Annotated in this window: 54 protein-coding genes (2 of these 54 cut by a window edge); 4 read left to right on the top strand and 50 right to left on the bottom strand. The window is 36.7% G+C overall.

Translation table 11 applies throughout. The features are described from left to right. The 14 genes from M2448_RS14255 to M2448_RS14320 all read right to left on the bottom strand — a co-directional run. A protein-coding gene (locus M2448_RS14255; RefSeq protein WP_163305305.1) for a DNA N-6-adenine-methyltransferase crosses the window boundary here: on the bottom strand, nucleotides 1-182 show its 5' end (the start). 280 nt of this gene lie to the left of the window's left edge; 182 of the gene's 462 nt are visible here — the first part of the coding sequence; the start codon lies at nucleotides 180-182; the stop codon falls past the left edge of the window. A 3-nt stretch (nucleotides 183-185) separates the two neighbouring features. Continuing rightward, nucleotides 186-761 carry a conjugal transfer protein TraO gene (locus M2448_RS14260; protein ID WP_163305303.1) on the bottom strand — a complete coding sequence of 192 codons (576 nt, stop codon included), beginning with the start codon at nucleotides 759-761 and terminating at the stop codon, nucleotides 186-188. A gap of 1 nt (nucleotide 762) precedes the next feature. Further along, nucleotides 763-1,749, bottom strand: a complete 987-nt coding sequence (gene traN / locus M2448_RS14265; RefSeq protein WP_163305301.1) for a conjugative transposon protein TraN — start codon at nucleotides 1,747-1,749, stop codon at nucleotides 763-765. Nucleotides 1,750-1,837: 88 nt separating this feature from the next. Further along, nucleotides 1,838-3,121: a conjugative transposon protein TraM gene (traM, locus tag M2448_RS14270; RefSeq protein ID WP_163305299.1), complete on the bottom strand. Its 1,284-nt coding sequence runs from the start codon at nucleotides 3,119-3,121 to the stop codon at nucleotides 1,838-1,840. Beyond that, a complete protein-coding gene (locus M2448_RS14275) occupies nucleotides 3,075-3,476 on the bottom strand; it encodes a TraL conjugative transposon family protein (RefSeq protein WP_163305297.1) in 402 nt (133 codons plus the stop codon). The genes traM and M2448_RS14275 overlap by 47 nt, the downstream gene beginning before the upstream one ends. A gap of 56 nt (nucleotides 3,477-3,532) precedes the next feature. Then, nucleotides 3,533-4,156: a conjugative transposon protein TraK gene (gene traK / locus M2448_RS14280; RefSeq protein WP_163305295.1), complete on the bottom strand. Its 624-nt coding sequence runs from the start codon at nucleotides 4,154-4,156 to the stop codon at nucleotides 3,533-3,535. Between the two features lie 110 nt (nucleotides 4,157-4,266). Then, nucleotides 4,267-5,259, bottom strand: a complete 993-nt coding sequence (gene traJ, locus M2448_RS14285; protein ID WP_163305293.1) for a conjugative transposon protein TraJ — start codon at nucleotides 5,257-5,259, stop codon at nucleotides 4,267-4,269. Nucleotides 5,260-5,341: 82 nt separating this feature from the next. Beyond that, complete coding sequence (locus tag M2448_RS14290; protein WP_163305291.1) at nucleotides 5,342-5,971, bottom strand: DUF4141 domain-containing protein; 630 nt, start codon at nucleotides 5,969-5,971, stop codon at nucleotides 5,342-5,344. A gap of 56 nt (nucleotides 5,972-6,027) precedes the next feature. Further along, nucleotides 6,028-8,520 carry a TraG family conjugative transposon ATPase gene (locus M2448_RS14295; RefSeq protein ID WP_163305288.1) on the bottom strand — a complete coding sequence of 831 codons (2,493 nt, stop codon included), beginning with the start codon at nucleotides 8,518-8,520 and terminating at the stop codon, nucleotides 6,028-6,030. Continuing rightward, the gene (locus M2448_RS14300; RefSeq protein ID WP_163305286.1) at nucleotides 8,517-8,846 is read right to left on the bottom strand and encodes a DUF4133 domain-containing protein; all 330 of its coding nucleotides are present in this window, start codon (nucleotides 8,844-8,846) and stop codon (nucleotides 8,517-8,519) included. Before M2448_RS14300 ends, M2448_RS14295 begins: the two co-directional genes overlap by 4 nt. 76 nt (nucleotides 8,847-8,922) lie before the next feature. Continuing rightward, entirely contained in the window at nucleotides 8,923-9,222 is a 300-nt protein-coding gene (locus M2448_RS14305) for a DUF4134 domain-containing protein (RefSeq protein ID WP_163305284.1), read from the bottom strand. Nucleotides 9,223-9,340: 118 nt separating this feature from the next. Further along, nucleotides 9,341-10,009: a hypothetical protein gene (locus M2448_RS14310; protein WP_163305282.1), complete on the bottom strand. Its 669-nt coding sequence runs from the start codon at nucleotides 10,007-10,009 to the stop codon at nucleotides 9,341-9,343. Next, nucleotides 10,006-10,407 carry a DUF3408 domain-containing protein gene (locus tag M2448_RS14315; RefSeq protein WP_163305280.1) on the bottom strand — a complete coding sequence of 134 codons (402 nt, stop codon included), beginning with the start codon at nucleotides 10,405-10,407 and terminating at the stop codon, nucleotides 10,006-10,008. Before M2448_RS14315 ends, M2448_RS14310 begins: the two co-directional genes overlap by 4 nt. 7 nt (nucleotides 10,408-10,414) lie before the next feature. Further along, the gene (locus tag M2448_RS14320; protein ID WP_163305278.1) at nucleotides 10,415-11,176 is read right to left on the bottom strand and encodes a ParA family protein; all 762 of its coding nucleotides are present in this window, start codon (nucleotides 11,174-11,176) and stop codon (nucleotides 10,415-10,417) included. A gap of 664 nt (nucleotides 11,177-11,840) precedes the next feature. Between M2448_RS14320 and mobA the strand changes: the two genes are divergently transcribed. The 3 genes from mobA (at nucleotide 11,841) to mobC (ending at nucleotide 15,566) form a co-directional block, all read left to right on the top strand. Further along, complete coding sequence (gene mobA, locus M2448_RS14325; RefSeq protein ID WP_163305276.1) at nucleotides 11,841-12,284, top strand: conjugal transfer protein MobA; 444 nt, start codon at nucleotides 11,841-11,843, stop codon at nucleotides 12,282-12,284. Beyond that, on the top strand, nucleotides 12,268-13,497 hold the full coding sequence (gene mobB / locus M2448_RS14330) for a conjugal transfer protein MobB (RefSeq protein ID WP_163305274.1): 1,230 nt from the start codon (nucleotides 12,268-12,270) through the stop codon (nucleotides 13,495-13,497). Before mobA ends, mobB begins: the two co-directional genes overlap by 17 nt. 65 nt (nucleotides 13,498-13,562) lie before the next feature. Beyond that, nucleotides 13,563-15,566, top strand: a complete 2,004-nt coding sequence (gene mobC / locus M2448_RS14335) for a conjugal transfer protein MobC (RefSeq protein ID WP_163305272.1) — start codon at nucleotides 13,563-13,565, stop codon at nucleotides 15,564-15,566. Between the two features lie 151 nt (nucleotides 15,567-15,717). Here mobC and M2448_RS14340 read toward each other — a convergent pair whose 3' ends face one another. The 31 genes from M2448_RS14340 to tssD (M2448_RS14490) form a co-directional block, all read right to left on the bottom strand. After that, nucleotides 15,718-16,806 (bottom strand): hypothetical protein, encoded by a 1,089-nt coding sequence (locus M2448_RS14340; RefSeq protein ID WP_163305270.1) that lies wholly within the window; start codon nucleotides 16,804-16,806, stop codon nucleotides 15,718-15,720. A 6-nt stretch (nucleotides 16,807-16,812) separates the two neighbouring features. After that, a complete protein-coding gene (locus M2448_RS14345; RefSeq protein ID WP_163305268.1) occupies nucleotides 16,813-16,995 on the bottom strand; it encodes a hypothetical protein in 183 nt (60 codons plus the stop codon). Then, nucleotides 16,985-17,827 carry a hypothetical protein gene (locus M2448_RS14350; RefSeq protein ID WP_163305266.1) on the bottom strand — a complete coding sequence of 281 codons (843 nt, stop codon included), beginning with the start codon at nucleotides 17,825-17,827 and terminating at the stop codon, nucleotides 16,985-16,987. Before M2448_RS14350 ends, M2448_RS14345 begins: the two co-directional genes overlap by 11 nt. Before the next feature lie 14 nt (nucleotides 17,828-17,841). Then, entirely contained in the window at nucleotides 17,842-20,328 is a 2,487-nt protein-coding gene (locus tag M2448_RS14355; RefSeq protein ID WP_163305264.1) for an ATP-dependent Clp protease ATP-binding subunit, read from the bottom strand. Between the two features lie 198 nt (nucleotides 20,329-20,526). Continuing rightward, nucleotides 20,527-22,299: a type VI secretion system baseplate subunit TssF gene (locus tag M2448_RS14360; protein WP_163305262.1), complete on the bottom strand. Its 1,773-nt coding sequence runs from the start codon at nucleotides 22,297-22,299 to the stop codon at nucleotides 20,527-20,529. A gap of 8 nt (nucleotides 22,300-22,307) precedes the next feature. Further along, nucleotides 22,308-24,836, bottom strand: coding sequence for a type VI secretion system protein TssR domain-containing protein (tssR, locus tag M2448_RS14365; RefSeq protein ID WP_280646987.1), 2,529 nt, complete (start codon nucleotides 24,834-24,836; stop codon nucleotides 22,308-22,310). A 2-nt stretch (nucleotides 24,837-24,838) separates the two neighbouring features. After that, entirely contained in the window at nucleotides 24,839-25,723 is an 885-nt protein-coding gene (locus M2448_RS14370; protein WP_163305258.1) for a PKD domain-containing protein, read from the bottom strand. 3 nt (nucleotides 25,724-25,726) lie between these two features. Further along, entirely contained in the window at nucleotides 25,727-26,233 is a 507-nt protein-coding gene (locus tag M2448_RS14375; protein WP_163305256.1) for a type VI secretion system transmembrane protein TssO, read from the bottom strand. Between the two features lie 3 nt (nucleotides 26,234-26,236). Further along, nucleotides 26,237-26,734: a type VI secretion system TssO gene (tssO, locus tag M2448_RS14380; RefSeq protein WP_163305254.1), complete on the bottom strand. Its 498-nt coding sequence runs from the start codon at nucleotides 26,732-26,734 to the stop codon at nucleotides 26,237-26,239. A gap of 137 nt (nucleotides 26,735-26,871) precedes the next feature. After that, nucleotides 26,872-27,081, bottom strand: coding sequence for a hypothetical protein (locus M2448_RS14385; protein WP_163305252.1), 210 nt, complete (start codon nucleotides 27,079-27,081; stop codon nucleotides 26,872-26,874). A 130-nt stretch (nucleotides 27,082-27,211) separates the two neighbouring features. Next, the gene (locus tag M2448_RS14390) at nucleotides 27,212-28,288 is read right to left on the bottom strand and encodes a hypothetical protein (protein WP_163305250.1); all 1,077 of its coding nucleotides are present in this window, start codon (nucleotides 28,286-28,288) and stop codon (nucleotides 27,212-27,214) included. A gap of 12 nt (nucleotides 28,289-28,300) precedes the next feature. Then, on the bottom strand, nucleotides 28,301-30,211 hold the full coding sequence (locus tag M2448_RS14395) for a hypothetical protein (RefSeq protein WP_163305248.1): 1,911 nt from the start codon (nucleotides 30,209-30,211) through the stop codon (nucleotides 28,301-28,303). A gap of 117 nt (nucleotides 30,212-30,328) precedes the next feature. Next, nucleotides 30,329-30,871 (bottom strand): hypothetical protein, encoded by a 543-nt coding sequence (locus M2448_RS14400; RefSeq protein WP_163305246.1) that lies wholly within the window; start codon nucleotides 30,869-30,871, stop codon nucleotides 30,329-30,331. Nucleotides 30,872-30,907: 36 nt separating this feature from the next. Further along, on the bottom strand, nucleotides 30,908-31,492 hold the full coding sequence (locus M2448_RS14405) for a hypothetical protein (RefSeq protein WP_163305244.1): 585 nt from the start codon (nucleotides 31,490-31,492) through the stop codon (nucleotides 30,908-30,910). A 2-nt stretch (nucleotides 31,493-31,494) separates the two neighbouring features. Continuing rightward, nucleotides 31,495-32,532, bottom strand: coding sequence for a hypothetical protein (locus M2448_RS14410; protein ID WP_163305242.1), 1,038 nt, complete (start codon nucleotides 32,530-32,532; stop codon nucleotides 31,495-31,497). A 181-nt stretch (nucleotides 32,533-32,713) separates the two neighbouring features. Then, nucleotides 32,714-33,748 carry a DUF4280 domain-containing protein gene (locus M2448_RS14415; protein WP_163305240.1) on the bottom strand — a complete coding sequence of 345 codons (1,035 nt, stop codon included), beginning with the start codon at nucleotides 33,746-33,748 and terminating at the stop codon, nucleotides 32,714-32,716. A gap of 5 nt (nucleotides 33,749-33,753) precedes the next feature. Beyond that, on the bottom strand, nucleotides 33,754-34,416 hold the full coding sequence (locus M2448_RS14420) for a hypothetical protein (protein WP_163305238.1): 663 nt from the start codon (nucleotides 34,414-34,416) through the stop codon (nucleotides 33,754-33,756). A gap of 437 nt (nucleotides 34,417-34,853) precedes the next feature. Then, nucleotides 34,854-35,408, bottom strand: coding sequence for a hypothetical protein (locus tag M2448_RS14425; RefSeq protein WP_163305236.1), 555 nt, complete (start codon nucleotides 35,406-35,408; stop codon nucleotides 34,854-34,856). A 100-nt stretch (nucleotides 35,409-35,508) separates the two neighbouring features. Beyond that, complete coding sequence (locus M2448_RS14430; protein WP_163305234.1) at nucleotides 35,509-36,897, bottom strand: hypothetical protein; 1,389 nt, start codon at nucleotides 36,895-36,897, stop codon at nucleotides 35,509-35,511. Nucleotides 36,898-36,902: 5 nt separating this feature from the next. After that, nucleotides 36,903-38,744: a phage baseplate assembly protein V gene (locus M2448_RS14435; protein ID WP_163305232.1), complete on the bottom strand. Its 1,842-nt coding sequence runs from the start codon at nucleotides 38,742-38,744 to the stop codon at nucleotides 36,903-36,905. 24 nt (nucleotides 38,745-38,768) lie between these two features. Continuing rightward, entirely contained in the window at nucleotides 38,769-39,698 is a 930-nt protein-coding gene (locus M2448_RS14440; RefSeq protein ID WP_163305231.1) for a type VI secretion system baseplate subunit TssG, read from the bottom strand. 7 nt (nucleotides 39,699-39,705) lie between these two features. Beyond that, nucleotides 39,706-40,863: a hypothetical protein gene (locus tag M2448_RS14445; protein ID WP_163305230.1), complete on the bottom strand. Its 1,158-nt coding sequence runs from the start codon at nucleotides 40,861-40,863 to the stop codon at nucleotides 39,706-39,708. A gap of 86 nt (nucleotides 40,864-40,949) precedes the next feature. After that, entirely contained in the window at nucleotides 40,950-41,813 is an 864-nt protein-coding gene (locus M2448_RS14450; RefSeq protein WP_163305229.1) for a TssN family type VI secretion system protein, read from the bottom strand. 26 nt (nucleotides 41,814-41,839) lie between these two features. After that, nucleotides 41,840-43,663, bottom strand: coding sequence for a type VI secretion system baseplate subunit TssF (locus tag M2448_RS14455; RefSeq protein ID WP_163305216.1), 1,824 nt, complete (start codon nucleotides 43,661-43,663; stop codon nucleotides 41,840-41,842). A 4-nt stretch (nucleotides 43,664-43,667) separates the two neighbouring features. Further along, nucleotides 43,668-44,108, bottom strand: a complete 441-nt coding sequence (locus tag M2448_RS14460; protein ID WP_163305214.1) for a GPW/gp25 family protein — start codon at nucleotides 44,106-44,108, stop codon at nucleotides 43,668-43,670. A 16-nt stretch (nucleotides 44,109-44,124) separates the two neighbouring features. Then, nucleotides 44,125-44,568, bottom strand: coding sequence for a hypothetical protein (locus M2448_RS14465; RefSeq protein ID WP_163305212.1), 444 nt, complete (start codon nucleotides 44,566-44,568; stop codon nucleotides 44,125-44,127). Between the two features lie 2 nt (nucleotides 44,569-44,570). After that, complete coding sequence (gene tssD / locus M2448_RS14470) at nucleotides 44,571-45,017, bottom strand: type VI secretion system tube protein TssD (protein ID WP_163305210.1); 447 nt, start codon at nucleotides 45,015-45,017, stop codon at nucleotides 44,571-44,573. Between the two features lie 3 nt (nucleotides 45,018-45,020). Further along, nucleotides 45,021-45,434 (bottom strand): type VI secretion system tube protein TssD, encoded by a 414-nt coding sequence (gene tssD, locus M2448_RS14475; protein ID WP_163305208.1) that lies wholly within the window; start codon nucleotides 45,432-45,434, stop codon nucleotides 45,021-45,023. A 78-nt stretch (nucleotides 45,435-45,512) separates the two neighbouring features. Next, a complete protein-coding gene (locus M2448_RS14480) occupies nucleotides 45,513-46,880 on the bottom strand; it encodes a type VI secretion system contractile sheath protein TssC (RefSeq protein ID WP_163305206.1) in 1,368 nt (455 codons plus the stop codon). Between the two features lie 19 nt (nucleotides 46,881-46,899). Then, complete coding sequence (locus M2448_RS14485; RefSeq protein WP_163305353.1) at nucleotides 46,900-47,361, bottom strand: type VI secretion system contractile sheath small subunit; 462 nt, start codon at nucleotides 47,359-47,361, stop codon at nucleotides 46,900-46,902. Nucleotides 47,362-47,550: 189 nt separating this feature from the next. Then, on the bottom strand, nucleotides 47,551-47,946 hold the full coding sequence (gene tssD / locus M2448_RS14490) for a type VI secretion system tube protein TssD (RefSeq protein WP_163305204.1): 396 nt from the start codon (nucleotides 47,944-47,946) through the stop codon (nucleotides 47,551-47,553). A 278-nt stretch (nucleotides 47,947-48,224) separates the two neighbouring features. Between tssD (M2448_RS14490) and M2448_RS14495 the strand changes: the two genes are divergently transcribed. Continuing rightward, nucleotides 48,225-48,890, top strand: coding sequence for a porin family protein (locus M2448_RS14495; protein ID WP_163305202.1), 666 nt, complete (start codon nucleotides 48,225-48,227; stop codon nucleotides 48,888-48,890). 74 nt (nucleotides 48,891-48,964) lie between these two features. Here the strand turns inward: M2448_RS14495 and M2448_RS14500 are convergent, their stop codons facing one another. From M2448_RS14500 to M2448_RS14520, 5 genes are all read right to left on the bottom strand, one after another. Beyond that, nucleotides 48,965-49,636, bottom strand: a complete 672-nt coding sequence (locus M2448_RS14500) for a flavodoxin family protein (protein ID WP_163305201.1) — start codon at nucleotides 49,634-49,636, stop codon at nucleotides 48,965-48,967. Between the two features lie 25 nt (nucleotides 49,637-49,661). Continuing rightward, entirely contained in the window at nucleotides 49,662-50,345 is a 684-nt protein-coding gene (locus M2448_RS14505; RefSeq protein WP_163305198.1) for a hypothetical protein, read from the bottom strand. A gap of 8 nt (nucleotides 50,346-50,353) precedes the next feature. Beyond that, a complete protein-coding gene (locus M2448_RS14510) occupies nucleotides 50,354-51,070 on the bottom strand; it encodes an AAA family ATPase (protein WP_221413105.1) in 717 nt (238 codons plus the stop codon). 2 nt (nucleotides 51,071-51,072) lie between these two features. Further along, nucleotides 51,073-52,080, bottom strand: coding sequence for an AvrD family protein (locus M2448_RS14515; protein ID WP_163305196.1), 1,008 nt, complete (start codon nucleotides 52,078-52,080; stop codon nucleotides 51,073-51,075). Between the two features lie 395 nt (nucleotides 52,081-52,475). Continuing rightward, nucleotides 52,476-57,671: the 3' portion of a helicase-related protein gene (locus M2448_RS14520; RefSeq protein WP_163305194.1), read on the bottom strand. 210 nt of this gene lie beyond the right edge of the window; only the last 5,196 of its 5,406 coding nucleotides appear in the window; its start codon lies beyond the right edge, outside the window; its stop codon occupies nucleotides 52,476-52,478.

Genomic DNA, 57,671 nt, shown 5'->3' on the forward strand with positions numbered 1-57,671 from the left:
GGAGGATTGAGCCAAATCCGACCTTTCCATTCCTGTTTTAATCCGTTACCCTTGGCTGTAAATATTTTCTTTGCTGATTGATTTTGGTTATAGGCTTCAATAGATGTAGCCGGGTCCAAATCAAATACTCCCAGAGATTCTATAATCTCTTTTGGCGTGTACCATTCGTCGTTCTCTTTCATAGGCTAATTGATTATTACTTTAAACCCGATTCCTACTTGCGTATGAAACTTATTGATCTCCGAACCGAAGAGTATCCGCTCCCGTGCATTGATAAGCAGGGCGAACCTATCCGACAGGAATGTTTCAATCTCAAATGATACCGCACCACCATATAAGAAATTATCTTCACTGGTAATGGTGGCTCCATCAAATAGTAATTCCTTTCCCCAGTTTACCGTTTCATAGCCTGCCATCGCAGATAGTCCAACAGAAAAGAACAGCGTTTTACTTTTGTCTGAAAGGAAATTCACATAATATCCGCCTTCAGCTGTTATTTGAGATACAGGGATAAGTTTATCTTTATACTCATGTGATTTCTGCATATATTCCGCTCCGAATATCCAACGGTTGCCATTCTTGGTATAAGTCGATAAAGCAAGACCTCCGAAAAATGCTTGTCCGTCTTTCTTTTCCAATGTAAAGCCATCGACAAATCCACCTGTTACCTGTATGCCTTTCTGTCCCGGCAGATAACGTTGAGCGTGAGCCTGCCCAATCAAGGCTAGGCTCAGAGTTATAAATAATATAATCCGCTTCATGCTATTTTACCTTTAATTCATTAATTTCTTCCGCTCTCAACAGATCTTCGTTTTCAATTACAAAAGATTGGTTCCGCCCACCATTCTTTTCAAAGAGTTCAATAACCAGTTTCTTATCATTGGGTATGGTTACCTTATCGATTGCGAACACAGTGCGTTCAGTTTTATTACCTCCCACAGTAGATATAAAATTATAAGCACGAAGCGGATGGATAACCGTTTCCTGTATAGCCGTCTGCTTAGCTACTTTCTTGTCGATTATTTTCATCCTTACAAAATCTATATCGAAAGACACATTAGATGCGTTCTTTATCGAAGTATGCAGATACAGCAGGTTATTATGTGAATATATTCCTTTCAGTAAATATTGGATGCCAAAACGTTTGGAACCGATATGCTTTACTAATCGCTTGTCTGTATTGTAAATGGCCCTGTTAATCAGGTAAACGATTCGCGGCGATTCACTTCCCAGTTCCTTCAGGTAAATGTCCATGCTGTTATTAGGCCTGTTCGTAGCTATACCATCGTGCATAAAGTCTTTCATCTCGATATTTAGCTTCTCCGGCTCATCGGCATATTTCACATTGAAGGTATAGTAGCTACCTTCATTAGTGATAACAGCCATATTAGTCTCCGTCTCAAAGCTCCGAAGAGCAGCTTTTACCCGCAGGATATTTTCTGATGTTCCTGCCTTACCTGCAATAATACGGTTCGAACCTAAGTCCACATACTGAATTGGCGCAGGGAAAATGATATGTACCGTCTTATCGAAAGTTACTTCCAATCCGTATGGTGGTATCATCCGGTCAAAGGTTATCTTCTTCGATAGACCTTCATAATAATCGCCATAAGTCGGCTTAAGTACCTGTTGCAAATCCTCCTGCATCTCTTCCTGCGTTTGATTTACAACCGGAATTGCTTCTTCTGTCTGGGCATTGATGGCTATCGTCGTGATAGCCAACGCAAATAATAAAATGTATTTTTTCATTGTTTTTTACTTTAAATTTTCATTTTTAATTCTCTCATGGCTTTGCTGCTCCCCTCCCTTTGGAGGGGTTGGGGGAGGTGTCACTTGCCTAACTGTTTTTCGGCATTAGCATTACCTTATAGCCGGATTTGAGTGTAACCTTTACTTCCTTAATCTTCTTTTGCATATATGCCGACAAGCCTTGTATAGCTCCTTTTGTCAGGTCAGAGGTCAGTTGCGCGCCTGTACTCTCGGTCATGGTAAAACTTGTACCTACACTATTACCCATATTCGCCAGAATCTCTTTGGCGGCATTCATCTCCAATGAACCGGGAATATAGATACCTCGCTGTCCGTCAGAATCGTAAGTTGACATCTCCACAGGAATAATCGTTCCCTGATATTCGATAGATGATATTTGTATATTCAGCCGCTCGCCCTGAACTTTAGCGACTCCAGTAATGATGGTGTTTTCCGGAATAAGCATTGTTCCGGCCATGAACGGTTCAGTCAAGCGTAAACGGGTAGTCTGCCCGTCTACAACAGTCTGATCATCATGAATAACAGCAGAAATAGTATTTTTCTCCGACACACCCATTTCGCCACCCATTGTATTGAAGCTTGTATTTCTGGGTTGGTCATACATCAGGAAGTAATCTTCATCGGATAATCTTTGGGATAGAGCCGAAACTGTCTGGTTCTGTATATGCCTGATGGGAGCAACTTTTGTCTTTCCATTACCGCTACTCTTCACTGTACCATTGGAAATCCTTTTGCTCAGGCTTTCACTGCTATTATCCTGTTGCACATTCGGCATATATTTAGCTGCCATCTGGTAGGATTTTTCCATTAATTCCAACTGTTCATCCATCTGGCTTTTGGTAGCTTCTTTTTCATTCACTTTAGCTTCCAGTTCTTCCAGTTTCTTTTTCATTTCTTCCTTTTCAGGATCGGCTTTAGGCTGTTCGTAGAAATTGCCCAATGTTTTATTGATATCCTTATAGGCTGAAACAGAATTGTTAATAGGCTCTTTCTTTTCTTGTGGCTTTTGTTCCGGCTCATCGCCGAGGGAAAGAGTCACTTGTTGTTTATCCTTCGTTTCATTTTCCAGAATATCCATATACCCTTGAAGGGACTGCATCCTTTCTTTTTGGTTCTTCTGCATCTGCTCCTGTTCATAGGCATCTTTTTTGTCTCCGATAAGTCCACCACCATCAGGATCGGGTATATCAGCATTAAGCCCGATACTTTCCTGTTCTTTGGCTTTATCCGCATCGGATGGTGCAAATATCAGCCACATACAGCCTGCAAAAACAATCGCCATCAATGCAAATACCGCATACTTTTTAAGCTTTTGTTTTTGCTCCGGGCTTAATCCTCGTTGTTCGCTCATATTCTTTAAATCTTTGTTTGTTAATACTTAAACTGTCGATAGAGTCCTGTCTCATTTTTTGCCGATGCAGATCAAACAGCTCCTCTTCCATTTCAGAATCCATAAAATCAAATTCTTTGCTCTTATTTTGTTCCAGTTCCAATTGCCTGATATGCTCTATTTCCATCTGCTCTTTTTTCTCACTTTCCTTTCCCCAATTATAAATTGTAGAAAATGTAAAATGCAGATTGCCAATAGTCAGTATCAGAAGCATTATCAGAATGGTTACAATCCGTTTATCGGGAGTCAGCTCACCGCACAGGCCTTTGAGCTTATCCTCAAACCAATACCAGACTTCTTTCAATCGCTCTTTCATATCATTTACTTTTCGTGGTTTACCCAAAGTCCCCCTTGGGGGATTTAGGGGGCTGTTTAGCGGGTAAGTACTCTGATATCCTTATTTTCTTTGACCTCGAATCCTTCGATAGTAAATCCATGCGGATTATTATCAGAACGGACAGAATTCAATAACCGGCAATAGGTTATCAAAGAGCGTTCGGTAATATTACTCTCGCGAATAATCATCTGCTTACCATAAGTAGCAACTTGATAAGGATAGACATTCAGGTTGCAGGCCACACTGTCTATCTGTATCATTTGATTGATATTGCCCGATATTATGCGATTATAATATCCTTTTTCTGACAAGTCTTTATAATAATTGAAGGCTGTTTTATCTGACAGGAGCAGTGCCCTGTTGATATTGCTTTCAATAGCCGATTTGTCAGGAGAAAGGGTAAAGAAGAGTTCGTGAAAACGCCTGACGTGTTCCCTTGCTTCCACAGGGCGGTTTTGTGACAAGTCCTGCGAGAGGGCGAGCATCAGTGATTTTCCATTGTCCAATACATATATTTTCTGGCGCTGTGCTTCTGCAAAGTCGTATGCACTATATACGGAATATCCCGTAACAAGAGTACACATACACAGAAACACAATGCCGAAAATGCGGAGTTGCTTAAAACTGGTCTCTATATTTTTTAATGACTTGAATTCCATTATACTAATGTGATAATTTGAAAATGTGCCGATGTGCCAATGATGATTACTGAGCCTGATAATCATTTTTTCATTGGCAAATTGGCATACTAAACCATTGGCTCATTAAGTTATTTCCCTTTCAGCCTTCCCATAATATTTCCGGCAGCAGCACCCGCAGCACCTCCGGCTATTGCTCCGCCTTTGGTTGCCGTCTGATTCACATTCTTACCGAAGTTACCCATGCCACCAGCCGAGATTATCCATCCGGCAACAGTCGGAATGGTAAAGAACCCGACAATACCGATCAGTAGGAATAGGATATAAATAACATCGGAACTATCCAGCGAGAAGTTCGGATCAGTTTCCATCCGGACAATATCAGCTTGCAACATCAGTGATTGGAGCCGGGCTAATATCGTGCTGAACAAATCAGACACAGGCAGCCACAGATAGACCGACACATATCGTGATATCCATTGGGTCAGGGTGGATGAAAATCCGTCCCAGACGGAGATCCCGAAGGCAATAGGACCTAGTATGGCGAGAACAATCAGGAAGAAAGTGCGTATCACATCAATAACCAATGCCGCCGCCTTGAAAATTATCTCCAGCAACTCCCTGAATGCTTCCCGTATCCATTTCTTGGCATTGTACAATCCTTTTTCAATATATAATCCGACTTTCGTTCCCACATCAGTAATACCCAATTCGTCCAGTTTGGCATCCCATATTTCATTATCTACCAGATAAGCTGTTTCGGGATTGCGCCGCATGGCTTCATACTCCATCTTATCCTTTTGCTCTGCATATTTCTGCATGTCGAATGTTTCGGATTGCAGCATACCATGTGTTCCCTGCACAACAGGACTCATAATACTGTTGATAGTACCCAGTACGACAGTCGGGAAAAACATGATACATAGGCCGATGGCAAAGGGACGAAGCAAGGGATAGACATCGATAGGTTCAGCCCGTGACAGGGATTGCCAGACCCGATGGGCAACATAGAACAATGCTCCCAATCCGGCTATTCCTTTGGCTACTCCGGCCATATCGCTACACAAAGGCATCATCTGGTCATAAAGGGTTCGCAGTGTTTCGTGAAATTGATCAAAATCCATATTCTAATAATTTAATGTGAAAATTTGCCAATATGCCAATGTTATTGTTGCTTTGCGCCATTGGCATATCGGCACACTGAGATTACCAGTAACGTTCGTTTGGATTGCCATACAAAGCATTTACCCTTGCAGTCTCGCCTTTTTTCTTCGCTCTGAGATAAGATACTCCGATATTTTTATTAGTATAGTATTTTACCAGATTGCGATACTCCACCATCGAGTCATGGCAGCTATTGACTACATCCATACGATCTTTATCCGAAAGAGATAGGGTACTGATATTGACGACTCCTTTCAATTCGTTTAATACATCGTTACTTTGCTCCAACAATTTGGCATATCCTGTTGCAATGGCATTGAGTTCATCGATGGAATAATTGGGATCTTGCAGCATCTTTTGAAAGTTATTGACATAGATATCGGAGACTTCGCCTACCATCAGTATGGTCTTCTGTACTTTCCTTGCATCTTTGACCAGCTTGTTCACTGCTTTGAGCGCATCGTAGTATTCTTTACCTTGATTATAAACCTTTTGCACCTCTTTAAAATTATTAATCATATTTTTTGCAGTGGAAGAGGTTTCGACAATCTGTTTGCTGGTATTAACAATACTTTGGGTAAAGTTCGACGGGTCCCAGACTGTCCACTGGGCACTGATATTTGTTGTGAAAAGCACAAGGCTTACGCACAACATGAAAAATTTAGCTTTCATATTCAACTTGTTATTAATACGTTAATAAATTATTATTCTCTTTTTGCTAATGCGGATTAAGGGGCCGCCAGTTGCTTTATAGCCTGTTCCATATCTCCTCCCAACTTTTCAGCGAGCCGCATCACTTCGAGTTTCTCGGTCTCTTCAGTGGTATAGGTCAGGTATTCTGATTTACTTACTTCCGTTGCATATACCGCAGATTGCGCACTGCCCAGTCCGATCCACACTTCTTTGTACAATCGGCTTGGATTATTGGACATATTAATGGAAAGAATTTGCGCCCGTTCCTTATCGGTCAGTCCCAGCAAAGACTGTATCGCATCAAACTTGTTCATATACTTACGCTGGTCGAGCAGTATCTTACAATCGGAGTTATTGATAATGGCATCTTTGACTACCGGAGACGAGATAATATCATCTACTTCCTGAGTGACAACAATGGCTTCTCCAAAGAATTTTCGGACGGTTTTGTACAAATACTTTAAATAATCCGCCATATTCGGAGATGAAAGAGCCTTCCATGCCTCTTCGCAAATGAATTGCTTTCGGATACCTTTCAGCCTACGCATCTTATTGATAAATGCTTCCATAATGATAATGGTCACTATCGGAAAAAGGTCGCGGTTCTCCTTTATCTGGTCTATCTCGAAAACGATAAACCGTTTGTTCAGCAAATCCAGTTCCTTGTCCGAGTTCAATAGGAAGTCGAAACGCCCACCTTTGTAGTACTGCCGCAGGGTAGTCAGGAAGTTATTGATATTGAACTCTTCTTTGCCTACCTCAATCTCTCTGCTTTGTAGCTCCACTTTGTATTCATCCCGCATAAACTCATAGAAAGTATTGAAGCACGGTGCAATACTCTTATCCGACTGTATCCGTTTGATATATTCTTCAACAGCACTACCTAGCTCTCCCGATTCGGTCTTTGTGATTTTGTCATCTTCACTTTTCCAAAGGGTCAAAAGCAAAGTTTTTAGACTGTCCTTTTTCTCTACATCGAATTGATTATCATCGGTGTAAAATGGATTAAAAGAAATCGGATTTTCTTCGGTGTATGTGAAATAAATTCCATCTTCGCCTTTCGTTTTGCTGCGAATCATCTCACATAAGCCTTGATAGGAATTACCCGTGTCCACAAGGACAACGTGCGTGCCCTGTTCCCAGTATTGGCGGACAAGATGATTCATAAAGAAGGATTTTCCGCTACCCGATGGACCTAACACGAACTTGTTGCGGTTGGTGATAATTCCTTTCTTCATAGGCAGGTCAGAAATATCCATATGAAGAGGTCTACCCGTTACCCGATCCACCATCTTGATTCCGAACGGAGAAGGCGAGTTCTTATAATTGGTTTCTTCTATTAAGAAACACAAGGCCTGTTCGATGAATGTATAAAAACTCTCTTCACTCGGAAAATCGCCCGCATTACCCGGAATACCCGCCCAGAAGAGTGTCGGCGTATCTACCGTATTATGTCTCGGTTTACATTCCATTAATGCCAGCTGGCTACCGACATCGTTCTTAATACGGGCAAGGTCTTCCCTGTCATCGCTCCATGCCATTACATTGACATGACAACGTACTGAGGTCAATCCAAAGCTATGTGCATCATTCAGATAATCTTCAATCCAGGCTTTGTTTATCTGGTTACTTCTGCTGTAACGGGATAAAGAGTGCATATTTCTCGCTTGCTTCTCGAAACGTTTGAGGCTTTCCGTATGGTCATCAATAAAGATATACTGGTTGACGATATGGTTACAGGAGAGCAATACTCCTATCGGGGCGGCAAAGGACAGGCGGCAATCGCTTCTGTCCGTCGATAGCCGTTCATAACGGGTATCTGTCTGTACTTTTCCCGGCAGGTCTTCTGTATCCGAAAGCGTATGCAGGCAGAGATATTTATCACCGATTTTCATTTCTCCCGCTTTCAGGGTAATATCCTGCAAACAAGTTGTGTCTTGCTGGGACAGGGAGAAATATTTTTCGACAATACCTGCGCCGGAATCTGTGCCAACAATCTCATCGGTTGTAATACGTGTGAGTTTAATAAATCCCGAATCATTAATGATACGCTCGAATTGTCCGACAGCCTCGGTAAACTTTTGGATAGCTTCTTTATCCTGCATTTCTTTGGGAACGATAAAGCCCCGTGTCAGTGCGTTAAAGTTACTTTGCTGGCGTGCCCTCTCTTTAGTGGTCTTTGTCAGGAACAGGTACGAAGTATGGTTCAGGTACGGACGTTCATTGAAATGGCGTTCAAAGCTGCGGGATAGGAAACTGATATCTTCCTTATCCAGTTCTGGTCTGTACTTCTCTTCTACAAACCAGTCCTGACGATGTACCACACAATAGTTAGGCAAAACCTTAATGGCTTTGAGCCATGCCGAGTGCATCGCTTCGTATTCGGCTGATGTTACAGTGAACAGTTCGGGTAGTTCTATCCGATAGGCTACCGACAGATCAGCATCTTTACTCAGAATATAATCATGTTCAACTGTTAACAGGGGGAATTTGCTTTCCAACGTGGCTGCTTTGGCTGTATTTCTCATAAACGAACCTCCTTTCTTTTGTGCTGGAACAGGTTTTCTATCCGCCTGCGATTGATAATGTATTTGGGATGGTTAGCTATGGCTTGCAGCTTCATCAGTCCGAACTCCCCGTATTTATCATTCAGGTGGAAAGTTCCCCAGACAAGGATTCCGGCGGCTGTTCCTCCGAATCCAATACATATGGTTTGGCTAATGCCTATCATATACATGATTACGAAAACCACGAACACAGACAGTAAGCCACCTGCGAAAATGAAGAGATACTGGGATTTCAAACCCTTAAATTCTGCGGGCTTGCCAATCCCTTTGTTGATCGAGTATTCCATTCTTCTTGTTTTAATAGTTGTTGAACTCATATTGATTCTTATTTCTCATTTGAGTTAATAAGAGAGTCTATGACCCTTATAAGAAGAATGAACGGAGGATAGTGGCAGCCACAATCAGAAATATACAGGCTCCGAACCACGAAGCGGCAGTTTTAGAGGTATCAGGATCGCCGGAGCTGAACTTCCCATATACTTTAACACCTCCGATAAGCCCGACGACGGCTCCAATAGCATAGATAAGTTTTGTGCCGGGATCGAAATAACTTGTCACCATATTAGTGGCATCGTTGATACCTTGAAGACCATTACCCTGAGCGAAAATGTTTGCAGTAAAAGCGATGAATATCACTGCAAAGAAAAGAAGTTTCTTTTTCATAAATGATTGTTTTTAGCGTCATGAGGGTGGATAGGCCTCATAACAAGGTTCTACTTTAATTAAATTGGATTTTAGTGGTGGCTTAATCATATTAGCCGGAGTCATAAATCTTCATCTTTTACCGAATAAAATTGTTAATATCAAAATTTTCTAAATCTTTATTTGTGGGAGTATCTGTTTCTACAATTCCATATTTCTTTTCATGAATGTACATCAGATCTCGTATTCTTTCTATCCGCATAGAACTATTTGAAGCAATCTGTTCAACTATATCTGTCTTTCTGTTTTGATAAAGAATTTGTCCGGCTTCTTCTTCATCCTGAACACTTGCTTGCACATCAGATATTACCTTGTCTGCCTTAAGCATATCGTTAACACTAACACCTGATGCAATTTCTGCTTCCGGCCCAAATAGTCCTGTAATCTCTTCCTCTTCAATGAAATCATCCTCATCCGGCTCTTCTTTTTCCAAAGGCGGAACATCCACGTCGATCTCTTCAGGATCATCATGTTCTGTTTCCAAAGAAGGCCCAGCAAAAGTAGATTCTTCTTTAGTATTATCTTTCATGTCTGCTTCTGTTTTTAGAGACGTGACATCATTTGGCAGCAATTGGCTGAGTTGATAATGGCTTTTTCCCAATATAGAGGTAGATTTAGAAGAATCCAATGGCATCTTTTCATGAGGGGTGTCAGTTTCTTTCCTTTGTTTTACTTGCCGGAAGCTATCAATTCCTAATAGGAGCAGACACAATAAAGCTGTTATAACAATAAATAGGATCATGGTCATTCGATTTTGATTAAGTCATCCCGGTCTTGACGATATAATTTGTTTATTTCATCTTTATTTTGTTTGAGATGTTCCCATAGTACCATATCAATATATTCTCCGACAGTCATTTTTACTGCTATAACTTTTACTATTTCAGAGATAATATTATGCAATTCTAAATCTATATATACGCTGGGCCGTTTCGTGTTCTTTTCTTTCCTGCCAAGAAATTCTTCACTGTAACTTCCTTTGGATATCTTTTTTCGTTTCGTTGAAGGCTCATTTACTGTGAAAGGTTCATTATCTTTTTTTGGTAAATCTTGTTCTGATGTGTCTATGCCCGGATTTTTCTTTGCATAAATTGATGCCAGTAATGCATTTTCATCAATATCTTCAGGTATTATCTTTTTACTCATTGTTGATTTATTTTATGATTGATAATAATTCATCGATAAGTTCGTCTAATTTGCAATTTCTAACAAGTTGTTTGTCTGCGGCAAAGAAAGATGAACGAAATACAGGCCTATGTGTGCTTTCCAGTTCATGTCGAAAACATTTTCTTTCAGGAATATAAGTCCTTAACAGTTGCAGCCCCAACTCGGCAATTACATCAGCATATGCATCGTAAAGATTTGAGCGTTCTCTTTTATCCACCAAAGTCCAGAATAAATACAATCCTTTTAAACTGCCCTTATTAATACTAAGGATATTTTCATTTAAAAGGGAAGTAAATTCCAAGGTACTTTCCAACACATAGCGGTCTGCACTTATCGGAGAAAATATATAATCCATTTGGGATAAGGTCATAATTATACCTTTACTATTAAGTGTACCTGGTAAATCGAAGAAGATAAAATCCAGATCAACAGAAGATTCTTCTATCATTTTATTGGCACAACTAATCGCATTCTCTCCGGTCGCGGATTCTACCAGATATGCGTTCAACTCATTTTCCCGGCTAAACTGGTTGTAAGCCATCAGCTTATAATAGTTATCTTCCCTGAGAATTTGCTCTTCCCGTTTTCGCATACCATCAATACTGTACTGCGGATAATCACAGTCAATAACCCCAACCTTATACCCTTTTTCATAATGAAGGTAACTTGCGACAAGAACAGTAAATACGGTTTTTCCAACTCCTCCCTTTTGAGTAGAGAAAGCGATAAATAATGGCTTCTTTTTCATGTTGTAACTTATTTAGTTAATTAAATAGAACTATATTTATTCAGATAATTCTGCATAACAATGCATATATATATTTCCAACTATTGCCTTATCTGAATAAATACTCCCTTTTGTGTATAGCTATTGGTTCAAATCTTTGGTTATATGCATACTCACTAAAGTCGATAAGCGCATACTCACATAATTGTATAAGTACATACTTATGTAAGTATATAATCCCTTAAATATTTATATATACCGATAAGAGCATAATTATTTACATAACCAGTTGTACATCGACAAAAGAAATAATAAATAATAATAACCTTATTATAAAAAAGTTAGGTGACATCATTTGGCTGCTATTGGCATCATTTGGCTACTATCTTCATCGTAATATTCCCATTTAGAGCACCTAACTTTGCAAGCATCAGAGTAAACCCGCTAGTTATGTTACAGACATTCTCATATCGATTAATGTTAATCCATCCCTTTGGGTGGATTTTGGTGTTCGTCAGAACACAGCAAGGTGTGTTTTGAGCTGCTCTGAATAAATTCAGCAGCCCAAAACTCCTTGCCCCGCTCCCCTGAAAGTCGGGAGAAATCTTGCGCCGAAGTTGCAAGATCAGATTTTCGATTTTAATGCAGGTAACGATCTGCGATAACCACTAAATATCCAATAATTATGAACAGAGAAAAACCTTTAAGAAAAAGAAAAGGGGGAAGAATTCCCGTTGATGATCCGGCGGTTTACCGCTATTCGGTTCGTTTTAATAGTGCCAGTCATGCCCGGTTTTTATCTTTATACGAACAGTCCGGGGCGAAAAATAAGGCAGATTTTATCGTATCCCGTGTTTTTGACAGGCCATTTATTGTCACAAAAGTGGATAAAAGTATCAAAGATTATTACATGAGATTGACTACTTTATTCGGTCAATTTCGAGCGATTGGTAACAATTATAATCAGGTAGTCAAAGCTCTTCACTCTAATTTTACGGAGAAAAAAGCACTGGCATTTCTTTATAAATTGGAGAAAGCGACAATGGAACTGGTCGAAATTCATAAGCAAGTGATAGAATTAACGAAAGAAATGGAGACTAAATATCTAAGCAATGGTAGCGAATATTAGTCTTGGAAATTCCCTTTTTGGAGCGTTATCTTACAATCAGGAAAAGGTTGATGATAATCAGGCTAAGATCCTTTGCAGTAATTTAATTATGCAAACTTATGATGGTGAATATAAAACCTCCCTGACATTACGTTCTTTTGAAGACTATCTGAATGCAAATAAAAATACCAAGAAACCAATTGTCCATATTTCTCTGAATCCACACCCGGACGATAAGCTGACAGATGAACAATTTGAAAAAATAGCACAGGAATACCTCGAGAAGTTAGGATATGGAAATCAACCCTATCTTGTATATAAGCACGAAGATATCGACCGTCATCACCTACATATTGTTACTACTTGTGTTAAAGAAAACGGGGAACGGATGAATGGCTCTTTTGAACATAAACGCTCAAAAGATATTACCCGGGAGTTGGAAAAAAAGTACGGATTGCTTCCAGCTGAAAAGGTGCATTATTCTGAAAAAATGCCATTGAAACGAGTCAATCCGAAAGCAGGAAATATAAAGAAACAGGTAGCTAATATTGTCAAAAGCGCAATGAAAAATTACCACTTCCAGAATATCAACGAATACCGGGCTTTACTTTCTTTGTATGGCGTTACCGTTGAAGAGGTTAAAGGGGAAGCAAGAGGAAAATCATACAATGGACTTATATATTCTGCATTGGATAAAAAAGGGAGGAAAACCGGAAATCCATTCAAAGCATCTCTTATAAGTAGAGAGGTCGGTTATGATGCCTTGCAAAAACGGATTACCTTTTCGAAGAAAGATATGAAAGGAAAGTTGTCTTATAACAGGACAAAAACTATTGTTTCATCTTGCCTGATGAATAATTGTTCCCGAAAGCAGTTAGAGAAGGAACTGGCCAAGAATAATATATCTGTCCTGTTCAGGGAGAATGATGATAAACGTATTTATGGAGTAACTTTTATTGACCATCAACAAAAGGTTGTTTTCAATGGCTCACGGATGGGTAAAGAATTTTCCGCAAATACTTTCCAAAGGTTATTTAATGAAGATGTAAAGCATACAAATGATTTTTCGAATGACAAAATATCTAATAATGATTACTCCCAACAACAAGAATCTATAACTGACGCAATTGCCGGAATTTTCTCTATGGAACAACATGGGGATAATTATGAAGAAATTGCTTTTACTAACAGGATGAAACGAAAGAGGAAAAAACCACGCGGTCCAAAATTATAAAAATAAGCCAATATGCAGCCTTAATTGGCATATCGGCACATTATCTAATTAATTAATTAATTTTTATGCAACAGGAAGATGATTTGAGAGGATTAGCCAAAGTGATGGAATTCATGCGGGCAATCAGTATATTGTTTGTTATTATCCATATTTATTGGTTCTGCTACCAGTCCATTCGGGAAATAGGAATCAATATAGGTGTTGTGGATAAAATATTGTTGAATTTTCAGAACACGGCAGGATTGTTTTCTAATATACTTTGGACAAAGTTATTTGCTGTCGTGTTTTTAGGTTTATCATGTTTGGGTACAAAAGGGGTAAAGGAAGAAAAAATAACATGGAGTAAAATATATGTATTCCTGTTTTTCGGGTTTATTTTCTTTTTTCTTAACTGGTGGATATTAGTCTTGCCATTACCATTGGTTGCCAATACAGCAATATATATTTTCACAATGACTATCGGATATATCCTGCTGCTAATGGCTGGATTGTGGATGAGCCGTTTATTAAAGAATAACCTGATGGATGATGTCTTTAATACGGAAAACGAATCATTTATGCAGGAAATGAAGCTCATGGAGAATGAATACTCCATAAATTTACCGACACGGTTCTATTATAAAAAGAAATGGAATAAGGGATGGATAAATGTCGTCAACCCATTTCGGGCAACGATTGTTTTGGGTACTCCCGGTAGTGGCAAGTCTTATGCTATTGTAAATAGTTATATTAGGCAACAGTTAAGTAAGGGATATTCGATGTATATTTATGATTATAAGTTTGATGACCTAAGTACCATCGCTTATAATGAGTTGCGAAAGAATCTTGACAAATTTAAGATTCCTCCTAAATTCTATGTGATAAATTTCGATAATCCGGCAAAAAGTCATCGATGCAATCCGATTGCTCCTGAATTCATGACTGATATCAGCGATGCATATGAGAGTGCATACACGATAATGTTAAATTTGAACAAAACGTGGATACAAAAACAAGGGGATTTCTTTGTGGAATCACCTATAATTCTGCTTGCTGCTATAATTTGGTATTTGAAGATCTATCAGAATGGGAAATATTGCACTTTTCCTCATGCTATTGAGTTTCTGAATAAAAAATATGCGGATACCTTCACTGTTTTGACATCATATCCGGAGTTGGAAAACTATTTATCTCCATTTATGGACGCATGGGAAGGAGGGGCTCAAGATCAGCTCCAGGGGCAGATAGCATCAGCTAAAATACCGTTATCCAGAATGATAAGCCCTCAATTGTATTGGGTTATGACAGGAAATGATTTCTCATTGGATATTAATAATCCAAATGAACCCAAGGTACTGTGTGTTGGAAACAATCCTGACCGACAAAATATTTACTCAGCGGCTTTAGGGTTATATAACAGTCGCATTGTGAAACTTATAAATAAAAAGGGGCAACTCAAATCGTCTGTTATTATAGATGAGTTGCCTACTATCTATTTCAGAGGGCTTGACAATCTGATCGCTACTGCCCGTAGCAATAAGGTTGCAGTGTGTCTTGGTTTTCAGGATTTTAGCCAGCTGAATCGAGATTATGGCGACAAAGAGGCCAAAGTTGTAATGAATACGGTCGGAAATATATTTTCCGGTCAAGTTGTTGGAGAAACAGCAAAAACATTATCGGATCGATTCGGAAAGGTATTACAAAAACGTCAGTCAATGACAATCAATAAGCAGGATAAGTCAACTTCGATAAGCACACAAATGGACTCACTTATCCCACCATCTAAAATATCAAATCTTACTCAAGGTATGTTTGTTGGTTCTGTTTCTGATAATTTTGACGAACGGATTGAACAAAAGATATTTCATGCTGAAATCGTTATAGATAATGCAAAAGTAGCAGCAGAGACAAAAGCTTATCAAAAAATCCCTATTATAACCAATTTTGTTAATGAAGAAGGTCTTGATTTAATGGAGGATGAAATTAACCGTAATTATCGTCAGATAAAACTGGATGTAGGGCAAATTATTGAGGATGAAAAAGAAAGGATTAAAAATGATCCAAAATTACAGCATTTATTGAAAGAATAATCTCTTTAGAGTAAATTGTAAATATATTCTCCTATGAGAATATATTTACAATTGCAATGATGAACCAGTTGCTGCATATATCAAAGAAAGATACTTCATAAGTGCAATGCGCCTTACGTTTAGGGTATACAGCTACCCCGCTAATTTTTCATTATTTTTTTTCAATTTCTATTCCCCAATAAGCGGCTTTATATTGTATCTTTTCTATGAGGCCGAAATAAGACCAATTTCTTAAGATCGCCAGTTCGCCTTCGGAAATTTCATTTTTGGATTGTTCAATCAGCACTAATTTTTGAGACTTGTTATTCTTTGCATAATTTACCAAGATTTTTGAATAAGTGTGTAATTTAGTATTGACATAGTTGGCTTCCTTTTTTTCAAAACGATCAATACTTTGCATTTTGCGTTTTCTACCCTTACCTCCTTTATTATACCTTGCTACTTGCATAGCACGCCTCAAAGCTTCCTGTATCTGTTTCTTCTGATAAAAGAACTCGTCTTTAGAGCCGATCAGGTATTTCTTATCATCGTATAAGTTATCTTCATTGTTTGCTGCAATAATAGGATTGTCAATGCCTAGTATAGCATAAGTAACATTATTGGGATTCAATTTTACTTTTTGGGATGGAATATCAATTTTAAGTAGTAAAAAAGTTTTTTTCTCTTCTATTTGTATTGAGTTCCCACACATACGGACTTCTCCGGATAGGCATCTTTCAATCATAATTCGATTATTCGATCTGTCATAACCTAAAAGTGTTCTGAAAGAAATGCCGAAAAGGACGAACTCAAAGTTGTTTATCTCCTCGTTCCACTGTAACCGCCTCATCGATTTTGCCGGAAAAGGAATCGGCAGTGTTCTTTTGTAATTTCTCAAACTACGTTTACCTGTAAAGTATTCACTTTTTTCTTTGTTATAATAATTACTCACATACTGGTTGACTGATGTCCTGATATCTGCAGGAAGTTTGTCAAAAGCTTTTGAAATCTCATAAGTCGAATTTTGATTTGATGTATTTAAAATACCGAATTCATCTTTCTTATGGTCTGCCAATTTTCTTTTTATACCATCTTCCAGATAAAGCATTTGGATAAGCCCATCCTGAATATAACGATGTGTTGCTATTTGGTTAGCCAAACGGTAAGTCATATCCTGCCAACCAAATATTGTACTCCAATGTACTTTCTTTTCTTCGGGAGTACCGATTGGATATATTTGTATTTTTCTTGTGATTATCATATGTTGTTATTCATCTTCCCTTATTGCATCTTGTCTTATACCTATATGATATTCTTTTTCTTTACTCCAATAAGTTACATATTCGATATTATAGCAAATGCCGGAATAATGGTCGCGAACTTTAACTTCATTATCACCGTATCGTTCCTTTTGGTCTTGTAATAATTCTATAATTTCACTAACTTTCATTGCCTATGTCTTTATATTTTCCGTTTTCCAAAATAGCTAAATCCAATAGCATTTTAACTTTTTCTATTGACATCACACAAATTATCTTTTTTTCAGGTAAAACTGAGCATAATACACCAATACAGTTCCCTTCTTCGCTTATAACCGGAGATCCACTTAGCCCTGCCCACTCTTCATAGACTACAATGTCAGGAGTTTCTAATAAATAGAAATCACCAGATTTACAAATATATCTTAGATTCTCTTTAAGGGTATTTTCTGAATGTATTCGAATACCTTTCGTTTCGGCATTTATTTTACCAAATACAAAATACATCATGTTCTCTCGTGGTTCTTCCATCATATCTTCAATAAAACAGAATTTCTGCTCTCCTACATTTATGGTATGCTCTGAAAAAACCACTTCGTCTGTTAAGAACGGATATGTGAAATTAATAGGCTTCATCATACAAACACAAACATCCATTAGTTCGGGTAAATCCTTAGGTTTCATTATATCGTATTTTTCCATATAGAAAAATCCTCCTAAAGGAGTGATAACTGTCGATAAAGGCTGTTCCACTGGTTTCACATTATTAAAGATTGAGATAGTATAATCAACCCAAGTCCTTTTCATTACTTTGGTTTCATTATCATAATCTTCAGGATGGAGATTATGATCTGCAGTAACAAAAAAAGTTTCATCTTTATACCTTATCATAAATCCACACCCAAAATACATCGGTCTTGAACATTCTGTATCACTAGGATGGGTAGACTGTGTAAAATAAGTAGTTTTTACTAATACTTCCGTTAAAGGTATTTGTTTTGATTCTTGTGTACTATTATTCATAATATTATATCTTATTATTTGATATCCCAAATTAATTCGCTTTTTTCGTCTTTTCTTACCGTAAGTTTTTGCCCGTGAGCGAGTTTGTTTCCTACAATCAGTCGGGATATAGGGCGTCTCAAATGGGTGCGGATGGTTCCTGCGATCTGCCTTGCACCATATTTGGGCGTAAACCCTCTTGAAGCGAGCATCTTTCTGGTTTCTTCGTCTATCTCCAGTTCGATACCCTGCTTACTTAAAGCATCCTCAAGGCTACGTAATTGTATGTTGAATATTTTCAACAACATCGTCTCATTGATCGGAGAGAATGGGACAATCTCGGAAAGTCGAGCCAGAAATTCGGGACGGAAATACTGCCCCATTACTTCCATCAGTTGTGTGGTTTCGGGCGTGATTCCTTGATTGAGTTGTTCTGTAAGCCATTGACTTCCTACGTTGGAAGTAAACAAAACGATAGCATTGGAAAAATCACCTTCCTTACCCAACCGGTCGTGAAGCTTCCCTTCATCCATTATTTGAAGAAAGATATCATAAACCGACTGATGCGCCTTTTCTATTTCATCAAAAAGAACCACAGCATAAGGCTGTTGCCGGATTTTGTTTACCAATAATCCACCCTCTTCATAACCCACATATCCCGGAGGTGCTCCATAAAGCAAAGCTGCCGAATGTTCTTCCTTAAACTCCGACATATCGAAGCGGATCATTGCTTTTTCATCATTAAATAAAACCTCCGCGAGTGATTTAGCCAATTCTGTTTTACCCGTACCTGTTGGTCCTAACAAGAAGAATGAGCCTATCGGTTGTCCGGCTTTATTCAGACCGCTTCGTGATTCAAGAATAGCATCCACCAATGACTTTAACGCTCCATCCTGACCTACGACCCTCCTTCTCAATAAATCTTCCATTCCTAACAGACGTTCTTTTTCCTGCGCCTGAACCTTGCCAATCGGAATACCAGTCTTTGAGGATATAATTGCCGCTATTTCATGTGGTTGTATAGCTGTTATTTTCTCTTTTGCGAAGTCCCGCAATACATCCAATGACTTATTTATATAATCAAATAACTTTTGAGAGTCTTCTATTTCCTTTACATCCGTTTCGTCCGTAATAATTCCCAGCAAAATCGGGCTTAACCTGTTCTGCATCGAAAAATGCAAGAAACGTAAATCTTCCAATCTCTCTTCATCCGATTTTTCGACCGCCCCTTCTATATTTGCCAGTTCTTGAGTAAAATGCTGAATATCATCCTTCGCCGTTTCATTCACCATCTTTGTAGCCGACATTGTTCTATCCATCAGATCAATAGCCGAATCGGGCAAACGACGGTCTTTATCGTATCGCTTAGCCATACGAACACATTCTTCTACGGCTTCTTTTGAGATTTCCAGTTTGTGGAATTCTGAATAGCGAGGCAAAACAGAGTGCATCATTAGTATAGCCGAAGCAATATCGGGCTCATTCACTTGCAGTACTTCAAAACGGCGACTGAAAGCATGATCCGGCTCTATTTGCTTGCGATATTCATCGACAGTAGTTGCTCCGATCACTGTCAGATCGCCTTTCGAAAGTTCAGGTTTCAAAATATTAGCTGCTCCCGAATTCCCTTGTTTAGGATCGAGCAGGACATGTATTTCGTCTATGAAAAGAATCGCATTATCAACGCCTCTTATTTCTTTTATAATATTTTTTATACGATCTTCAATCTCTCCTTTATATGTTGCGCCGGCAATCAGAGCTCCTGTATCGAGTTCATAAACCACAGTTCCTGCCAGATATGGTGGTATTTTACCATTTACTATATCGTGTGCAAGTCCGTCAACCAGAGCAGTTTTTCCGACACCGGAATCTCCAATAATCATGACATTCGGCTTGCTGTGCCGTCCGAGTATTTCCATCATCATGCGGGTTTCCTTGTCGCGGCTGACAATACTATGCACTTTCATATCCTGAGCCAATGCCGTTTTATCGACACAGTATTTCATCAGATTCACAAGAGGCATTGCCCCGTTTTCTTCCGATGTGATGAAAGATTGCATTTGGTTTGATACCCCAATGGACGATGCTGTTTGCTTTCCGCTTACATAGAGGTCGAATATTTCGTTTTCCCGCAATGGAAATGATTTTAGCTGATCAGTAGTAAATGCAATGTTAGGACGTGCCAAAGCCGCCAATACACAAATCGGGTTGATTTCCAATAAACCCAGTTTCAGGCGAACATTATCTGCCTCTTCAAACACCATCGAAATTTTGTCGTCAGGTTGTATGTCTGCAACCACTCCTGCTTTTGGAAAGTCTTCGATACGCATTTCAGCCCATTCTTCAAAATATCCGAGATCTTTATCCATACTCAGGACAAAATCGCGAATACCGATTTCCTTATGCAATAAAGCCTTTAATAAGTGCGATGCTCCATAGTTCGCATTATAATATTCACGGGCAATAGACTGTGATATCCTGATTGCCGTTTTGACTGTTTCGTTTAAGTTTATAAAATCCATAATTTAAAGTATCGCCTTTGTATTTATTTAAACTTTGCTTTTTAAGTTTGAGAGTATGAGGGATTTTTATCAATCCCTCTGCTCTCGTTCTGGCAGAAGATAAGATGCCGGTCACAAAACAGGCAACTATCTACTTTTCAAACGGATTATACTCCGTATAAGAATCTCCATATGATTTGAATCTATCATTCAACTTAGTTATTCTATGAGCTTTATTCTATAATTGAAGTTATTTGGAGACCTTTGTTGTAACCTTATGAGCAGGTCTTTAAATACTCCTTTTTGTTTAAAATAATCAATATATTGTCGTTTGGGGGTTACTTGTATCTCCATAACGATAATAATACCTTCTTTCAATTTATGACTGATTATCGCTTTACGGACAACATCTATATTTTCAATGTATCCTCCCAATTCTATTTTACAGAAGCTCAGAATATTGTATTTCGTTAGTATCCGGTTTTTGGAGGTTAGGTAAAAGTTATTTATCGCTTTTAGGCTTTCCATATTGTACAAATTGCGACCACCATTAGTTTCTGTTAGCAACATTACTTCTGCTTTAGTTAGCTCGGGTATCTTGTTAGCCATTAACGTTGTACCTTCTGGTATTCCATTTAATAAATCGGCGTGTGTTGTCCAATAAGAAACATAAATGGAACCAGCATTTTCACATGGTTTTACACTTAGCAAAGCAACCTCAGCCGATTCATTTATTCTATTTAGTTCGATCTTTTTAGTATCATTGTCTTGAATAGAAGACACAGCATTCAAAACATTTATGATCTTATCATTATCTATACCTGTAAATGCTGACCTTTCATCATGTATAATATCTACCAAACGCTCCAGATAGTCTACAATACGAGGATCATCCATATTTTTTCTTTTGGTAGGCAAGACCTCGTATTCACCTTCGATGGATACATAATCCACACAATTATACTCGTTTTCATGTAAGTCTGTAATGGTTTCTATTGTAATAAATTCTTGCAGGATACCAGATGATAAAGAAACAAGTGCCCCAAAGTCTTTTTCTAAAACATCCGTTTCGTTATAATATCTATTAATAACAGGAAAGGCATTTAATGATATTGACATTTTCTCTATGTCAGCCTGAGAGAAATTTGCGGGAAACGTTACAGATAGCCAATATAAAGGGGGTATTGAAGAAGTAATCTCTTTGTCTACGATATCAATTAAATCTTTTGGCAGATTTTCCTTTTCAATATCTTTAATATTTATTTTAGAACTAATTGTTATAAAATGATCTCTATAAAAATCCAATATTTCTTTTTCCTCTTTACTAAGATTGGTATCATTATGGATTGGGAAACCATATGTTGTCTTTAAAGGCTTATTTCCGAAATTCCATTTTAACTCTGTCAGTATATCGTAATATTCGTGATGATCAGGCAAATGTTTAAAATCCAGATAAAAGGCAATATCCTTTAGTGTTTCTATTTCTGTATCAATATCCAAACCAATCCAGACTTTGTTGTATTTTGATCTTTGCGTAGTGGTTCCGACAATCCTTCGGTTACCAGAACTATCCAATTGATGGATGATTTTATCACAAATAATATAATTAATGTTTACTTTATGAAGTATTATATCTGTTACCGGAGTGTATATTACTGATGTTATATCTTTTTCTCGTATATTATCAGGTAATTTCTTTAACAAAAAACCGGCTTTTCTTTCTAATTTGCATATCGATTTATTAGACTCTACTTTCAAAATGGCATGACTTGGCCGTATGTAGTTATACATTCGGGGGGATAGCCGCTTTACTAATTTACAAAGTACGGAATAGTCTATTTCCTCCAGTTTATTATCTAATAAGAATAGTTCATGACTAACCTCCTCTATCATTAATTGCACCAAAGGATTCAAATTATTGAAGTTTTTGGTATTCCAAACCAAATTGGCATAGCGTATTATATCTGTTCGTATGGCTTCTTTACTTTTCATTTTCTGTTTTATGGTAATAACTTCCTGTCCACCCAATAATATATTTCTCCATTCGACTCAAATTGTTCGGCCTTGTCCAGTTCCTTTTTCATTTTCTTGTAATAAGTAACCAAGCCGTCCAGCATTTCGTCCGGGACAACCTTCTTATCTTTGAGGTCTTTTATCCGGATAGCGTTCAGAACATTATTCGATGTAGGACATCCAGTTATTCTATATTGTGCTTCGGCAAGTGTCAGTTGTTTTAGTTTACTGCCTTTTTCTTTACACAATTTGCAATATTTGATAGGTTTCAGTAATGTTTTTGCCAGATGCTTGCGTACTCTCTTTGTACTGGCATATTCTCCGGGACCAACAATTCTTATATAAAATTCTTCTTTCCCTATAATGGTATCGTTTGCCAGAGCTTCGGCTTTTTCTTTTTCCAGTTCCCTGAACAAATCGTCTTCGGGACAGTTGCAGGGTTTACGCTTCTGATCTTCTTTTTTCTTTTGCTGATAAATAAAGTCCACTTCTTTTTCTGACAAGGTGGCAACAAATTCCTTAAGTTCTTTCATTTCCGCTTCCGACAGCATCAGGTGATAATCCTGTACCTTGTTTACTGAATCATTCAGTACAATGATTTTCGATGGCACATACCATCCCGGTGTTTCCTGAACGAAACTGCCTATTAGTTTTTTCTGTGGAATGCGTAGAGTATCTATGCCAAAGTTTTGGACGAAAAGGCTGTCAAATCTAGTCCTGTTGTTCCCAACTGAACGAAAGGCCTTCGACATATATTGAGTTATACTATTATTATCCTGTTTGATTTGTTGAATGATGGTGTCCACATTATTGGTCAGTATTTCCATCGGCAGGGATTCGTTCTTCTGAGGGAAAAACAATGCCCCTTGGCTTATACTGTTTGCAGGAAAGTCCAGGCGATAGCTATTCTTTTGTTCCCCTACCTGTTCATAATAATTTATCCGCTTTATTTGTTCAGGAGATACTAAGATGTTTCGCTTTGTTTTTATCATTCCGTCAGCATAAGAGTTGATCATATCTTCTATGTCGAGAACAAAGTTGTTGTAATCATCACCTTCTCCGGCATACACCTGAAAACCCACTATACGACAATTGTTCTTTAGTATACGATTCGTAAAGGTTGAGTCAATACCTGAATTTGTTAGTCTTTTGTCACCGATTAAAACAATCAGGTTGGTTGCATCCCTGTGTTTATCGAAACACTCCACAGCCTTGCGAAGTGCAGGCCATGAATTGCGGGGTAATTTAATTGCTCGGAGTTTGTCTTTCATGTTGGCCTTGTCCGACAGAAAATTAACAATCTCGGAATAATCCGATGTAAGACCGGTATTTAACGGATGAAAGATCTTGCCTGTTTCGTCAAAGGTCATCACACAATTGAACCGGTAAGTGTAATAGTCATCCGATTGTTCAAACAAGGGTTGAAGATTTTGCAAGGCATTAACTATCTGCGGAAACTGCGATATGGTTTGCTCTCCTCCATCAAAGACAAAAGATATATTGATTTTCTTCAGTCCTTTGGCTATATCCCTGAACTGTTTGTGTGATATTTGATTTCCGTTGACATTGAATATGTAGTTGTTGCTGTAATCAAATACAGGCAAAGCCATACGGGTTCTGAAAGCAACCAGAGAATCTTTAGTTGAATAAGACGATACGGGATTGAATCTGATTGTCTTGTACTGTTCACAAAGCATCCGGCTTACATCCGATATATCTTCCGTAACAGGAATCTCCTCGCTTTTATTTATGAAAAAATGTTTGGTTTCAAGTGGGATGGTTTGCAGGTTAACATGTAGTCCTGTTCCGATATCTTTTATCAGGGAATTATCTACCCAACCCAAAACATCTTCTTTTACAGTTTCAGCTTTGATATAAGGTTTATTTGCAACCAAGGTCATTGTTCCATCTGCTGATTGCTTGAGCTGATAGATAACACTATAAGGGGAAATAGTCCCGGCCTGTGACTTCTGATCTAAATCTTTGTACAATTTCAGAGAATCTACAGCAAAGTATTTTTCCGGCTCGTTAATGGATAAAGTATCGGCAAATACAGCCAGCATCTTGTTTTTCTTTCCACTGTTGATATCCGTTACTGATTGTTGATTTAAGAGTAGTTTAGACTTATGTATCCAGCCGTAATATTCGGCTTTCTTATAATCGAGTTTTCCGTTTTTAAGTATATCCGGTGTATATTTTATCAGTTTCAAATATTCGCCTTTATTTTTGGTGCCAATAACAAGGAATGGGTCAAGGTAATCCACATCTTTGGCTTTGACCTTTCCTCCGCCATTGTTGTAAGTCTGGTTCTCTGTCCTGTCCGAATAAACGATCCACGGCTCTTTATTCAAGTCCGTCTTCGGGGCTTTGGTATCCTCTCCGCAATAGTTCAGGGAATACTCACGGGGAGTTTTTTTTACCCTTGTGAAACGATGTACAGGTCCACAGGAAGAAATAAGTAACAGAACTCCCAACAAGATTGGTATTAGTGGTTTATTTGTAGTTTTGTTCGGCATGTTCATTGCTCTAAGTCTGTTTGGATAACTATCAGTTTGTTGATACAACTTTCTGTTTCTTCAACATCGATCAGTACGTTTTCTATTATTGTTCTTTTTCGTCCGATAATCTTTAATCCCTGACAGTAGGAATAGAAATCATTTTTCTTGTCATTATTCACAATCACCAGTGTGTTGGGATTGTTGCAGAGATAAGTGCTCATTACATAGTTATAGTTCTTATTGAATGGCTTTTGATCTACTATGGCTTGCAGTTTCTCTTTTATATCGTTCCCTATAATAGATGCTACATCAGTTGTATCCGTATCCGAATACTGTGGTATGATATCAATCTGATGTACAACAGGATATTTGGTTTCTTCCGTCCTTAACTGGACAATATACCGTCCCGGTAATTCATACTTGTAGATAGCGTTCTTCTCAATGGCATCGACCTGTCCTGTTTCGCCAAATTCCCAACGCCAGTCTTTTGAATTTCCCACTCCCCGAAATGTGATATATTCTCCTTGCAAGGCTTCTTTTGGGGCATCAATCTTTATCAGGTCTAACGATTCGTCTTTTTTAGGGGAACGGACATTGACAATAAATTTCTTTTCCAGATTTCCATTAACAGTAAGGCGTATCTGGTATTTACCCGTTTCGGGAAAAACATATTCTCCACGCCTGTCTGACGATGTGTCGCCATTACCAAACTCCCAATACCACTTATCCGCTCCTTTAGTGCTGTCAGCATAAGAAACGGGGATTCCCGTCTCTACATCCAAGGGACTAACTGTTGCTTGTATCTCCTTACTGTACATACAGGAACGTACAAGAAAAGTAATGCCAAGAACGAGCGCAATGGCTATAATAATGATATAAACCCGGTGATTCAGTAATTTTTGCATGATCTACTTCTTTGTATTCTTTAGTTCATCTACTTTCTTTTCCAATCCGATCTGGCAGTCTTCTAAATTTTTACTGAAACGGATAATATTTTGCTGCTTGCTCCATAGTTCTTTTTTATCGGCGAACCACATATTGTAAAAGGCTGGTACTTGTGAGAATATCTTATAGCGTCCGTCGTAACTGTTGTCGTCATAGAGCTTTTTAATTTCGGCAAGATAGAACTTGATATCATTCTCTTCGTAGCTGGCATTAATGCCCGGATTAAAGGTCTTGATCTTGTTATAAATAGAATCGACTATCAACATTTGTTCATCCTGTACATTTTGGAAAGCGCGGATGCGGTCCATCTTCGCGATAACAAATTCTTTGCGGGTTTCGCTCTTAGTATCAGTATAGTAAAACAGGCACCAACAGCATATAAATGTCGCTATTCCAAATAAGATAGATACATATACAAAGCCGATAGTTTTTTCCCGTTTATTTTTGGTTATTTTTGTTTTTTTATCCATATCCTACTTTTTTACTGTTATTCCCCCAATGGTTAACTGGCGTGACGCCTGTTTGTTTTCTTCGGTACATTTCAACAAATCGGTTTTTATCATACCTTCTTCTGTTTTGGCTGTTCGGATGGAGTCTTTTACTCCGAGAAAAACATTGACTTCGCTCATCAACTTCTGATAGAGGCGTATGTCACGGCTACTCATATCGTCCATCATGGAAAGAATTTCCTGTTTGCGGCTACTAACCGAACGGAGTAGGTGTATATCGTTCTTATTGGTATTGAACATCATCGTATATTGATAGAGCGAATCAATCCGATTGGCTAAATCTATTTGCTTGACATAGATTTTATCGTATTCTTCAGTTTTCTCTACTATACGGTCTACTTCAATATTGGATGTCCTGATATAACAGAAGTAGATCAATACGCCTGCAAAGACACAGGCGATAAGGTAACCGGAGAATTTCCAGTAACCTTTGGTGATTTCTTTATGGTTTTTGGCACGCATAGGGTTTATCTTGTATTTTTACTTATCTAAATAATCATATCTTAGATTCTGTAACAGTATAATATCCATTTTCAACCTGTTTATCATAATTATCGTACAAATCCCAGTCGGTTTTTGCAAGTTTACTATCCTTATTATCAGTATATTTTAGCATTTCGAGAAATATTTTTTTCCTTCCTGTGTTTTGATATCAGTAGTGTCATATCTAATAATAATTCAAGACGAGAGATTTGCATTTGCGGATTAGTTTCAGCCTTCGCTTCCGCAAATAATTGAATAATTGAAGGCAGATTATAATATAATCTCCTTTGAGCCTCCTTTAAAATACCTTTTTCTTCTTCGCCCATCTAAATCGTATAACACTTATAACGAATACATTATCATACTTCTAAAAACTTATATAAATATATTTATGATAAGCAACCTGTGAATTCTAGTAACCTTGAATGATTTCTTTGTGATATTGTGCTTGCATAGTTATCTTATTTGGATTGATTTCTGACAACAAGTATCTCCAAGTGTAAAATCATAGTCTATATATTCTTGATAATTTGAAGGAGGTAAAAAATATAAAAACTCAATATCATCAATAAATTTACGCATCCAAGGATATTTATTTAATATATTAATACTATCATCTTCATATTTATGATATAGCCATGTTTTATAATTCCCATCTTTAAATTTTATATTAATAAACTCAGCATAATATTCGGGAGGGGAGTATTTGGTGTTTTTATATGCAATATTATCGAATGAAAATTCACAAGATTTGCTATTCAATAAAGAATCGGGTATTAAATGGAACATAGCAGAAACATTTTCATTTGGAAATACATTCAATTCAGATAAATTTTCGGGAAAATCAGATATCCAAAAAGGAATCATTTTTCTAGTTTTATCCGGTTGTTTCACAAATATGCGACTTGGAGTAGCTGACAGGCGGGTAAAACCATCTTTTCGAAGATAAATATACGAGCTATCTGAATCATTAATTCCATAACTCACGTTATTCCTACGTATGTGACCTTTGAGCATATATTCGATATCATTTGCTGTATAATTAGTTGTATCTGATTCAAATTTTTTAGAAAGAATTGGGTATTTTATTGTCAATTTCGGCGGTTTTTCGGTTAAGCCTAACTCTACTTGTTTTTCCCAATTTTTTACATCAATTATTTTTCTATTCTGATGGCGAAAGCCTCCTTCCATAAATCGCCCAACTTCTTTTGTAAAGCGAGGTTGCCCTTTATAATAATACACTTCATATATTGTGTTTGATACTGATTTATTATTTTTACCGCAAAAAGGAATAGTATCAAAGACATAAGCCCTAGCTTTTCGATCCTCAGCGGTATATACAATTTTATACCCTGTAAAGGTTGTATCCCAAGACCGTTCAAATGGATAAAAATTAGTTTCAGTCATATTTTTACGATTCCCTTTATAGACATAAGTATCATGACCATCATAATCATTTACTTTAATATATCTACTGCAGGTTACAGATAATAAAGCAACGATAATTAACCCAATAAGTTTATATATTTTCATCTTTTTGATATTTTATCTAGCAATTGTATCCCATTCTGACTTCAGAAATAGAGTTTTTCTATAGCTAGTACGCTGAAAAGTATTATTATCATAGTCATAGTCCATAAAAAAATCAGTATATCCATGTAAAAATTGAAGAGAAGTGGAAAAAGTATGATTTAAGCCTAGTAAATGTCCAATTTCGTGAATCACAGTTTCATTAAATTTAGTCTCGTTTGTAATCCTTTTACAGTAGATAGGGGTCGTATTCCCTCCAATAAAAGCTTCACCTGATGTAAAACTACTATTATATCTATCAGCAGCAGATGTACTTGCTGACTCTTGGACGTTAACATTAATCAACATAATAATTTTAAGATTTTGATTATCAAATGCTGTTTGCTGCGAAGGAGTCAATATTCCTTGGGATATAACTAACCTATTTAAAGCACTTCTAAAATTATTTAGATTATTACCAATTATCGTATTTCCTGCTAATCCTTCTTTATAATCTTCAAAGCTAGCAGGAGGTGTAGTACTAAATCTATCCGTAACCCCATCTGTATCTTTATATCTATAAACTCTTATATCAGGATTATTCAATCCATATGTTGTAATTATATTTTGTCCATCGGCTGTATTTCTTAAATCAATAACTTGAGGTGTAGCAACATTATTCGTTGAACAAGAAACTAAAAGCTGATTTAGAGATTTATTGTTCAATATATTTTGCAAGCTATCATTTCCGTTCCTTTTATATTTACTATTCAATTGTCCGTTACAAGAATTACTAAATACAACATGAACAAGAACGATTTCCACATTTCTCACATTATTATTAGGATAGACCAATATACGTCCGACCTGATATGGTTGTATATTCGTGTTTTCTAAAACAGCAAATATATCTATAGCAACCTCATCCCCTGCATTTCTCGCAATAACTCCCGCACATCGAATATTAAACTCCAGGTTATTACTATATGGTATACGATATGGAGCATTTATGTTATTTAATGCATGATCATTTATTTGTATGTTTGGGTTTGTACATCTGAATTCCAAATTAAACCTATTTGGAAAATCTCCTGCTAACTCTTTTCTGGTCAATTTTAATCTGTAATTGGTACCTGTTGTCTGCCCTTGGGCTGGAGGCATTAAAGCTATCCAAGACGAAAAATATGCATCATATTGATAATCAAAAAAATGTGTTGGATTATATACCGCTTGTAATTGAGGTATCGTAGTACATATTGGTGTTTTTGTTCCATTCACTCTTCTTTCTGGTTCTACGTATTCTTTTTTTATGTAATCGAATCCATATTCACCTTTGTAATCTTTTGGTTCTGCATTCAAATAGAAAAGAGGTCGATTATCCAATATCAAATTAAGCCTGCCGACTTCCACCTCTGCTCCATCTTCCTCTACTGTAAATATCAAAGGACAATGATCAAATTGTTGATCAAAAGAAGACGATTCAATATCCCTCAATCTTGAAGCAAAAGCCAATGTAATCGGAAAAGTAGAATCTTTCATCATATTATCTGTTGATGCAGGAGATACTGTAAAACCTCTTATTGGTGTTTGCATCTTAACAGATACTGTACGCCCAATAGAAGTACTTCCCTTCGTCAATCTACAAGTCAGATTTATATTTGATCCAGGAATGACCCTTAATTTTAGTAATGAAATAAAATATCTTTCTGTGCTACCTAAATGTGTATAGTTAGGGTCAGGTTCAGCCACATATGGATTTCTTGCAGGAATATTCCTATCAGTCGCTTCATAGTGGGTTAGTTTAGCTTTAGAATTAATATCGGGGATATTATTTGTTGACAATTCAACCTTAACAATAGGTAAAATAGATTCAGTTACTGTTAATGGAGTAAAAATTGTTTCATTTATTCCTTCTATATCTGCACTTACAGTTTCTATATCACTCATAATAATTATATTTTAATGGTGAAGTGTGTTTCCGTTTAAAGAATCTTCTCTATATTTTTTCAAAAATGTTTCGACTTTACTACTTGGATGCTGAGATAATAGCTGTAGTAAGTATGCCTATTCTACATCCAATAATTCTTGTTCCTTACTAGTTAGATAACCTTTGGTTTTTATTATCTTTCTTAATTCCTTATGTGTCTTTTTCAGTTTCGGTTCTTGTTTTATTGCATGTTCTAAAAGCTTTAATATATTTTCGGGAGATTCGTACAGATGAATCCAAAGATTAATCCCAATTTTTGAAAGTATACCTTTTTCTTTCACCATTTTTTCATAAGAATTAATATTTATATTTAATGCTCCTCCCCCAATATATGTGTCATAACTTATTCGACAACAAGGTTCCTTTCCAATTTCAAAACATGTTTTTAAAAATATGGGGAATTTAATATTTGAGTAATTCTCTAGTATAAAATCATTACATATTATAGCGTTTTTGTAATCTTTAGAGGCTTTTATTTCTTCATCAGACCAATTACCATCAATTTCAAATGTTACATATTTCATTGAATATAAATATTCTTTGCCTGTATCTGCATAGATATTCGATGTATTACTTAGTATTATAAATATTAATGAAATAATATGCTTCATCATTTTCATACTATAAAATTATGTTTAGAATTTTCTTCTTTATGACTATCTTTCATTATTTAAAAACTCTTTTATTTTCCGCTTAGATTTACTTAAAATTCTATTAACATCTTCGTTTTCTTCTACAATTAAACTATTTTCGTCTTCTACAGTTATTCTCTGCTGTTTTCTTATTTTCCAAAACTGTTTTCTAAATTTCTTTTCATGAGTGATTCCGTAGTCTAACAAAGTCAAAAGGGTATCAATATCCTTATTCTTAATATATATTTTAATCCCTATTTGATCTGATATGACACCTGTTTTTTTTAACTGGTCCAATCTTTCATCTGATTCAAATAGAGCATCTCCATTGTAGTTGTCATATAAAATCTTTGTCCTAAAATCACTAAATCGACCAGAATCAAAAATAATAATTATAGGATAGGATATTTTAGGATAATATTCTTTTATGTATTTAATACAACATTGGATTAGTTTTTCATTTTGCTTTTGTTGCACAGGATCTTGATCCATAGATGTTATTACAGAAATATAATTTTTATTTTTAGCAACAACCGTTGTCGTTAGAATTTGTCCTATTCCCTTTTGGAATATAAAGACCATGAGAAAAAGCAATATGTATTTTTTCATTTTTAATTATTTACTGGTATTGGTGTTGCTTGCTCTTCCCTTAAATGGTTTCTTTTCAGATTATCCATGTCTGATTTATGTCTGTTGTCCATCTCAGCTTTTTGATTTTTGGATAAATTTCTTGCACTTTCTTTTTCTTGCTTTTGTCTATTTTTTAGAACCTCAGTTTCTTGTTTCTGCTTATCTTTCAAAAAATCACTTATAATATTCTGTTTAAAATAAGCCCTTACCCCCAAATTATCATATACATATACATTTTTATTATTCATCGCAAACACATAATTTGTTGTCGCAATATTTTGAATATCTGGACGTGAAGGAGGCTGTTGCCAATTCCTTGTTGTTTCTTGAAAAGATGCACCCATATTTATTTTCTTTTTTTGTTCCTCATATTCATTTTTTGTCAATTCAGAGCCATTGTAATAATATCTTTTAATCTCCCCACTTGGATGTGTATGAAACGTACACTTTATATTACCAGGGATATACACAAATTGAATGAATGCAAATTCTTGATTTTCAGGATTACTTGGATCTCCTTGTGTGTTTTCAAAATTTCCATTAAGATCTATTATTCCTCCATATTCTCTATTTTGAGCATCTTCTGTTCCTCCGTTTCCGTTATCATTTTTTGCAACTTTCAGCATTTCGAGTAAGACTTCGATATTTTCAATTTGAATAATATTTGCTGATTCATTTGTTAATCGCTGAATTGCTATTCTATGTTCTACATCTCTCAAACTCAAAATATTCCTCTCTGTTGTTTCTGCCACATTTTTATTAATTCCATGAACTCCAGCAACACTGCCATCTTCATTTTTATATAAATCAGAAGTCTCTTTATCTGTAAGTACGATGAATGTGCGATTTATTCTTTCCTCATTCCGTATCCGCAAAATTTCTTTTCCCTTCCTATCCCAATATATATCATAATGTACTATGATGGCAACAATAGGTTCTGCATCTTGTTCTTGTATTATTCCATTTTCATTTTCAACTTCTACAACAACATTTATATTTTCTCTTTCGTTTTGACACATAGTTACTTATATTTTATTTCAATGGTCCGTTAAATTTTTGAATTTTCAATATTTTAAAAATGACAATATGTTGATTATAAGTCATTTATATGAACGGAATTGCATTTTGCAATAATCTGATTATCAATTACATATGAAATTTAACGAACGATTGTTATTTGACAATTAATATGATATTAAATCACGTCCAAGATTTATATTTTTTTATAATAGCAATACCTTCACTATTAACTTCTGCCATTCGTATTACTTTTTCTTGGCCAAGTTCAAATGCTTTATTACTCTCTTTTTTTATTGTCACAGTTACCTTACTTCCTTTTTTATACCCCTCTGTCCTTATAAATAGTTCTGCTTTTTCATCCGCATACACTTCCGATATTTTTTCTCCATTTTCATTACGCCAATAAGCTTCTATTATGCGAGGTTCTTTTTTCAAGTGATTGGCTTCATAGACAAATATATTTTCTAATATTGCAATACCTTCACTATTTACAGAAGTAACATATTCTCTTTCTTCTCCATTTATAGGAAGAGTTATTTTTAACTCATCTTTTTTCTTGTAATCTTCGGTTCTTATTACAAGGCTAGCTCTTTTATTCGGTTCTATTGTTTCGATTCGTTCATCATCTTCGTTCATCCAGTAAGATTCTATTATTCGAGGCACCAATTTTGCTTTGGGTTCTATTGCTCCTAGTTCTGCTCTCTGTCCACTATGAACAATTTTTAAATCTTGCCCGCTGATCATACATGGTATTGTTGATTGAACTACAAGAGCATTCATATTATCAATTTTTGTTTCGGAATAGTTTTTCCATTCACCCAAATTAATGACAGCTTTACAAGGTGGTGGTGGACACATCGGCTTTTGCTGGGATGGATGCATACACAATCCTGTGAAATTCAAATTTACTAGACCATTTTTATCTTTCACTGTAGCCCAAGGTTTGTCTTGTAACAAGACTGTGGTAGATGTAACTATAATCTCAGATATTGGTACATTACAAAATTGACATTGTACTTTGCCGCCATGACAAACATATTTTGCATTTTCATTGGGGTCAGTCCATTCTCTTTCTTGTTTCTCTTTTTTATATGTGTCTTCTTTTTCATTTTCCGATGTTGCATTAGACGATTTTTCATTTATTATAGCTGATATTATTAAAGCTATAGCAATTACTGCAACTGCTACTATTGCTATTATTGCGAATATACCCATATCAATTAATTATTATTTGGTTCAACAATTCGTTCCAGACCGAAATTCCATTCATTTATTATTGATTCATCATAAAAGTATTTTACTTTAACATCACATTTCTGAATTAAATTATCTTTTTTAATCCGTTCTAATTGTCCATTAGCACTTATTAAATTTATATGATTGTTATTAGCCTCTTTTGTTATATTTAAATTGTATGTCTTAAACTCATCATTCTCACTAAAAAAAGTTGTAGTTTCAATCATTTGAGATTCTGTAAAAGTATCCAGATATATTATTCTTTTATCTTGCCAGGTATCTGTATGTTTTTCTGGTATAGTAGGGAATAAAAGCCCGTACTCATAATATCGAATAAAAAGGTTATTGAAATAGTCATCATCTAAAAACTGATTTGATAACTTATCTAAACAATCTTTAACAGAGGCTCCAGCATAATCATCCTGTAGTTTTTGTCTCAATAATAACCAGTTAGAACGAATATCTTCTAAATTCCCAATATTTGTTATCTTACCATTGTTGCATATCTCAACTTGTATCCAATCATATTTATAGTTTAATCTTCTTTGAAAATCTTGTGCTTTCTTCAAATCTCCTTCAAATTCAACGAATACTTTTACAATTTCAATTTCGTAATTGCGATATAAATTTGATGACTCAAAGTGCATTTTTAAGTCTTTGTTATAAAATACTTTTTTTTCAGATCTATTAGTTAAAGTATGTAACTTAATATATCTGACACAACTGAAACTTTCGCGGTTCTCCTTCCCGTCTTCAGTTATAAGTGTTCTATTTAGTGTATTTGTTTGTAGATAAAACATTATTATTTCATATAATTATTACTGCCTTTTTTAGTAGCTTCTTTTGCCCAATCGATAGTTCTATCATCTTCTTTATTGCTATAACATATTCCTATACTGTTTTTTCAAATTGTTCTATATCAAATTTTCCCATATAGTTTAATATTGAATCTGTTTTCTGTTGGGCAATAACTATATTACAACTCAATAGGTATTAATCCGAATAAGTAAAATAGTCTTTTGCTTTGCTGGTTATGTTTTCAGTTTTGATTCATTGTAATAAGCAGAGAATAAAGATCCTTACATCACTCTTTCTGCTCCTTCCTTTTAGCAGCCTCTTTTGCCCAATCGACAGGGTTAACTTCTTTTTCTTCACCATTAATATTCTGAAATATGATTTCACCATTTACACCATTTATGCTATACATGATGAATTTCCCGTCTTTTGTCAGAAACTTAAGCATATAATGAGGAATAGGAGTTTCGCTTCGGCTCATCATATACCCCTCTTTTTTTTCGAAGATATCAACATCATACTTTTTCTTTATCCAGTTACGTACATCGTCTATAGAGTAAGGGAATGGAGCATCCATATTCCGTTCCTTTTCTAAATTACCATTTATGTCATAATATTTGATTGTGCCAATATACATATTATATAATTTTCTATATATACCACAAACTGTCAATTCTTCTTTGAAATATGATATATGATCCTCAAAAGCATTATCTTCATAATAGATTGATTTTCTATATACATCACTCAGATCAAACAATGAAATAGTTTCTTTACCTTTCTTATAGGTATATACTTTTGCATGTTCATTTTCTTTAAAAAGTTTTATATCAAATTTATCCATTTTTATCGGTATTAAATTCGTGTTTTGAGCTATGCTTTCATTGCAATATAGAAAGCACACAATTAATATAAATATAATTTTGCCTCTCATTTATTTCGAACTATATTTTCAATTTAGGATTTACAATTTTCCATTGCCAAGCCCATGTAAAGGGACGATGAGCAGAACCATAGTCCATTATATTATCAGTTGCTTCTTTTATAAATAAGAGTTTACTAGAGCTACTAAAAGGATGATGTAAACCATATCCGTGTAATGCTTCATGTGCCAGTGTCCAGTCATTTCTATCTCTGAATATGCACACATTTTTAACTCCTATATTTTCTACTTGTCCTAAAGTTTTAGCCCCTCCACCTGTGGTAGTTATATAAGAATCGTATGTAAGTTCTTCAAAATAAAATGCTGTAAAATAGTTATTATATTTTGAGTTTCCTGGTCTTGCAATAAATAGTGCGTGTAGAGTGCTAAAAAAATCAATATGATCTACATAAAGCCATCTGTCAGTTGTCTTATTTATATCCATTGTCCCAATTGGTGTTACACCTCTTTCATAAATAAATTTACCAAAATTACTCCCTGTAATTTTAAAATCATCATTATCTGTAAGATCAAGTTCTTCTGTATAAAGCTCAGTATCCATAAAGGTCAGTGATTGATATAAAGCTCTCCTTAAATAAACTTCTTCATCAGTTCTTGGGCCTGAGTTACTGTTACCTCCTAACCCTATACCTTCAATATCTGTTTTAACTCTTATAAAAACCATTTTCTCGAATTTCCTATGATTTTTGTCATTTGCTCCAATTCTAATCTTACCTACTAATTTTCTATCTATTTTATCAACACTTCCTTTCGGATATGCCCATGCAAGAAGTTCTTTATTCGAAGAAAATCCATCATATTCTTCATTGTAGCAACTTATTTTTATTATTGAAGAATCCCTTTTCGGACAAGGTGTTAAAATTGTCTCGGGAAGAGTATCCTGTACAACTCCGTTAAAAGATATGGAGAACCATTTTTTGTCGTATTCAAATTCAACTTTTTCCAGTTCTTCATCTATTGTAATTTTTATCTGTAATTCTGCTTCAAAAGGTGGCTTTTCACCATTTTTCACAGTATTAGCTCTCCCTTTAGTATATAGGTTAAGATATGGAACATAATAAGTACTATCTGTAATATTGACAGGTGGATTTGCCTTTAGTACAGTAATCTTCTTATATTCATTCTGAATATCTGCTATAGGAGTAATAACAGTGGTAGTTGAAGTTGTAGTTCCTCCGGTAAGACTAATCGACATATTAGTAGTCGCGTTCTTGAAAGATCTCTCCCCGTTATCTCCAACCCTGAACCAGTCAAATCCGAATTCTCCATTATAAGATGTTCCAGGCAGCGGTCTGAACTCTACCATTGCTATTGCTTTCTTTGGAGGGGGGGGCGGTGTGGCAGAAGCCATCAACGCAGTATCATATGCAAAACTTGTGAAATTTCCCATAACTATTAACCTTTACTAATTCTTGCATCTTCTACTCCTTGTAATAGAGCCTTTCCTGAACATTTTATAACAAAATCTCCTCCATTAGCAAACATATCTGCTTCATTTGCCATAAGCGTTAACTTCTCTCCAATATTAATATCCGCATTTTGATCAATATTCTCCTTTCTCTCATTTGCAGATACTTCAATTGTTTCTCCAACATCCGTTTTCTGATTTCCCCCAATATTTGAAGTAGCATCTTTGCCCACACTAACATCCAAATTCTCACCTATATCTATTGTCATATTCTCACCCACAGTAAGATTCATATTTTTCACTGCATTCACAGCAATATTCCCTTTACCGTCAAAATCATAAGTCGATCCGCTAGGATCTTCCAAATGCACAGAACCTTCATCATCGTTGAAGACGAATTTGATACCACTTCTGAACATCATGCTTTTAATCGCATTATTGATTCCACCCCCTTCCGTATTTTTTCCATGAAACATTGATCCCATTACAAACGGACGGTTAGGATCGCCAAATTCAAAACCCACCATTACCTGATCACCTTCTTCGGGTACGAACACCATTCCTCTGTTTTTGTTGACAATATCGCTCGATCCGGCACTTGGAGTCATCACACGCATCCAAGTAGCACTTTGTCTGTCTTCTGCAAAAGGAAATTCCACTCTTACCCTACCAAGACCATCCGGATCATCATTCTTGATTACCGTTCCCCTCAGTGAATTAACCACAGGCATTTTCAATTCAGGAGTTGGGAAGAACTTCAAACTGGCAGGAATCGCTTCAAATTCACATTGATAACGATGATTTTCATCAATGGAGTGCTTTGCTTTCACAATGCGGTAAGTACCCAGACTGCCCGATTCGGACATACCATCCGGCATCAGTATAGTCAGCAAACGTCCTATACGGGGAGCACATGTTTTTGCCCTGCCTGTCACATAGATTGTTTGGGCAGCAGTTTCCGTTTTACGTCTTGTCACCATATCGTCCAAAGCACCTTTGTCTTCCACACTCAATGCCGAAGGAACAATGACAGGGCGCTTCTTCACCAAATCCTGCCCTCTTTGCGCCGCCATATTCAAGCGGTCGTTAGAGTTTTCTATTGTAGCAGGCGATTCCTGGGTAATCGTATCATCCATTCCTGGAAGATACTGATAATTTGTAAAAGTGTTGGCTAACAATCGTGAGCCAAATTGTATATGGGTAATCTCCCTGTCGTACATAACTTCTGTTGCCGCCCAGTCTTTATATTGCCCAAATACAAGATCACGTCCTGTATAGAACAGCGTTTCGCCGGATATGGCCGACAGACGTTGCAAAAACTCCCAGTCGCTTTCGTAATATTGCATCAGGAAGTCAATAGGAACATTGTAAACAGGTTTGTTATATTTGGAAAAAGCTTTGTTGGTTATCGCATATGTTACCTCCTCAAATACTTGTTGCAGACTCATTTCGGAAAATATATCAAGACGTTTACCCCTTTCCAACAAATTGGTTGGGCTTGAACCTTCGATCACCAGATATCCGTGTTTTCCTTCCCTGCCTTCGGTATATACCTTATCAATAATACCCCTGAACTCATAGGCTCCACCGCTATTTCTACCTTGTTGTAAATCAATGTCAAGAGATTTACCTATCATACCAATCTGTTCCAGTGGATTCCCCATGAAACTATCCTTGATGATGTCATAATCCAATACAACCTTGAATTTGTGATGTTGCCCAAATTCTTGGTCAAGGTAAAGTGAAACAATATTCAGCTGTTCACCTTCTATATGCACAAACGCATTGGTGATAAGCTTTTCGTCCAGTAAATTTGCTGATGGTGCCATATTCTTTCTTTTTTAAGGTGTTGATTATAAAGTTGTATTAATGCCTAAATATGCCGTGTGACCTTCGCCCGACAAACGGAATCTGGTTTCAGATTTATTTGTCTGATACCTAACAATGGTGTTGCGATTGAAAGGTATCATCAGGTTTATCAGTTCTTTCAATATTAAATTGTTATTGCATCCCGACTCAAACAAGCGCATCTGCTGAAGGCTTACTGGTCCAACATTAACTATTAAGTCGGGCTGGGCATACTCTACATCGTTTCCCAGTACAGAATTAATCCCCAGTCTCCAATCCTTCAATTTTACACAATTCTGGGTATCCATCTTCATTCTCGATTTTTCACCCTGACGAATACCTATCGGACAATCCAAGATAACAGTCATTATCTTAGCCATTAAGTCAAAATCGGCAGAAGTGTGTTCCAAAATCGGGATTATTTTTATAAATAATAGAGCCTGTCCGGTTGTCAGATACTTCAATATATTCCAATAATCTTTTAGTATATCGGTCAGGTTACGGTAGAAATGAGCCTTGTCATATTTTTGTTCGTAAGCCTGCGCATCAATAAGCAGTTTATCTATAGCAATCTCAAAGGGCTGGAAGAACTTACGTATCGACAATTCTTTTCCTCTTTGTTCTTTTATTTCATGAATGATACTTTCCGTAGAACGGGTTCTTCCATAACTTGAGGTTTGATGAAACAGTCCTTCGGGCAGCGAATCGTAAATACTGTGCCTGTTTGTATAGATATACAGGTATTCCATCATGTCGAATTCGGAATATTGATATTTTACTTTATCAATATCTTTAGACACTTCTTTTCTATCTCCCCTATGACGGACAATCAGAAGTTTCTCAGCGTTGCTACCAGACTCAATCAGTTTGGAAGCCAGCACCTCTGCCCTGAAGTTTGTACCGATAGTATTTATATCTACAAAACTTTTTTTCATCTTTACTTTAATCTAAAATTGTCCAGCCTCCGGATTCCTTTTTCTTTGTTTCTTGTTGATAAGAACGTTCAGAGATGACTATATTCTCTTTATGTTGACCAATATATTCTAAGGTACTCAACCTAAGCCAAAGTTCGGATACCACATGTAAGAATGATTCGATTTGCAACATAACCATACGGATATTATTGTGATCGTAACGGACACTCAATGTATTGGACAGTAACTCTTCGAATGAACCGGGAGTAATATCGCTCCATTCGTAGAAATACTTCAGTAATTCTTCGCGTTCTATCTTGTTGATGAAATTCAAACTAATAAAGCAAGTATGTGCCAACGTTGAAAAATAATCGGCTATATCTACAGGAAGTGCATCTCTTCCCGTATTGCGATAACGGAAAAATATAGTGGATATATATCGCATCATGTTCTCACACATCGAAGCAATGTGGTATGCCAATGGCGAATTCTGTGACCGGTTCCTGATTTTGGCAAGAATCAGGTTTGAAGCACGTTCTATATCATTGAGAAGTGTACCGAAATTCTCATAATATTTCAATAAATCAGGATGGCTACACATACCTGTACAGGCTGGAATATAGTTAGTGTCAACTTCGTAACGATTTCCATATTTACGGATACGGCCAATTATGAGATGGTATTTGCCCAGTTGTTCGTAGTTGGTATGTCCTTGCGGAGTGATGGAAAGCTGGTATTGCTCTCTCACATCAGGATGTCGGGGTGGAGTTTCCTTTTCATCCGGCATGCCTGTCGGGATTCTCTCAAAGGGATTAATAGAAAGGATTACATCCCAATATTTTGTTTCTGAACCAACTTGCCCCTTCTCTTCTTCAAAGGAATGTGTATGTGACAGATATTCGGTATGTACAGGATTGTAAGCTATACGATAACCACCAGCAGTAATGGCATTGCAACTTCTTAGTTTAATCTCTACTTTACCGGTAATAATCTCACTGATCTCAAATTCGGAAGAGCCTTTCCTCCTGTCGGATGATGGTAACAAACCATAGTTGAAAGAAGTCAGACGTGTTGCCAGATTATCACTTAAACGTTCTGTAAAGTAATTTTCGGTTTGTTCTAGATGCAGATAACTAACATCCATGCTTTCCTGCCAGTTTACCAAATTATATTTGTTATCGCTCATTCGTAAGTTGTTTATTTTTATGATATATTTTTCTGTATAATAATTAATCCACCTTTGCACACAAAAGAATCAGAAAGTATATGGTTTTAATTCATTCCTTCTTGTTGCACTCTTTTTGCAATAATGACATTTTTTTCTTTTATCTTGTTCTTTACAAAAGACAAGCTTGGGTCGATATACCTTTTACGTCCTAAAATAGAGGTGTTGACATAAAATATCCATCCATGAACTCCCGACTTATCTTTATATACAATCGGGCTTTGTGGCGATTTTTTGTTATAATCACTGATGAATGTTTTAAACCAAAGGTCGAAGGGTGTTATCTCTGATGATTTCGCTTTGATATTTAACGGTTTTGTATCTTCTATTTGTTTAAAGATTTCCAGTTCAACGACGATTATTTTATTCGAATCGAAGTCCCCTTCTGTCATTTCCCCAGCCTCTCCATTATATGACCATGTTCTATATACTTCCAACGGGATATCCAAATATGTTTGATAAGCCTTTAAAAATAAAGATGGAAAAATGAAAGGTAAAAGACATGTACATGCCCATAATCCGTATTGTAATTCATTACATAAATTGAAAACCAAGGAGAAGAATGCCGCACCAACAAACATTACTACAAAAACAAGCAGGAACTCAATATAATAGGGTTTTTCTTTAAACCCGTCTATGATCTTAGCTAATATACTCAGATTGAAATAACCTAAAATCAGGAACAATGTCGCCAATCCGATATAGGCATAGGGCATAAACCAATAATCGATAAAGCCCAACAAGGCTGGTAATGCCAATATCAGGCAGGACAAGAGGAAGTAAAATATCATTTTCTTATTGCCCATCAGTTGGTTTTTTTTAGCTATGAAAACCATAACAATACCTAATACCAATCCAATCAAGGGCATCAGTAAATACAATAATACAAATTTTCCAAAAACAAGTTCCATATACTCTGCTTTGTAGCCTCTTGGGTTTATAATGTGTCTTCTATAAATATCCGGTAATTATATGTTGCCGGGGATTTCTTTTTTAGGGATTGATGAAAATATTCTTTATCCTTTTCGTTTAGGTAATCTTTCATGGCGCTCAATGGTTTAAGGTGAATATCTGTTGTTTCAATAAAACCAAATTTTGGATTTTCACTCTTCATAAAACCTTTGCAAACCTTGACTTCACTGATAGATTCATTAAATTCTTTCAAGCAAAAATCCAAGATATCGTCATCTGTAATCAATAAGCTGTGTTCAGCCATTGACTTTTGATATAAGTTGTCTTTTTCGGATGCCCGGGGTGCATATTCTCCTCCCATTGTTTGACTTAATGAATAGGCTGTGATAGTATCAGCTGTGGAAAAGAATGTACTCCCTTGACGTATATGGTTTGCTTGCCGACTACTGGTTGTCCAGTAATCCACAAAATAGACTTCACCTGCTTTATCCGGTAATGGCAGCCATAAATAGTTTTCTATTTCGTAGCGGTCTTTGGTTTCAGCTAACTTCTTCTTTAATTGCTGAATCAATTTATTAACTTGTTCCTCAATCTTTTTCATATCTGCCTTTACTTCGTCCTTGTCCTTAAAAAAGGATGATATTTCCCAACTCAATGCTTCTATTATATATGCAAGATATTCTCCTGCATCTCTTCTATTATAACGTTCCACTCCTCCTCGCCGCAATGAGTAAATACCATAGGTATTATCCGTATCATTGTAAAGTGGTACGTCAAAATATTTCTTTCCGGAAGAATCCGTTACTTTATTTATGGAAATGAATGAGGTATTGGTTTTGGTATTGAGCGGTATAACAGGCATTGTTGAGTTGAGCTCCATTATTTTTGAAACTAACTCCTTGTTCACAACAGGAAATGTGTTAATCGAGGGTTGCAAGGTATTGATGATATCTGATGTCAATCTTTGCGAACCTGTAACTTTTATCCAAATCAAAGATTTGTCTATTCCTGCAATACTATTTTCTGGAAAAGACGATAATAATTCTTTGGGGAAAATTTCTTTTTTATTTTCTATCGAGCAATTACCCGTTATTGAAAAATAACGAATACGATAAAATTCTTTTATCCGTTGGTTTATTTGAGTTGACAAGTTACATCCTGAAAACAAATCCAAAGTGCCATTTTCATAATACTCTTCTTTGTGAGATAAACCTTTATTAATTGAGAGTTTTTCTTCTCCAATACTCCATGTTGTATATGAAAGTAGGTTTAGATACTTATTTTTTTCGTAAGTTCCATTTATATCAAAATAGAACGATAATCCGGATATATCTTTTATACTCTCATTTAAATCCAATCCCAGCCAGAATGTATTATCGTCCATTTCATGACGTTGACTGCGGATGTATAACGCTTTGGATAAATCCCGATTTATTGTATAAATTGCTCCTTTATGTGCGAAATACAAGATCTCCCCTTTTCGAATATTGGTATTACATACCGGATAGAATGAATAATGACGGTTGTGATTTTTACTGAAATGCTGAAATCCGCTTTCAGTTGTTATTTCTGTTATGTTATCTTGGGTAACAGCATGTAATATACAATGAGAGGGTTGTGCAATCGTATCAATTGAAGGGACAAGGATAGATGACAATTTTTCCAATATCCGATCTTCTATATTCTCTATTTCCCCGGCTATTTTGTATATTTCTTCCGACAACGATTCTAACAACAGGTTGATTATCGGATCCAGCAATTCTGTATGACTGACGCCAAATAAATTTGCTGTGATTCTTCGCATTCTGCTTAGTATCTCGTGCTTACTATGTCCGTTATCTCTTATCATTCTTTTATTCGGTTGCTAAAGGGCCTAAATATAATTTGTATTTATAGCCACAAGATTGCCTTGTTGAAACAAGCTGTGCTTTTATCTGAACAATAACTCTTTTCTTTATAGCTGTGGTATTCGCCACACGGTCTTCCCTTGTAATTTCTGTTATATGTATAGAGACTACAACATCCTTTATCCGTTGTTCAAATTGTTCTACAGCATCTTTGATATGAGCAGTAAAATCCTCTTCCCATTTTTTACGGGAAACAACCTTCTCAAAGTCCATATCCCAGATACGGCAACCAAAATTCTTGTTAAATTTATGCTCCCCGGGACAAGTAGTCAGTATCAGTTCTATATGTTGATCTATGGACTCGATTTCACTACATGTGGATATTTCTCCATCTCCATTCAGGATAGATTCCAAGTCTAATGGTAATTTATAGTATTGAAGTTCCATAAAAATCGTTTTCTTTTTAATATTTTCTTTGTACTGAGTTTAACGGACTGGCATCAAATGTTGCTTTTCTTGATTTGCGTCCAAAAACAGATTTCCGTTTTCTTGATAAGCTTCCGCTTACTATCGCATCTTTTATATCTGCAACATTATGTATACTTTCCAGTTTCAATACATATGTTTTTTCTTTATAATTCAGGGTTGTACGGCATACCGATATAACCATTATATACGTTCCCTGATTATTATTGTTTCTTTCTAACAGATACAGGTCCAATAGGTAAAGGCCAATACCCAATTGTTTTTTTGCATAAAATTGATTCTGATATTTATCTATCGACTTTTTTAAATATAATGGGTTGTTGTTGATAGATACATATCCCCAATTACCGACCTTGCCACTCTTGAATAATCCAAGTTTCAGCATCAGGTAAAATTCTTGTATGGTATAATGATCTTTCATGCCTACTTCCACCTGTTTTCAAATTCTTCATTGCCAACTCTCAGATAACGGGGCGATATGACCAATGTCGTCAAAACTCCTGCTCCCTGTGGATTCAGCATTTTCTGATAATCGACACAGTAAGCATCTTTAAACTGAATTTGCAATAAAGCACCTTCCCTGATCATTCCATCGTTCATAAAGAAGCGAAACTCCCCATCCCGTTTACTGAAAGAATCCATCATCCAGTTATTGATATTATCATCCGGCACATCACTTATTGTTATTGTTAATTTGCCGCCATATACAGGGCTGTTCGGGTTTCCTTTATAATCTACATCCTGCTTGAACTCCATATCAAATTCTTCAAGGACATATTTCTTGCCTTTGAAGAAGAGATGGACAACCAGAGAGGGTTCCTTTTTTCCAAAGAACAAGCGTCCGCTGCGTATTTTATCAAAGAATCCCATTGGCTATCGTTTGTTGATATATTCCTCTTCTCCTATTGTTAACTTTTGAACGTTAATTGTCAGAAGTAAAACAATATTTGTTGTATCTCCCGGTTCATAATGCAGTCGAAAGTTTACTGGACGACCCTCTTCAAAGTATATCCTTTCTAAAGACTCGGAAAAAGCATCATTTATAGTTATTTCTCCGTTATATTTTCTGGATACATCCAGCACCCATATCATTATGTTGTCATTGGGTAACATGGGTAAGGCTACAATTATTTCACCACCGGCAACATCTCCATCCACCTGACCATTTTTGTTGGTACTCTTTTTTAATGAGTATTCACAGTGCGTCAACTCATAACTTTCGTGATACAGGTTCTGAATGTTTTCTTTTTTAGGGCTTCTTAATTTTAGTATCGCCTTTCCGTCCATGCTCTGTTTTTTTAAGTATCCGGGGTTAGCTCTACAAGCGATTGCCCGGATACTCTTCCATTCAACTTTATGCTTAGTTTATTGTTGCTCAATATCCGTATTCCAGGTATTTTCTTCTTCACCCTTCGTTCCGTCAAGTTTAATAACAAAACTTTTGGCAGGAAAGAATGGTGTCAAATGTATATCCAGATAGATACGGTCTTTCTGATTCGGGTCACGCTCGAAACGTACAATCTTGAATTTTTCGATTAAACGATCCGGGCCTTGCACTCCATCAAGAAATTTAATGATTTGTGAACGAAGGTCACGTTCGGTCTTGCCGCTCCAATTTTCAAAAGCACGGCGGTTTAAGAAATCGAACAATACCTTTGTAATATAATCAAATACCCCCACAACCGAATAGGTTTGAAGACCAAGATTATCGCCTGTAAAGAGGGTTTTGCCAGAAAAGGCCATGACACTTCCGTATTCATGCACCATTGGTATTAAACCTAATTTCTCGAGCTGGGATATTTCACTTTTCTTTAAAGAGAAAACAACGCTATCGACCTCCCTGATAACCCCATGTTTTTTTCCTGCCGAAATTTGGGCGATATTCGAACTATATACCTTTCCGGCTAAAGCAGCAGCAGGAGATACGTGCATGTCATTCTTTTCTCCTATTTCTGCATATTTGCCACGTCCCATCAGCCAGTTGCACGACATCCGGATTTTCGATTTGTGGATCTCAGCACTAGCCAAACCTGATGATGAAAATTCATCAATCACATCATCAGGGCTTTCCAAATCCCTGAAATCGGTAAAAAAGCCTACTTTATTTTCATTAGCTATATTTCCCCATTTATCGACAACAGAAGTCTTTTTCAGCCAACCGGGTATTACCAGATATGAATAGTTATTACGTAAGTCAAGACGGTCGAAGTTCTGCTTTAGTTCGGCGGAAACATGATCGATGAAACGCGAGTTATCCAAATCTGTAATCTGATCTCGTGATGCGTTAACAACCGATATATTCGTTAATTTATCCGATTCGGTATTTTTGTAGAACAGCATCACATTGCGGTAAGATTGTTCCAGACTGAAAACAGTATCTACTGCGGCCAACTGGTTCTTCGAAAGAAGAGACGATGCACTTGTGGCTTTTTCTTCAGCTTTCGCCAACATTTCCGATATCGAATTTGTCGATTCCAGTAATTCTAACCAAAGATCTAATTCGTTCGTTAAATTTTGTCTTGCTCCTTTTTTCTCTTCATCATTAAGGAACATCGTTTTACGGGCAACCTTATCAGGGTTCATTGCTGCTATACCGCTCACAATAGATTCAAGAAAGCCGAATCCTCCAAAACGGATTAAATTATTAATTGCCTCTTTTGCTGAAGGTGCAGAGGATTTACTTTTTCCTTGTTTGACTTCAGGTGCAACTGCTGTATCTTTTTCTTCTGCCATATTAATATCCTTTATTTTATTATTCTTCCTTTCCTGCTGCTTCAAGTTCGGCTTTTACACCACGCAAAGCTTCAATAATATCTTGTCTTGATTTTGGATCTTGTAAAGCTCGTTGAAGTATTTTATTGGAGCGCAATTGTTTCTGCATACTCTTCCAGAATTTATCTTCCCCATCCAATTGGTTTAGAAAAGAACTTTGTTCCGTCATATTCTTTACAGAGAAGTCTCCGACACTATTGAAATACAAAGTTTCGTTTATGGGTTGACCTTCTCCATTTTCAAATTCAATATCTACTTGTGGCTTATAATGGGCAAACACACTATCTATCGATGTTAATCCGGTTACAACTTCCGGACTGACAGGCTCTTCTGACGTCAATTGTTCTATAATAAGAGTTCTGTTTTCGGGAATCGCAGCGATAGATTCAGATGCGTCTACCGGAACTTCATTGCCTCCTATTCCGTATTCTATCATACTTATATATTTTATATAGATTAAAAATGATTATCTTTGTTCTGTTGCCATAAGAATGAATACAAAAAAGGCTTTTGATGTTATCAAAACACCAATTTTTATTCTTACTGGAAACCACTAAAGAGAACGGAATGGCGGAGGGATAACTCAAATCTTGCGAGGAACTGAAAGATCCACTCCGCATCCGTTTCTGTTTTAATTACCGGCCGGCCAATTTTGTTCGAATTGAGCTCCTCCGATTTTCAATACTTGTGCTGATACTACAAATGTTAATGTCATAGGTTTATTACCTATTACATCAATATTTTCATCGAATTCGATGATGTATCCGTTTTCCCACGAAAGCTCTTTCATCTTAGCTTCTTCGTCACCTTTCTTGAAGACGATACTTCCCGAAATGGGTTTGAACTGCGTGGTCATCGCTTCAAGAATAGATGTGTCATCTGTTGATTCCACATGTACTCTTACTTTACCTCCATAGATGTTTGAAGATGGGCGTCCTTTTGAATCAACATCTCTTTTTAGTGAATAATCACAATCAAGAACGTCAAACTCTTTTCCGCCAAGGGATAATGTTGCTCTAAAAGCCATAAGAATAAATTTAAATTGTTAGTAAATACAGACAGATGTGTCCGCGTTAAAATTGAAATTATATTAGTTTTGTATTATTTGTTAAATATGTTTCCTTGGTTTACTCCTCAACATGGCACAATTCTGTCACCATGTGGCACAAATATAACAAAATATTTATACAGTACAAGCAGTCAGTTGTAAAAATGTTAATTATTTTTCATAAAGGTTTATTTTACAATAATTTGGTAATGTTAATCATTTATTCTTTTTTTGTGAAAAATTTTATCCATTTGAACATGAAACATCTATTAACATTGACGTGTACATTACTACTAATTGGTTTAATGCCAATTGTTGCTCAAAACAAAACAATTACATGGGGCTTGGAGGCTGGAATTAACTATTCTAATTCAACAGAAGAAACAGATCCTCTTGATAAAAAATGCCCAATACTTCCCCGTGTCGGGTTAACTATTGAATATGAGTTAACAAATCATATTTACCTACAGTCCGGGTTAATATACAGTATGAAAGGTATAAAAAGTGAAGGAGGTGGCAATATGGGAGGGCTTGCCGTACAGAACGCTTCTGTAAAATTAACTCAGCATGTCCTGCAAATACCTTTTTATGCCACATATAAACAGCAGATCGCAGATAATCTAAAATTAGGTGCGGGTGTTGGCCCATATTTTGCTTATGGTGTTGGAGGCAAAACCAAAGCAAAGGGTATGGTAAACGAAAATCCTATTGATTTGGAATCGAATACATTCGGAGACAATAAAATTTTGAAACGATTTGACGCCGGATTAAATTTCAAAGTAAATGCTGAGCTGTATAAACATTATACTTTAGGCTTGTCTTATGAACTGGGATTAACGAATATAGGCAATGCAACGATTATGGGTGGTGAAATGGACTATGAGAACAGGATTCTTTCACTGACTCTTGGTTATATGTTTTAATGTGCCGCGTTATAAAGTGATAAGTTAAGAGTGTGTGTCGCAAATTAAGCCGACACACACTCTTCTTAGTTTAATTATTTACAAATTCCCAGTTTTTTCCAACGTTCGATTACAGCCTTATACTGTTTAGGACGTTTCAGCACTTGCGGTTTTATTATTATATACAGAGCGATGAAATTAATAATTCTGTTTATCAGCGATTTCCCTTTCGTTGATTTGACTGAATTATAGAATTTATCTGTTTTCTTCAATAATACTTTTCCCGATTTGGATAGAGGATCGGTGTTAAATGGTAATTTGCAGATATGGCTCCCTGATAATATTCCTCCGGAATATTGATAAAGAGTTTTCAATCCAGAAATCACATTTCCTCCTCCCGCAATCTCATAAGTATTCAGGGCAAATGTGTATTTGCCGACCAAAGCTTGTTCCAGAACAAAGTGCCCTCTGTCTATGAATGTTTTCAGGCTACCCGGCATACTGCTTGAGTAGGTTGGCGAGCCAATAATCAGCCCATCAGCTTGGGCAATCATTCCGTTTATCTCTTCCACTCCGTCTTTCAGATGGCAAACTCCGTTATGATAACAACTCATACATCCGGTGCAAGACAGTAATGAATAATCCATGATATTAATATATTGAACATCAACATTCCCTTTTTCTTCCAGATGTTTCACCATTGTTTTTAACAAAGTGGCTGTCGCCCCGTTTTTCCGGGGACTTCCGTTAATTACAACTATCTTCATATTATTTTTATTTGTTTGATTAGACTTACTTTCCATAATGAAAATCTTCTTTTAATGTTTGTTTTTCTTTTGATGTTTCTATTATAATTTGTTTCAGTTCCGGATTATCCAGCAAGACGATATCGAGTTCTTTCAATATTTCGCTGATGAATGATTCGATATTGCCAGTCAATGTTTTATACCGGATATTATTATCCTGAAATATCTGAAATACATTTTTCTCAAAACATTCCTGAAATTTCAGATTAGTACCTGAAACTGTAGGGGATGCAGGTGTTATACGGAGATAAAAGATCTTATCATATGCCGTTTTCCCATAATCAGTAATAGTCCGATACAAACGTTTCCGGTAATCCAGATATATTTTTCGATGTAAAATATCTTTAACGGAGCTTTTATCACTTTGGCTGCTTAGTTCAAAGCGGGCTTCGCCATATGCTATTTCATTAAACACAGAACCATCCGATATAAAACCTTTTGGATTCTCTTCCTTTATACGGCTATGGAAACGGGCCAGCCCTAATGACAATAGTTCTGCTGTGGAATATTCTTTCGGATTTTTATAAGATCCATAGATTCTCTGATACAAAGAATCTATATTTTCCACATGCGCCCTTGGCAACCCCAAGATTTTACAGAGCGACAATGTCGTTATGGTCTTCCCATTCCCATATGAACCAACTAATGCTATTTTCAAATTTGATTTCATAATCTTTATTATTTTAATTTATTACTATACTCTATTTCCAACGAGTTACGCTTGAAGGTCTCCTGTTTTGCCAGAGCTATCGCCTCTTGCATTGGCATTTGGATAGGAAGATCAAGTTCTTCTGTTATCTTTCTCAACCGCTCTTCAACTGTTCCCCCTGCCGTTATGTATGGAATTTTAAGCTCCGTGATAATATCCAACAGAAATTGGTCGGATAAAGTCCTGAACCTTTCATTTACAGGGCGATGTCCATCCTTTACTATAGGGAATTCAACAGGAAGATGTATGAAAATATCATATGCATTCGCCGTATGCATCTTAACCATCCTTTCGTAGTATTTGTTAAATTCGAGCATTGGAATCAGGTATGGAATAAGTTTTAGCTTATTGAAATTACGTTTCACAACATTTTCCGAAGGGTTAAGCCCAATCTTTAACCTGGCTCTTCCATACACCCACTCATGCAAAGCCGAGCCATCGGATATGAAACCATCGGAAAGAGAAGCCTCGCAACGGACACGTTCTGTGAAACGCCGGATTCCCAACTCGTACAAATCGGTGGGAGTACATTCTTCCAACCTTTTCCCCGGCAAAATAACGGGCAATATTTCTCTCATTGTTTGCGCATGAGTTCTGGGTATGCCTGTTAAAAAACTTAATGCATACGATGTTGTTGTTTTTCCGGTTGAATAAGTACCGGACATTGCTATTTTCAAATTTTTCATAATTAATCTTGATTTAATTGATAAGCGAAACGGCATTCGGACAAACTATCCCCATTGTTGTAATCCAGTAATAATGTTGCAGCCCGGTAAGTAACTCCGCCTGTTTTCATTATCGTAGAATCAGTGACACTGATACGGACTTTCGTCTCTCCCGGTACCGGCTTGAAATACTTACAATCGGCTGTACGCATCCAAAGGTTACCTGCTTTTTCCCTGTCTATATCATCTAAAGAGAAAAGGAGTATCTGCGCCAACTGCCCTGTTGTAAGTATAATATCACAGAAGGTTAAACATGGCTGATATGCACGGCCTAATCCTCCGAAAGAGGGAGACAGTTCTCCATTCAGTAATTCAATATCGGCTTCTATAAACGAATCCTTTTTATCAACCATTACATTGGTTATTTTATGTACCGGAACTTTATAGCCGATAGAGTGGAACGAGGGAATTTGTGGGCTGCTTGCTTTTAGCATGTTATTGAAAGAAATACACGGCTTACCGACACAAGACGACATACAAGCCCTTTCTCGGCATAAATCGTAATTTATTGCCAGACGGACCATAGCCTTACTGATTTTTATTTCAAAAAGGCAATCGATCCGGCCATTTTTTTCATTCTGCGATAATTTTGTGCATTTGCAAGCTAGCTGGCTGCATTCTTCAATAGCACCCTGGCTGACCTTAGTGACAAAATTATTGACCCAAACCCGTTCTATACAATCTTCTCTGAGATTATCAACTATATTCAAATGGTATTCTACCATTCGCGCAGCTATAACATACAATTCTAATGAACCGATATGGGGCTTCCGTTTCTCTCCGCTTTTTTCCGACCAGGTATCCGGCCAATCCAAATCAAGATTTCCCACTAACGAATTGTTATATATTGCTAAATCAGTAAACTCATATTTTATTTTCTTATAGCTTGAACTGAAATACCTTTTTTTATTGGATCCTAAAAATGATTCCGCAGAATCAAATACAATTTTATCAATTATTGTTGTATTCATGTTTAGTAAATTAATTTGTTAAATTTATATGTAGTTTATGATGCTTACAGGAAGCATAGTTGGTTAATTATCAACCGGTAAAGTTTGTGATTACACTTTGGTTTAATTTAGTCAATAACAGAACCCTTATACTAAATCAATATGATATATGGCAGATTGTGAGCCTGACATATAGCCGCATAATGTATCAATACAGGATATTGGTCTATTTGATTTTGTTATAAAGAAACAAAAATAGACAGGCTATACTGTACAAATAACAAGAAAGAAGAATAAGATTTCAGATCAATATGGGGGAATATAAATATCAATCCGAATGAAGGAAGAGTGTTTATATAGAAAAAGCACCCATTCTATTAGGGTGCTATAAATGTTAATGAATTTTGATTTAAAAATTAAATACGAAATCCCTTATTTATCTGAGATTGGTTTTTTGCTGAAACAGAATCAACATTTTGCTTATTTCCAACAGCTTGAGATGAACTATTCTCCGGCTCCATATTTTTGTCCTTAGAAGATAATGTCAAATTAATCTGCCTGTTCAGTGAATCCAACTGCGATTTGAGTTCCTTTAATTCAGGCTCTTTCTTAAAAGTAGTTGTCATTACTTCTTTCAATATAGGCAAATCCTTTTCCAGCTTTTGATTATCCGATTGGTATTTCTCAATTAAGACAGGTATTCTATCCAATGCTTTCAGGAAGTTGGTCGATGCCAGTATCGGATCGGTTGCAATATGTCCGTTATTGTAAGAATATTTGATACTACCCTCTCCCTCGATAAAGAAGCGGTTGTCTTTAAACATCGAACCTTCCTTCTGGCTTTCTTCCGTTTTGACAAGGATTTTAAAACCATATAGTTCCCCGATTTTGAAGTATTCACCATTAGTGCGAGCATTATTGGCAAGCTGATTGAGTTTATCACCTATTACTTTCGGGTCATTGGTGCCCAGATTATCCAGTTTTATCGGATTGAGTTTATTACCTTCCTTATCCACCTGTACCTTATCATTAAAATGTTGCAGGTCTTTCGTCATTCTGGCAACCATCTCACCGTTACTATCTACAGTACGGGTAATATCTTCAAATTTATAAATAGCAGAAGACTTACTCCGGTTAAAAGCCTGCCGTTCGCTTTCCAAAGAAGCTATCTTCTTTTCCAGTTTGGCTTTCTCCAACAAGTCGGTATTACCTGATAGTATAGCTACATACTCCGAAAAGTTCATGCCTGAACCTTCATCCAGGCTTCCTTCATCAATGGTACGGGTAGCCATATTGTTTGTCTTTAGCTGATTGATAAACAACTGTTTGTTTTGGAGCAGATTAAATTTGTAACTGTCCAATGATTTTTCTACTGCATAAATCAATACATCCACTTTATTATCGGCATACAGTTTAGCTATTTCATTACCTTTACGAATTGCCCGACCATCCCGTTGTGACAGGTCTGAGGGCCGCCAGGGTGTATCCAAATGATGGATGCAGACGGCTCTCCTCTGGGCATTTACGCCTGTCCCCAACATACTTGTGGAACCGAACAATACGCGTATTCGCCCTGCATTCATAGCTTCTATCATAGCTTTTCGTGCATTATCCGTCTTGGCTTCCTGTATAAAGCGTATCTCATGGGCAGGGATTTTATGATCTTCTATTAATTTTCTCTTTATCTCCGAGTATGGATTCCACTCGTTCGGTTTGTATGTTCCCAAATCAGAGAAAACAAACTGTGTCCCTTTTTGAAAGTCGTATTTATTGTAGTATTCGGCTATCTTAGCGGCACAGTGCGATGCTTTATTATCCACATGATCACCGTATGCCTGATCTATCATCCGCATATCGAGCGACATCTTCCGTGCATAGTCCGTTGCTATCAACATCTTGGCTTTTTCTTCACTTGGGGATAAGGGCTGTCTGCCCAATATGGTCGCATCTCCGGTTTCAGCAAATCGCATCAGTTTTTCTATAAAGATTTGTTGTTGTGGTGTCGGAGGAATATTATAGAGTATCTCATTCTTTTCCGGTCTGTCTATTCCTATGTCCTTAGCTGTACGAAAATCAGTTATCTCTGAATAGAAAGACGCCAGTTCCGGTACTTTGATAAAATAGCGGAAGCGTTCTTTCATCACAATCTGGTTGGTAACTGAAAATTCGTAATCGGCAGTTTTTTTTGCAAAGACAGCCGCCCAGGCATCAAAAGAATTGATGCCCTGCTTTTCCAGTTCCTTTGGACGCAGGTATTTGAATAAAAGATATAGCTCCGTTAATGAATTACTGATAGTTGTCCCTGATAGAAATGTTGCACCTAAATCTTTATCCCGTCTTTCCTGTATGGTACGAATAGCAAACAGCATATTCATAGCCCGTTGGCTTCCTTCAGGATTTCCTAAGCCTGCCACACGATCGTGTCGAGTGGTAAAGGCAAGGTTCTTAAACTGATGACTCTCGTCTACAAACAAATGGTCTATACCCATCATCTTAAAGTCTACTACATCATCAGTTCTATTTTTAATAGTATCTGCCAGATTACTAAGTTTTACTTCAAGATTGTTCTTGCGTATTTCCAAACCTTTCAGCATCATTTTGGATATTTCCTTGCCCTGACTACGCAGTACATTGAGGTTCTCTTCCACTGAATCAAGTTCCGCCTGAAATATCTGTTGCTGCATTTCGGGGGATTGAGGTATCTTACCAAACTGGTCATGAGTTAGAATAACGGCATCCCAGCTATTGTTCTTTATCTCATTGAAAATCTTTGTTCTTTTCTGTGGTGTAAAGTCTTCTTTGCCGGGATATAGTATCTTCGCATTGGGATAGGCTGTTTTAAATGTGGCTGCAATTTCATGTACATTGGCTTTGAGTCCGATAATCATCGGTTTATTGGCTTGTCCCAATCGCTTCATTTCATAAGCAGCACAACACATTATCAGCGTCTTACCTGCCCCCACCTCATGATCTCCAATGCCCCCGCCATTCTGTTTGAGCATCCAGATACAATCTTTTTGGGATTGGTATAAATCGGGAATACCCAAGCCCCTCAAATCCAGTCCGGGAAAGGTCTGGTGTGAACCGTCATACTGAGGACGGACGAAACAGTTGAACTTGCGGTTATATTTTTCTGCCAGTTTTTCTTTAAACTCAGGTGATTGTCCGTCCAACCAATCGGAAAAGCCATTACGGATTTCATCAATTTTGGTATTCGCCATTTGTATGGCTTGTCCGTCAGGTACTTTTACATCCTTCTTTTTCCCTTCATCATCCAATACTTCTATAGTTTTGGTAATATTGGGAGTTGTATTGAGAAGCGCGTGTTTGAGAAGATGAATACCTGTATATAGCTTACTTTCGCCTTGTACAGCAAACTTCTCATTGATAATCATATTGCTTTTATCCGCTTTGACAGTAAAGTCATCACGGGAAGCATAATAGTCTATCTTTACATCTGTTTCAAAAAGTTTCGTTATATAATCCTCATACACAGGCGTACCAATCCACCTTTCTCCGAAATTGAAATCCAACTCTTCATATCGGATAGGTTGCGGAGTGGCTTCCTGCAAAGATTTTAAAGATACTTGTGAGGGTATATCATCAGGGTGGTTTTGCAAATAGCGTTCGATGGCTTCGGCTTTTTCTACTACATTACCTGCAATAAAGCGGTCTTTGACTTCGTAATTCTGAATTAATGGATTGAAGTAGATACGTCCCTGCAATTCGGATATGATTTCGTTCCGGTCCTTATCATCCATTAAGGACTGCATATACTCCAGCCGGACTTCGCCATACTTATTTAAAGAGGCTATTAAGGCTTCATCGGAAGTACCGACGACAGAGATTTCATTGGGATTGAACGCCACAGGCATGGAGAAAATATCTGCTTTTTGCAGGTTGCCGTCCACACTTCTTTCCAGAGAGAGTATCTCCCGACCTCCGGCATCCATTTTTATTACATCAAGATTTTTCTTGTCATTGAGGTTGCCGTATCTACGGACAAAGTTGTCGTAACAAATATTCAGGTTTCCTCGAAGTGATGCGTGTTCAGTCAGATGTTTGGCTTCGTAATTGTATAGCATATGGTAGGTATCCCGAATCTCAATATATCTGCTGATTTTAGAACGCTGTTCAAAAGATATATCCAAGGCCTGAAACTCGGCTTCATCCCGGTAACGTTCTTTCAGAAAACCGACTTGTCCGTTATCTTCGGCTAATGAGCCTCTTTTGAGAAATTCTTTGAGTTCGCCTGAATAGGGGCGTGGCTCGAATGCTTTTCTGCGTTCCTCCTGTCGTTGCTCTTCCCGAAGCTTTTCTTTTTGTTCGGCCAGTCGGGCATCTTCAATGGGATAAAGCCCCTCCTTGCCTCCCCCTGGGGGATTTAGGGGGCTGTCTTGAGAGAACATACTTAATTGTACAGGCTTACCTTTCGGAACCGTTTCTTTTTTCTTTCCCCGAACGGGCTTTATTTGTGTCCGTTCTTCCTGTGTAAAACCGAACAAGTCGTATAAACTCATTACAGGTTCAGAAACATTGACTTCTAATGCCTGATAGCTTGTCTTCTCTTTTACCTCTGGCATTTGATTCTGTCGATCTGACGATTCTTGTTGGATAGGCTGAGAAATATTGACTTGTGACTTTTCTTGTTTTTGAATGGTGGAATGCTGATTATATAGGTCCAGATTGAAGTTAGATTCCAAATCGCTTTTCAACATCTGCCTCATATAATCAGCCATCTTATCAATACCACCTTCATACAAGAATACCTGTGCAGGTTTACCGTAAGGGTCAGTACCAATAGACGATTTGTTCTGTACCACCCGGCCGTGATTGTAGAAATAATCGCTATTGTAGATGCCAGTCTCTTCTGATTGGGAACTTTGGATAAACAGATCTTCTCCGAAATTCAATTTTTCTTTTACTGTATTCTTCTGTAATACAATCAAATCGCTGCCAACTTCCGTTCCTGCGTAATCGGTAAAAAGGTTATTAGGCAAACGGATCGCTGATACCAGATTTGTATTTTCCATCAGCCATTGACGTACAGGTTCGTTATTCGGGGAATTCATTACTCCCTGAGAGGTAATAAATGCCATAATACCGCCTTCCCGCAATGATTCTACTCCTTTTACAAAGAAATAATTGTGTATAGCCTTAGTAGAATCACGATGTAAAGCATCCTTTTTCATAAAAGCAGCATCGAAAACACTAATATCCCCGAATGGAATATTGGAAGAAACAACATCAAAATAGTTATTATACCTGCTTTCAATGGTTTCAAAACCTTCGATTTTTACTTTATCATCCGGAGATAGGTATTTTAATATTTTCCCGGTCAGTAAATCTTTTTCGAAAGAGATCATTTCATTCTTTTTGTCGGCAATCTGAAGAAAGGCATTGGCAAATTCTCCCGTACCCGCTGACGGGTCCAGTATACGGGAAGGCATGATGCCGCAATCATGCATAGTCTCTGCAATAACATTAACAACTTCCGGAGGCGTATAAAAGGCTGTTAGAACAGAATTTTTTATACTTCCGAAATAGCGTTTATACTCGCTCTCATTTTCCGTATTATTTCTAATTGTACGGTGCAATTCGGCGACCAAAGG

The sequence above is a fragment of the Dysgonomonas sp. PF1-14 genome (assembly GCF_029892965.1).
In the GTDB taxonomy this organism is placed as follows: domain Bacteria; phylum Bacteroidota; class Bacteroidia; order Bacteroidales; family Dysgonomonadaceae; genus Dysgonomonas.

What these genes read in the sequence shown, in the direction of transcription:
- M2448_RS14260 (WP_163305303.1), bottom strand. Translation starts at nt 761, where the DNA reads ATGAAGCGGATTATATTATTTATAACTCTGAGCCTAGCCTTGATTGGG.
- traN (WP_163305301.1), bottom strand. Translation starts at nt 1,749, where the DNA reads ATGAAAAAATACATTTTATTATTTGCGTTGGCTATCACGACGATAGCC.
- traM (WP_163305299.1), bottom strand. Translation starts at nt 3,121, where the DNA reads ATGAGCGAACAACGAGGATTAAGCCCGGAGCAAAAACAAAAGCTTAAA.
- M2448_RS14275 (WP_163305297.1), bottom strand. Translation starts at nt 3,476, where the DNA reads ATGAAAGAGCGATTGAAAGAAGTCTGGTATTGGTTTGAGGATAAGCTC.
- traK (WP_163305295.1), bottom strand. Translation starts at nt 4,156, where the DNA reads ATGGAATTCAAGTCATTAAAAAATATAGAGACCAGTTTTAAGCAACTC.
- traJ (WP_163305293.1), bottom strand. Translation starts at nt 5,259, where the DNA reads ATGGATTTTGATCAATTTCACGAAACACTGCGAACCCTTTATGACCAG.
- M2448_RS14290 (WP_163305291.1), bottom strand. Translation starts at nt 5,971, where the DNA reads ATGAAAGCTAAATTTTTCATGTTGTGCGTAAGCCTTGTGCTTTTCACA.
- M2448_RS14295 (WP_163305288.1), bottom strand. Translation starts at nt 8,520, where the DNA reads ATGAGAAATACAGCCAAAGCAGCCACGTTGGAAAGCAAATTCCCCCTG.
- M2448_RS14300 (WP_163305286.1), bottom strand. Translation starts at nt 8,846, where the DNA reads ATGGAATACTCGATCAACAAAGGGATTGGCAAGCCCGCAGAATTTAAG.
- M2448_RS14305 (WP_163305284.1), bottom strand. Translation starts at nt 9,222, where the DNA reads ATGAAAAAGAAACTTCTTTTCTTTGCAGTGATATTCATCGCTTTTACT.
- M2448_RS14310 (WP_163305282.1), bottom strand. Translation starts at nt 10,009, where the DNA reads ATGACCATGATCCTATTTATTGTTATAACAGCTTTATTGTGTCTGCTC.
- M2448_RS14315 (WP_163305280.1), bottom strand. Translation starts at nt 10,407, where the DNA reads ATGAGTAAAAAGATAATACCTGAAGATATTGATGAAAATGCATTACTG.
- M2448_RS14320 (WP_163305278.1), bottom strand. Translation starts at nt 11,176, where the DNA reads ATGAAAAAGAAGCCATTATTTATCGCTTTCTCTACTCAAAAGGGAGGA.
- mobA (WP_163305276.1), top strand. Translation starts at nt 11,841, where the DNA reads ATGAACAGAGAAAAACCTTTAAGAAAAAGAAAAGGGGGAAGAATTCCC.
- mobB (WP_163305274.1), top strand. Translation starts at nt 12,268, where the DNA reads ATGGTAGCGAATATTAGTCTTGGAAATTCCCTTTTTGGAGCGTTATCT.
- mobC (WP_163305272.1), top strand. Translation starts at nt 13,563, where the DNA reads ATGCAACAGGAAGATGATTTGAGAGGATTAGCCAAAGTGATGGAATTC.
- M2448_RS14340 (WP_163305270.1), bottom strand. Translation starts at nt 16,806, where the DNA reads ATGATAATCACAAGAAAAATACAAATATATCCAATCGGTACTCCCGAA.
- M2448_RS14345 (WP_163305268.1), bottom strand. Translation starts at nt 16,995, where the DNA reads ATGAAAGTTAGTGAAATTATAGAATTATTACAAGACCAAAAGGAACGA.
- M2448_RS14350 (WP_163305266.1), bottom strand. Translation starts at nt 17,827, where the DNA reads ATGAATAATAGTACACAAGAATCAAAACAAATACCTTTAACGGAAGTA.
- M2448_RS14355 (WP_163305264.1), bottom strand. Translation starts at nt 20,328, where the DNA reads ATGGATTTTATAAACTTAAACGAAACAGTCAAAACGGCAATCAGGATA.
- M2448_RS14360 (WP_163305262.1), bottom strand. Translation starts at nt 22,299, where the DNA reads ATGAAAAGTAAAGAAGCCATACGAACAGATATAATACGCTATGCCAAT.
- tssR (WP_280646987.1), bottom strand. Translation starts at nt 24,836, where the DNA reads ATGCCGAACAAAACTACAAATAAACCACTAATACCAATCTTGTTGGGA.
- M2448_RS14370 (WP_163305258.1), bottom strand. Translation starts at nt 25,723, where the DNA reads ATGCAAAAATTACTGAATCACCGGGTTTATATCATTATTATAGCCATT.
- M2448_RS14375 (WP_163305256.1), bottom strand. Translation starts at nt 26,233, where the DNA reads ATGGATAAAAAAACAAAAATAACCAAAAATAAACGGGAAAAAACTATC.
- tssO (WP_163305254.1), bottom strand. Translation starts at nt 26,734, where the DNA reads ATGCGTGCCAAAAACCATAAAGAAATCACCAAAGGTTACTGGAAATTC.
- M2448_RS14385 (WP_163305252.1), bottom strand. Translation starts at nt 27,081, where the DNA reads ATGGGCGAAGAAGAAAAAGGTATTTTAAAGGAGGCTCAAAGGAGATTA.
- M2448_RS14390 (WP_163305250.1), bottom strand. Translation starts at nt 28,288, where the DNA reads ATGAAAATATATAAACTTATTGGGTTAATTATCGTTGCTTTATTATCT.
- M2448_RS14395 (WP_163305248.1), bottom strand. Translation starts at nt 30,211, where the DNA reads ATGAGTGATATAGAAACTGTAAGTGCAGATATAGAAGGAATAAATGAA.
- M2448_RS14400 (WP_163305246.1), bottom strand. Translation starts at nt 30,871, where the DNA reads ATGAAAATGATGAAGCATATTATTTCATTAATATTTATAATACTAAGT.
- M2448_RS14405 (WP_163305244.1), bottom strand. Translation starts at nt 31,492, where the DNA reads ATGAAAAAATACATATTGCTTTTTCTCATGGTCTTTATATTCCAAAAG.
- M2448_RS14410 (WP_163305242.1), bottom strand. Translation starts at nt 32,532, where the DNA reads ATGTGTCAAAACGAAAGAGAAAATATAAATGTTGTTGTAGAAGTTGAA.
- M2448_RS14415 (WP_163305240.1), bottom strand. Translation starts at nt 33,748, where the DNA reads ATGGGTATATTCGCAATAATAGCAATAGTAGCAGTTGCAGTAATTGCT.
- M2448_RS14420 (WP_163305238.1), bottom strand. Translation starts at nt 34,416, where the DNA reads ATGCACTTTGAGTCATCAAATTTATATCGCAATTACGAAATTGAAATT.
- M2448_RS14425 (WP_163305236.1), bottom strand. Translation starts at nt 35,408, where the DNA reads ATGGATAAATTTGATATAAAACTTTTTAAAGAAAATGAACATGCAAAA.
- M2448_RS14430 (WP_163305234.1), bottom strand. Translation starts at nt 36,897, where the DNA reads ATGGGAAATTTCACAAGTTTTGCATATGATACTGCGTTGATGGCTTCT.
- M2448_RS14435 (WP_163305232.1), bottom strand. Translation starts at nt 38,744, where the DNA reads ATGGCACCATCAGCAAATTTACTGGACGAAAAGCTTATCACCAATGCG.
- M2448_RS14440 (WP_163305231.1), bottom strand. Translation starts at nt 39,698, where the DNA reads ATGAAAAAAAGTTTTGTAGATATAAATACTATCGGTACAAACTTCAGG.
- M2448_RS14445 (WP_163305230.1), bottom strand. Translation starts at nt 40,863, where the DNA reads ATGAGCGATAACAAATATAATTTGGTAAACTGGCAGGAAAGCATGGAT.
- M2448_RS14450 (WP_163305229.1), bottom strand. Translation starts at nt 41,813, where the DNA reads ATGGAACTTGTTTTTGGAAAATTTGTATTATTGTATTTACTGATGCCC.
- M2448_RS14455 (WP_163305216.1), bottom strand. Translation starts at nt 43,663, where the DNA reads ATGATAAGAGATAACGGACATAGTAAGCACGAGATACTAAGCAGAATG.
- M2448_RS14460 (WP_163305214.1), bottom strand. Translation starts at nt 44,108, where the DNA reads ATGGAACTTCAATACTATAAATTACCATTAGACTTGGAATCTATCCTG.
- M2448_RS14465 (WP_163305212.1), bottom strand. Translation starts at nt 44,568, where the DNA reads ATGAAAGATCATTATACCATACAAGAATTTTACCTGATGCTGAAACTT.
- tssD (WP_163305210.1), bottom strand. Translation starts at nt 45,017, where the DNA reads ATGGGATTCTTTGATAAAATACGCAGCGGACGCTTGTTCTTTGGAAAA.
- tssD (WP_163305208.1), bottom strand. Translation starts at nt 45,434, where the DNA reads ATGGACGGAAAGGCGATACTAAAATTAAGAAGCCCTAAAAAAGAAAAC.
- M2448_RS14480 (WP_163305206.1), bottom strand. Translation starts at nt 46,880, where the DNA reads ATGGCAGAAGAAAAAGATACAGCAGTTGCACCTGAAGTCAAACAAGGA.
- tssD (WP_163305204.1), bottom strand. Translation starts at nt 47,946, where the DNA reads ATGGCTTTTAGAGCAACATTATCCCTTGGCGGAAAAGAGTTTGACGTT.
- M2448_RS14495 (WP_163305202.1), top strand. Translation starts at nt 48,225, where the DNA reads ATGAAACATCTATTAACATTGACGTGTACATTACTACTAATTGGTTTA.
- M2448_RS14500 (WP_163305201.1), bottom strand. Translation starts at nt 49,636, where the DNA reads ATGAAGATAGTTGTAATTAACGGAAGTCCCCGGAAAAACGGGGCGACA.
- M2448_RS14505 (WP_163305198.1), bottom strand. Translation starts at nt 50,345, where the DNA reads ATGAAATCAAATTTGAAAATAGCATTAGTTGGTTCATATGGGAATGGG.
- M2448_RS14510 (WP_221413105.1), bottom strand. Translation starts at nt 51,070, where the DNA reads ATGAAAAATTTGAAAATAGCAATGTCCGGTACTTATTCAACCGGAAAA.
- M2448_RS14515 (WP_163305196.1), bottom strand. Translation starts at nt 52,080, where the DNA reads ATGAATACAACAATAATTGATAAAATTGTATTTGATTCTGCGGAATCA.